This is a genomic window from Myxococcales bacterium (assembly GCA_023898405.1).
Classification (GTDB): domain Bacteria; phylum Myxococcota; class UBA727; order UBA727; family JABDBI01.
This window is the reverse complement of the sequence record CP060221.1, coordinates 519,045-576,715: the sequence shown is the minus strand read 5'-3', so window position 1 is coordinate 576,715 and position 57,671 is coordinate 519,045. Positions and strand designations below refer to the sequence as shown.

General features: G+C 39.0%; 46 protein-coding genes and 1 tRNA gene (2 of these 47 cut by a window edge). 23 read left to right on the top strand and 24 right to left on the bottom strand.

The annotated features are described in order from the left end of the window. Positions 1 to 991 carry the 3' portion of a hypothetical protein gene (locus H6731_02705; GenBank protein USN51334.1) on the top strand. Its footprint begins 971 nt before the window's first position, so only the last 991 of its 1,962 coding nucleotides appear in the window; the start codon falls outside the window, past its left edge; the stop codon is at positions 989 to 991. 54 nt (positions 992 to 1,045) lie between these two features. Here H6731_02705 and H6731_02700 read toward each other — a convergent pair whose 3' ends face one another. Together H6731_02700 and carB are read right to left on the bottom strand one after the other, a co-directional pair. After that, a complete protein-coding gene (locus tag H6731_02700; protein USN51333.1) occupies positions 1,046 to 1,828 on the bottom strand; it encodes a class I SAM-dependent methyltransferase in 783 nt (260 codons plus the stop codon). Next, positions 1,821 to 5,102: a carbamoyl-phosphate synthase large subunit gene (gene carB / locus H6731_02695; protein ID USN51332.1), complete on the bottom strand. Its 3,282-nt coding sequence runs from the start codon at positions 5,100 to 5,102 to the stop codon at positions 1,821 to 1,823. The genes H6731_02700 and carB overlap by 8 nt, the downstream gene beginning before the upstream one ends. Before the next feature lie 138 nt (positions 5,103 to 5,240). Here carB and H6731_02690 point away from each other — a divergent pair. After that, positions 5,241 to 5,330: transfer RNA gene (locus tag H6731_02690), tRNA-Ser, on the top strand. A 67-nt stretch (positions 5,331 to 5,397) separates the two neighbouring features. Here the strand turns inward: H6731_02690 and grxD are convergent. The 4 genes from grxD to H6731_02670 form a co-directional block, all read right to left on the bottom strand. Next, positions 5,398 to 6,321 (bottom strand): Grx4 family monothiol glutaredoxin, encoded by a 924-nt coding sequence (grxD, locus tag H6731_02685; protein USN51331.1) that lies wholly within the window; start codon positions 6,319 to 6,321, stop codon positions 5,398 to 5,400. A 150-nt stretch (positions 6,322 to 6,471) separates the two neighbouring features. Then, positions 6,472 to 7,014 carry a hypothetical protein gene (locus tag H6731_02680; GenBank protein USN51330.1) on the bottom strand — a complete coding sequence of 181 codons (543 nt, stop codon included), beginning with the start codon at positions 7,012 to 7,014 and terminating at the stop codon, positions 6,472 to 6,474. A 7-nt stretch (positions 7,015 to 7,021) separates the two neighbouring features. Then, entirely contained in the window at positions 7,022 to 7,939 is a 918-nt protein-coding gene (locus H6731_02675) for a hypothetical protein (GenBank protein USN51329.1), read from the bottom strand. A 197-nt stretch (positions 7,940 to 8,136) separates the two neighbouring features. After that, entirely contained in the window at positions 8,137 to 9,114 is a 978-nt protein-coding gene (locus H6731_02670) for an energy transducer TonB (protein ID USN51328.1), read from the bottom strand. 166 nt (positions 9,115 to 9,280) lie between these two features. Here H6731_02670 and H6731_02665 point away from each other — a divergent pair, with 166 nt between their 5' ends. Next, positions 9,281 to 9,697: a DoxX family membrane protein gene (locus H6731_02665; GenBank protein USN51327.1), complete on the top strand. Its 417-nt coding sequence runs from the start codon at positions 9,281 to 9,283 to the stop codon at positions 9,695 to 9,697. A gap of 131 nt (positions 9,698 to 9,828) precedes the next feature. Continuing rightward, the gene (locus H6731_02660) at positions 9,829 to 10,131 is read left to right on the top strand and encodes a hypothetical protein (protein ID USN51326.1); all 303 of its coding nucleotides are present in this window, start codon (positions 9,829 to 9,831) and stop codon (positions 10,129 to 10,131) included. 197 nt (positions 10,132 to 10,328) lie between these two features. Here the strand turns inward: H6731_02660 and H6731_02655 are convergent, their stop codons facing one another. Beyond that, positions 10,329 to 12,197 carry a hypothetical protein gene (locus H6731_02655; GenBank protein ID USN51325.1) on the bottom strand — a complete coding sequence of 623 codons (1,869 nt, stop codon included), beginning with the start codon at positions 12,195 to 12,197 and terminating at the stop codon, positions 10,329 to 10,331. Between the two features lie 170 nt (positions 12,198 to 12,367). On the opposite strand from H6731_02655, the gene H6731_02650 reads away from it, so the two are divergent. The 4 genes from H6731_02650 to H6731_02635 all read left to right on the top strand — a co-directional run bounded on the left by H6731_02650 (position 12,368) and on the right by H6731_02635 (position 17,431). Next, complete coding sequence (locus H6731_02650) at positions 12,368 to 13,171, top strand: DUF4423 domain-containing protein (GenBank protein USN51324.1); 804 nt, start codon at positions 12,368 to 12,370, stop codon at positions 13,169 to 13,171. 59 nt (positions 13,172 to 13,230) lie between these two features. After that, entirely contained in the window at positions 13,231 to 14,457 is a 1,227-nt protein-coding gene (locus H6731_02645; GenBank protein USN51323.1) for a hypothetical protein, read from the top strand. Positions 14,458 to 14,693: 236 nt separating this feature from the next. After that, a complete protein-coding gene (locus H6731_02640) occupies positions 14,694 to 16,091 on the top strand; it encodes a sodium:solute symporter family protein (protein ID USN51322.1) in 1,398 nt (465 codons plus the stop codon). 2 nt (positions 16,092 to 16,093) lie between these two features. After that, positions 16,094 to 17,431: a HAMP domain-containing histidine kinase gene (locus H6731_02635; GenBank protein USN51321.1), complete on the top strand. Its 1,338-nt coding sequence runs from the start codon at positions 16,094 to 16,096 to the stop codon at positions 17,429 to 17,431. Here H6731_02635 and H6731_02630 read toward each other — a convergent pair. Next, positions 17,420 to 17,671 (bottom strand): hypothetical protein, encoded by a 252-nt coding sequence (locus H6731_02630; GenBank protein ID USN51320.1) that lies wholly within the window; start codon positions 17,669 to 17,671, stop codon positions 17,420 to 17,422. The genes H6731_02635 and H6731_02630 overlap by 12 nt on opposite strands. Before the next feature lie 157 nt (positions 17,672 to 17,828). Continuing rightward, positions 17,829 to 18,971 (bottom strand): 23S rRNA (adenine(2503)-C(2))-methyltransferase RlmN, encoded by a 1,143-nt coding sequence (rlmN, locus tag H6731_02625; protein ID USN51319.1) that lies wholly within the window; start codon positions 18,969 to 18,971, stop codon positions 17,829 to 17,831. A gap of 322 nt (positions 18,972 to 19,293) precedes the next feature. Here rlmN and map point away from each other — a divergent pair, with 322 nt between their 5' ends. The 7 genes from map to H6731_02590 all read left to right on the top strand — a co-directional run bounded on the left by map (position 19,294) and on the right by H6731_02590 (position 27,943). After that, entirely contained in the window at positions 19,294 to 20,076 is a 783-nt protein-coding gene (map, locus tag H6731_02620) for a type I methionyl aminopeptidase (GenBank protein USN51318.1), read from the top strand. 16 nt (positions 20,077 to 20,092) lie between these two features. Then, positions 20,093 to 22,228 (top strand): (Fe-S)-binding protein, encoded by a 2,136-nt coding sequence (locus H6731_02615; protein USN51317.1) that lies wholly within the window; start codon positions 20,093 to 20,095, stop codon positions 22,226 to 22,228. A gap of 9 nt (positions 22,229 to 22,237) precedes the next feature. Further along, positions 22,238 to 22,582 (top strand): 4a-hydroxytetrahydrobiopterin dehydratase, encoded by a 345-nt coding sequence (locus H6731_02610; GenBank protein ID USN51316.1) that lies wholly within the window; start codon positions 22,238 to 22,240, stop codon positions 22,580 to 22,582. A gap of 5 nt (positions 22,583 to 22,587) precedes the next feature. Continuing rightward, the gene (locus tag H6731_02605; protein ID USN51315.1) at positions 22,588 to 23,433 is read left to right on the top strand and encodes a hypothetical protein; all 846 of its coding nucleotides are present in this window, start codon (positions 22,588 to 22,590) and stop codon (positions 23,431 to 23,433) included. A gap of 266 nt (positions 23,434 to 23,699) precedes the next feature. Next, positions 23,700 to 24,593 (top strand): hypothetical protein, encoded by an 894-nt coding sequence (locus H6731_02600; GenBank protein ID USN51314.1) that lies wholly within the window; start codon positions 23,700 to 23,702, stop codon positions 24,591 to 24,593. Between the two features lie 167 nt (positions 24,594 to 24,760). Beyond that, positions 24,761 to 25,681: a hypothetical protein gene (locus H6731_02595; protein USN51313.1), complete on the top strand. Its 921-nt coding sequence runs from the start codon at positions 24,761 to 24,763 to the stop codon at positions 25,679 to 25,681. 42 nt (positions 25,682 to 25,723) lie between these two features. Next, on the top strand, positions 25,724 to 27,943 hold the full coding sequence (locus H6731_02590; protein ID USN51312.1) for a hypothetical protein: 2,220 nt from the start codon (positions 25,724 to 25,726) through the stop codon (positions 27,941 to 27,943). Between the two features lie 49 nt (positions 27,944 to 27,992). Here the strand turns inward: H6731_02590 and H6731_02585 are convergent, their stop codons facing one another. Next, positions 27,993 to 29,141, bottom strand: coding sequence for a hypothetical protein (locus tag H6731_02585; GenBank protein ID USN51311.1), 1,149 nt, complete (start codon positions 29,139 to 29,141; stop codon positions 27,993 to 27,995). Between the two features lie 139 nt (positions 29,142 to 29,280). On the opposite strand from H6731_02585, the gene H6731_02580 reads away from it, so the two are divergent. Further along, entirely contained in the window at positions 29,281 to 30,303 is a 1,023-nt protein-coding gene (locus H6731_02580; GenBank protein USN51310.1) for a GNAT family N-acetyltransferase, read from the top strand. Between the two features lie 150 nt (positions 30,304 to 30,453). On the opposite strand, the gene H6731_02575 is transcribed toward H6731_02580, so the two are convergent. Then, the gene (locus tag H6731_02575) at positions 30,454 to 32,301 is read right to left on the bottom strand and encodes a hypothetical protein (GenBank protein USN51309.1); all 1,848 of its coding nucleotides are present in this window, start codon (positions 32,299 to 32,301) and stop codon (positions 30,454 to 30,456) included. A 132-nt stretch (positions 32,302 to 32,433) separates the two neighbouring features. On the opposite strand from H6731_02575, the gene H6731_02570 reads away from it, so the two are divergent. Then, complete coding sequence (locus tag H6731_02570) at positions 32,434 to 33,723, top strand: hypothetical protein (protein USN51308.1); 1,290 nt, start codon at positions 32,434 to 32,436, stop codon at positions 33,721 to 33,723. A gap of 191 nt (positions 33,724 to 33,914) precedes the next feature. Next, positions 33,915 to 36,920, top strand: coding sequence for an insulinase family protein (locus tag H6731_02565; GenBank protein USN51307.1), 3,006 nt, complete (start codon positions 33,915 to 33,917; stop codon positions 36,918 to 36,920). Positions 36,921 to 36,992: 72 nt separating this feature from the next. Here the strand turns inward: H6731_02565 and H6731_02560 are convergent, their stop codons facing one another. The 12 genes from H6731_02560 to rsmH form a co-directional block, all read right to left on the bottom strand. Further along, positions 36,993 to 38,396 (bottom strand): IS4 family transposase, encoded by a 1,404-nt coding sequence (locus tag H6731_02560; protein USN51306.1) that lies wholly within the window; start codon positions 38,394 to 38,396, stop codon positions 36,993 to 36,995. A 168-nt stretch (positions 38,397 to 38,564) separates the two neighbouring features. Further along, complete coding sequence (locus tag H6731_02555) at positions 38,565 to 39,047, bottom strand: phosphatidylglycerophosphatase A (protein ID USN51305.1); 483 nt, start codon at positions 39,045 to 39,047, stop codon at positions 38,565 to 38,567. A 45-nt stretch (positions 39,048 to 39,092) separates the two neighbouring features. Continuing rightward, positions 39,093 to 40,391, bottom strand: coding sequence for a cell division protein FtsZ (gene ftsZ, locus H6731_02550; GenBank protein USN51304.1), 1,299 nt, complete (start codon positions 40,389 to 40,391; stop codon positions 39,093 to 39,095). A gap of 56 nt (positions 40,392 to 40,447) precedes the next feature. Beyond that, positions 40,448 to 41,683, bottom strand: a complete 1,236-nt coding sequence (gene ftsA / locus H6731_02545) for a cell division protein FtsA (GenBank protein ID USN51303.1) — start codon at positions 41,681 to 41,683, stop codon at positions 40,448 to 40,450. Positions 41,684 to 41,867: 184 nt separating this feature from the next. After that, entirely contained in the window at positions 41,868 to 42,824 is a 957-nt protein-coding gene (gene murB / locus H6731_02540; GenBank protein ID USN51302.1) for a UDP-N-acetylmuramate dehydrogenase, read from the bottom strand. Continuing rightward, positions 42,821 to 44,233 carry a UDP-N-acetylmuramate--L-alanine ligase gene (locus H6731_02535; protein USN51301.1) on the bottom strand — a complete coding sequence of 471 codons (1,413 nt, stop codon included), beginning with the start codon at positions 44,231 to 44,233 and terminating at the stop codon, positions 42,821 to 42,823. The genes murB and H6731_02535 overlap by 4 nt, the downstream gene beginning before the upstream one ends. Before the next feature lie 11 nt (positions 44,234 to 44,244). Then, positions 44,245 to 45,306 (bottom strand): undecaprenyldiphospho-muramoylpentapeptide beta-N-acetylglucosaminyltransferase, encoded by a 1,062-nt coding sequence (gene murG, locus H6731_02530; protein USN51300.1) that lies wholly within the window; start codon positions 45,304 to 45,306, stop codon positions 44,245 to 44,247. A gap of 41 nt (positions 45,307 to 45,347) precedes the next feature. After that, positions 45,348 to 46,625, bottom strand: a complete 1,278-nt coding sequence (gene murD, locus H6731_02525) for a UDP-N-acetylmuramoyl-L-alanine--D-glutamate ligase (GenBank protein ID USN51299.1) — start codon at positions 46,623 to 46,625, stop codon at positions 45,348 to 45,350. After that, positions 46,622 to 47,656 (bottom strand): phospho-N-acetylmuramoyl-pentapeptide-transferase, encoded by a 1,035-nt coding sequence (gene mraY / locus H6731_02520; GenBank protein USN51298.1) that lies wholly within the window; start codon positions 47,654 to 47,656, stop codon positions 46,622 to 46,624. The genes murD and mraY overlap by 4 nt, the downstream gene beginning before the upstream one ends. Positions 47,657 to 47,659: 3 nt before the next feature. Next, a complete protein-coding gene (murF, locus tag H6731_02515) occupies positions 47,660 to 49,081 on the bottom strand; it encodes a UDP-N-acetylmuramoyl-tripeptide--D-alanyl-D-alanine ligase (protein ID USN51297.1) in 1,422 nt (473 codons plus the stop codon). Next, positions 49,069 to 50,469, bottom strand: coding sequence for a UDP-N-acetylmuramoyl-L-alanyl-D-glutamate--2,6-diaminopimelate ligase (locus tag H6731_02510; protein USN51296.1), 1,401 nt, complete (start codon positions 50,467 to 50,469; stop codon positions 49,069 to 49,071). The genes murF and H6731_02510 overlap by 13 nt, the downstream gene beginning before the upstream one ends. Further along, complete coding sequence (gene rsmH, locus H6731_02505; protein USN51295.1) at positions 50,466 to 51,365, bottom strand: 16S rRNA (cytosine(1402)-N(4))-methyltransferase RsmH; 900 nt, start codon at positions 51,363 to 51,365, stop codon at positions 50,466 to 50,468. The genes H6731_02510 and rsmH overlap by 4 nt, the downstream gene beginning before the upstream one ends. A gap of 337 nt (positions 51,366 to 51,702) precedes the next feature. On the opposite strand from rsmH, the gene H6731_02500 reads away from it, so the two are divergent. The 4 genes from H6731_02500 to H6731_02485 all read left to right on the top strand — a co-directional run bounded on the left by H6731_02500 (position 51,703) and on the right by H6731_02485 (position 54,059). Further along, the gene (locus H6731_02500) at positions 51,703 to 52,167 is read left to right on the top strand and encodes a DUF4442 domain-containing protein (protein USN51294.1); all 465 of its coding nucleotides are present in this window, start codon (positions 51,703 to 51,705) and stop codon (positions 52,165 to 52,167) included. A 104-nt stretch (positions 52,168 to 52,271) separates the two neighbouring features. Beyond that, on the top strand, positions 52,272 to 52,490 hold the full coding sequence (locus H6731_02495; protein USN51293.1) for a hypothetical protein: 219 nt from the start codon (positions 52,272 to 52,274) through the stop codon (positions 52,488 to 52,490). 11 nt (positions 52,491 to 52,501) lie between these two features. Next, positions 52,502 to 53,359, top strand: a complete 858-nt coding sequence (locus tag H6731_02490) for an alpha/beta hydrolase (protein ID USN51292.1) — start codon at positions 52,502 to 52,504, stop codon at positions 53,357 to 53,359. A gap of 310 nt (positions 53,360 to 53,669) precedes the next feature. Continuing rightward, entirely contained in the window at positions 53,670 to 54,059 is a 390-nt protein-coding gene (locus H6731_02485; GenBank protein USN51291.1) for a TraR/DksA C4-type zinc finger protein, read from the top strand. Between the two features lie 30 nt (positions 54,060 to 54,089). Here the strand turns inward: H6731_02485 and dnaB are convergent, their stop codons facing one another. Beyond that, positions 54,090 to 55,442, bottom strand: a complete 1,353-nt coding sequence (gene dnaB, locus H6731_02480; protein ID USN51924.1) for a replicative DNA helicase — start codon at positions 55,440 to 55,442, stop codon at positions 54,090 to 54,092. A gap of 315 nt (positions 55,443 to 55,757) precedes the next feature. Between dnaB and H6731_02475 the strand changes: the two genes are divergently transcribed. Beyond that, a protein-coding gene (locus H6731_02475; protein USN51290.1) for an AAA family ATPase crosses the window boundary here: on the top strand, positions 55,758 to 57,671 show its 5' portion. The gene runs 627 nt beyond the window's last position; 1,914 of the gene's 2,541 nt are visible here — the first part of the coding sequence; the start codon lies at positions 55,758 to 55,760; its stop codon lies off the right edge, out of view.

The window sequence follows — 57,671 nt, the reverse complement described above, 5'->3', positions numbered from 1 at the left end:
CTATGTTGCGATAAGAAACGCATCACCGCCTCTAAATAGCAGTGCTAACAATAGCTCAGCTGCATTGGATGAAAATTATGTAGGAGTTATTGATCGTACATCTGGAGAGGTTTCATTTTTAGCACTCGGCCCTCAGCCTGCGCCATCTGGTCTCGTAGGTATTGCAGTTAATCAGCGTTATGAGGAATGTGATGTTCTCTATGCTAAAAGTATAAGTGAGAAAGCTCTAGATGAAGATCCGGATAAGTTAAATGATGTTCCGATGTTACCCTTAGGCACGAGCTGTACAGAGGGATGTTTATTTGTGGAGTCTGATTGCGCTGACGGCATTGACAACGATGGCGATGGGGCCATCGACTGTGAAGACTCAGACTGTGAAAACCAAAGCTGTGACGATGGTGCGGCGTGTACACTCAACGATACATGCAGCTCATCTGTTTGTCTCGGTCAGCAAAACCCATGTATTGATGAGAATCCATGTACCATAGATGGAATTTGTCTCGAGCCAAGTGGGCTGTGTGACTATAGTCAACTTGAAGAGAAACCAAACTTTGGTGATTGTGAAGTAGATGAAAATCTCTGTACGCTTGGTAAATGTGTTGATGATGAAGGAATATACTGTTTTGAGCAAAACAGTGCCTTGATTCCGGTAAATGAGGGAGGATGTAAAGATTCCAACCCTTGTACCGCTGATTCTTGTATAGAAAATTCTAGCAGCTATGTTCCTACTGATGAGTTTACGGTTATGACTCATCCTTATCAGAATAAAGAAGCTATTTGCATATATGAATCATTGGCCGGATCGGTGTGTCAGCCTGAAAATGACATATGCTCGATCGGAGTTTGCACGATGACTGGTTTGGGAACTCCTATGTCACCTTATGATGTTCAATGCAGTAATACTCAGCCATTTTTCCCTTGTGGGCAGATTAATGAAAGTGGTGTTGAGGTCTGTACCGAAAATTGTGTAAGTACAGAAGAAAATTTCTAAAGACATAAAAGATAAAAAAAAATTAGCCGCGCATAATGTGCGGCTTTTTTCTGCTTACAAATGCGATTTTTGAGCCAATATTCTCAAGTTGATAAGCTTGCTGATTCCAGAGGGCATATCGAGAAAAAATTTAATGAGCCTTAATATATCGATTCTGCTTTCCCTATTGGTAAATATTTGATGCGCTAATTCTAATAGTTGATAGACGCCTTTCATGTTGCCAAATTGTAAAATATCAGCCTTCAGTTGCTCTAAAATATTGAGTGGATTTTGTTCGTTGATTTTAATGCAAAGCCCATGTTTCAAAATTATTTCTTCGAGAAAATGTGTTGAGCACAGATGGCCAGCAAACTCTGGGCGTGCTAAGTAGCTGCGCAACTCATCTTGAGAACTGTCACCTAGGCAAAGTTCATTGAGTAGTAAAAAGCCGCCAGGTTTTAGAACGCGTATCATTTCGGCTATAGCAGCCTCTTTTTCCTCTAGGAATAACAACACTGATTCGCACACCACGGCATTAAAATATCCATCGGAAAAAGATAAATGTTTGATATCTCCTTGTTCAAATTGCATCTGCTTGAAATAGGGTTCATTTTTATAAAGCTGTGATGCATGATGGAGCGCGTCAGTTGAAATATCAACTCCATTGACATAACAGCCATATTTTTTGGCAATATGAGCGCTTGTATGACCCGCTCCACAACCCAAATCTAAAATACGCCATTTTTTATTGATATCCGTTTTATTGAGTAATGATTCACTCGCTTTAAGACCGCCAGGATGTCTGGTGTTGGCGATCTTTCCGATCAAACGAACATAAGGGCTGAGTGCTTCATTCATAACGACTCCCATGATGATCTTGCATAGAAACAACCTTGTAAATTGTATCATCAGAAGGAGTAACCAGTGCATGCGCAAGTGCTTTTGCTGCAGAAACAGAAGTGAAATAGGGTATGTTTTTTTTCAACGCAGCCTTTCTAAAAAGATGGCTATCGTGAACACTGGTGGAGCCCAAAATAGTATTGAACATAAGATCAATTTCATTGCTTTCAAGCAAATCTAAGACATGAGGACTGCCTTCACGCACTTTGTTTATCCTTCGTGATTCAATATCATGAGCTTTTAAAAACCAATGAGTTCCAGCAGTAGCGACAAATGAAAATCCGGCGGTGTACATCTGTTTAAAAGCAGGCAAAAGAGCTTCCTTATCTCGATCTGCCACCGATACAAAGAGAACTCCCTTGGAGGGGAGTCTGGTACCTGCAGAAAGCAATCCTTTGATAAAAGCCCAGGAAAAACATTGGGCCATGGACATGACTTCACCTGTGGAACGCATTTCTGGGCCTAATAGGGGGTCAGCTGCTGGGAATTTTGAAAAGGGCATTACAGGTGCTTTGATAGCAGTTATACCCGAAGGCATAAAATTTCGGAAATCCTGATTTTTAAGGTGTGTTGGCATGCTTTCGCCGCACATAATTCTCGTTGCTAAGGCTGCGAGAGGAATATTGGTGGCCTTGCTGATGAAAGGAACCGTACGTGAGGCACGGGGGTTAGCCTCTATAATGAAGCAAGCGTTGTTTTTAATAGCAAATTGAATATTAATAAGGCCTTTTATCTGTAACTCTCTACATAAACGGCGCGTAATGGTGCTGATTTCATCAACCAGATTGGGTCCTAGATCGTAAGGGGGAAGTACCGCTGCCGAATCACCTGAATGTATACCAGCCTCTTCAATGTGCTGTAAAATTCCAGCGATATAGACTGAATCACCATCACTTAAGGCATCAACGTCAAGCTCGATTGCACCGTCTAAAAATCGGTCGATAAGCACAGGTCTATTGGGAGCTGCCTTAAAAGCTTTTTCAATATAAGTGCTAAGCTCTTCTTCGCTATAAACTCTCTCCATGGCGCGCCCACCCAAGACATAACTCGGGCGCACCATCAATGGATAGCCAAGATTGTTTCCGCCTATCAGAGCCTTTTCTAAGTCCATAGCTGTGACAGATGCAGGCTGATTAAAGCCCAGGTCGCTAAAAAGTTGGCTTGAACGTTCACGATCTTCAGCTCGATCGATATTGTTAGGTGAAGTTCCTAAGATGGGAAAGCCAGCATCGCTTAACGAACGTGCCAAAGAAAGAGGAGTTTGACCACCAAGCTGTACAATAACCCCCAATGGCTTTTCAATATTTAAAACATTAGCGATGTGTTCAAAAGTAATAGGTTCAAAATATAAGCGATCGGCGATGTCAAAATCGGTGCTCAAAGTTTCTGGGTTGGAATTGATCATGATAGCTTCGATGCCAAGTTTCTTTAATGCAAGGATGCTTTCGGTAGAACAACAATCAAACTCAATACCTTGGCCAATGCGTATAGGTCCAGAGCCAATGACGACGACTTTTCGAAGATTAGTGACATTGGCTTCGCACGCAGATTTTTTAACGAGTTTTCCATTACTTAAAGAGAAATAATCATCTTCGTAGGTCGAGTAGAGATAGGGAGTGTGAGCCTGAAATTCACCTGCACAGGTATCAACTCGTTTGTAGATAGGAGCAACTCCCAGCTTAAGTCGAGCTCTACGAACATCATGCTCATTTTCTCCTAGCAGTTGAGCTATTCGTGCATCAAGAAAGCCTGTACTTTTCAGTTCGTAAAAATCTTTAGCGCTCAGCACACTGAGCGAGGCATTTATGAGCTTTTGTTCTTGCAGAACTATTTCATAGATTTGCTGCAAAAACCATGGATCAATACCGCTCGCTTGAGCAACCTCATCGACTTGATAGCCATTATGAAAAGCTGCTGCGACTCGCCATAAACGTCGAGGGGTCGCTGTTCCGACAAATTTTTTAAAGCAGTTGGTATCGATAACTTCATTTTTAATAGTGGAGAGATCAAAGCCGTTGAAACTTTCTTCTAAAGAAGCCATCGCTTTGTGCAAACTTTCTTTAAAAGTACGCCCAATAGCCATAACTTCTCCCACCGAACGCATTTGGGTAGTAAGATGGGGCTCCTGCGCTTGAAATTTTTCAAAAGCAAATTTGGGAATTTTTGTGACAACGTAATCCAGTGCTGGCTCAAATGCAGCTGTTGTTTTTTGCGTGATGTCATTAATAATTTCATCAAGGTGAAACCCGACTGCAAGTTTAGCTGCAACCTTGGCTATGGGATAGCCTGTCGCTTTAGAGGCAAGTGCTGAACTGCGCGATACCCGAGGGTTCATTTCAATAACAGCAAAACGGCCATTTTTTGGGTTGACCGCGAATTGCACGTTGCTACCACCGGTTTTTACACCGATAGCTCGTAAAACTTTCAGGCTCGCATTTCTTAAAATTTGGTATTCAGGATCGCTCAAAGTTTGAGCGGGAGCCACAGTGATAGAGTCTCCCGTATGCACTCCCATAGGGTCGAAATTTTCTATAGAACAAACGATCACTGCGTTGTCTGCTTCATCGCGAATGACTTCAAACTCATACTCTTTAAATCCGATCACACTTTCTTCAATCAAGACTTGATGGTTAGGGCTGAGCTCTAGACCATTTTTAACCAGATCACTAAATTGATTTTCGGTATAGGCGATACCGCCGCCTGTACCTCCCAAGGTAAAGCTTGGGCGAATTATGATTGGCAGGCCAAACTCAGCCAAAAAGTGTTTGGCTTCCTGCTCACTGTGACAGACAGTGGAACGCAGTGTTGGTAGTCCAGCATCAGCCATGACTTTTTTAAAAAGATCTCGGTTCTCAGCCTTTTCAATGGCATTGATATCTGCCCCGATCAGTTCAATATTAAGACGCTTTAATACACCGGCATTATGCAGTTCTACAGCAAGATTTAAAGCTGTTTGTCCGCCTACTGTTGGAAGAAGAGCGCAGGGACGTTCCTTCTCTAAAATTTTTGTTACATACTCTAAGGTGAGAGGTTCAATGTAGGTTCGATCAGCTATGTTGCTGTTGGTCATTATTGATGCAGGGTTAGAATTGATCAGAATTACGCGAAAGCCTTCTTCTTTCAAAGCCTTTATGGCCTGAGTGCCAGAATAATCAAATTCAGCTGCTTGTCCGATTACAACTGGTCCTGAGCCAATAATACAGATGTTGTGAATATCAGTTCGTCTGGGCATTTTTCGTGCTCCCTTATAAAACAAGGCTCCTATTGACCTAAAATTAAAAGCCTAATTTTAATATGGGGAAGTTGTTTTTTTATGTCCCTGGTTGACTGCTATTCATTTACTTGTCACTAAGCACTCTAGTTACAAAATGGAGCGGTGGCCGAGTGGCTGAAGGCGCACGCCTGCTAAGCGTGTATAGGAGCAATCCTATCCCGGGTTCGAATCCCGGTCGCTCCGCCAAGTTTTAGGCAAAAAAAGAGCTTTTTTTAAAGCTCTTTTTTTTTGGGCGAGACTGATCGCTTAAGTACTAGGCATAGGTTGGCACTTTTGCATCAATTTTTCGTGCCCACGCATCAATACCACCGGTGAGATTGTAGAGATTTTTAAATCCCAAATTACGCCATTTTTCTGCTTGAGCGCGACTGCGTCCGCCATGGTGACAATGAAAAACGATCATGGAATTTTTATCGAGAGTTTTTATTTCTTCTTCGCTTATGTTTTCTAAAGGCCGGGCAAAAGTAATATGCGCGAGATCTCGCTCAGCTTGAGGGCGCACGTCTATGAGATGAAACGTTTTATTTTCCAGCTGTACTTGCTTAAGTTCTTCGACACTCATTTCTTTTACATGAGGAGGCTCATTTGGATTTTCGAATGAAAATCCTGAATCAAGTTTTTCGGTGATGAAATCTATTTTAAGTTTATCGGCTCTGGTGGCGCTGTAGGGATCTATGATCAGGGTCACACCATTTACTTCAATTTTGAAATCATTGCTGTTGGATTGATCAAAGCTTAGGCCATGGGCAAAATCTGTTGAAATACTTATTCTGATCGCCTCATCATCGTTTTTTTCTTGCTGAGCATTAATAAAAGCCTGGATAGCAGCGGGACTGACTTCAATATGGGGAACTGTTTGGGCTTTTTTTAAACCTAAAATTTCAGGGAGCTCGCCTTTATCAAGCAAATCCAAAACGATATCGCAGCCGCCGATGAATTCACCGTTCACATAAAGTTGAGGAATGGTGGGCCAGTCCGAATATTCTTTGATAGCTTCACGAATTGTAGAATCGCTCAGCACATCGAAGCTTGCAAAATCACTTACGAGATGACTTAAGACCTCGACAACCTGTTTGGAAAACCCACACTGTGGACGTTCTTTACTTCCCTTCATAAAAAGCATGATGGAATTATTTTTTATGAGGGCATCGATAGTAGTTTTTACTTCACTGTTCATGGCTGCACCAATAATTTTTATTACAACACGGCTCGATAATAAGAACTTATTGCTCTAGGGCAATGCCGCACTAGTTAAATTGGAAGGAATCGCACGTCTCGAGCAATGATAATTCAGTTTCTGTTGAAACAGGCTGAGCTTAAAAATGTTTTAGAAAAATGCCTTAATACCCAAGTAACCCATAGGCATCTCTAGATAAGAAAACCCGTAAGCATTATTGAACAGGGCATTTATGGGAATACCAACATCCAATGCAATGGACTTGGCTAGACCGATCAAAATGCCGTTTTCAAGCCCGAAGCTTATTTTAAAAGTTTGTTCGTCTTGATCAAATATCCTTGCCCCCAAATTGCCTCCAATATAGTAGTATATGTTGTTATGAATAAGAAAGTATCTGCGGATATATGTATGCAGTCCCCACTCCACACGATTGGCTACAGGAATATTCTTAAGAATGGTCCAGTTTATTAATGGTCTAATGCCCAATTCCCATTTGTTATGGAAAATTGTGCTGAATGCAGGTTTAAGGCTCAGCTCAAGATTAGCTATCGCGTCGAAATTAGTTCGAAAGATAAAAGAAGCATCTCCTCCTAATGACCATCTTGCATTTTCTAAACTAAAGTCCTCAGTCCAAGTTTGAAAAGAAAAAGCTAATAAAAATATCAATAAAGTCATTATGTTGCGTGTTTTCATGTTTTTCCTATCGTAGTACAATGTTTAAATTGTAAGGATTGCACCGATTCCTATTTTCGTAATTATTTTGCTCCAAACAGCCTAAAAGTGTCTTGAGGTATCTTTCAAGTCTTGGGCCAGAAATACTGAGAAAATGGGCAATTAAGGAGTTTTTATCCCAGCTGACCCATTGAGCGTCTGGCCAAGGATAGGCGCCATTGAGTAATTTCATAGACAATACTTGGATGCCTGAAATAGTTTTTGTGCATTTATGCTTTTCTACTTTTTTAACAAATTCATGAATTTCTAGAGGCTTATTATGAAGTTCATCAATTTGTTTTTGATCAATGTAGCCATAGACCAAATCACTCATTGCCAATTGTTCTGGATATTTAGTCATTTTATATATTTCAAATGAAGAATCAACGGCGTTTATAAAAGCTCGCCCCTTATCTGAATTTTTCGTTATAAAGACGCCAGCATTGACGCAAGAACTCATGTCCTGGCCTATAAAAAAATAAGTGTCTTTTGGGGCTTGGTTAATTATTTTTTCTAACGTTAAGGAAAGGTTAGTAAATATCGCATCGGTGTCTAGCCACATCACATAGTCATAAAGAGGCTTTCCATCCTTTTTCATCTCCAGTAATTCTTTGCTGGCTTGTATTTTTTGCCAGTAAAGACCAAGTTTAAAGGTTCGATTTTTTCCATCAGGCCAAAAATATTTATCGCTGATCGTGCCATTGCGAAAATAATAATCGTAACCATGCATACGAGCATATTTAATATGATTCTTGGTGACGAGATCTATAAATCCTAAATTATCTTTGTCGGTTGTATAATGAGAAACAATAGCAATTTTAGGTTTGTGAGATGATTGTTTATGATTAAGATCAATAATTTTTCTAGCGTTGTCTTCAGGGATGGCTTCGTAGTTCCTTGTTGTCATGTTGCTGTCCTTTGAGCAGCTGCAAAGGCATGGCATTATTATTGAAAAAATATATATATAAAAAAAATACTTCATGTTTACCTGTTTTATTTTAATAATATTTTTTATGTTAAAAGTTTCCTGTATCATGTTTAAATATATTGAAAAGATAGCATGTATTGTTTTAACCCAGTAATAGCCTAGATGTGTTTGCGATACTAGTTAAATTGGGAGGATCCCCAGTTCATATCAAAGGATAGGCCACGTTTTACTTCTACGTGAAAGGCAAAATGAAAAGTAAAGTATTGATTTTGTTCAAATAAATCTCTGGGTGGATAGGAGAAGGGGGCGGCGGCTTTAAAGCTGCGCTCAGCTTCTTCATCCAAATAAGCTACACCGCTGCTTTCGGCAATTTTTAAACTTTTAAGTTGTCCGTTGGTATCAATGCTTACCAGCATGACGGTGGTACGATCTTTTTGACCGAGCAAAAGTCCTTTTGGATCATGGCGTGAGATTTGTGTGTTGGGTGCCCACACTCTGCCCACAGAATTTTTTACGCGATTAAAAAAAGGTGCGTGTCGCCATTGCCAGGTGTTAAGCTCGCTGTGATCACCTTCCTTAACTCCTTTTATGTGTTTACTAAAACTTTTTTTTTCGCTCGCCAAAGGAAGTGTTGGAAGATTGTGTCGCAACCCCAGAGGATCATTGTTGTTTTTGCCTTTATTTTTCTTTGCCTGAGCTAAAAATCTTTTAGTAGATGATGAAGAGTCATATGATTGATTATGTGCTGTTTTTTCTTGTGCTTCAATGTTGTTTGGCAGGATTGCTGTAGTGTTTGCTAAAGGAGGTGATTTTTGGTGCGAGGTTTGAGTCTCTTTGCTAGCGCTATGATTTTTTTCGGCTAAGTAGTTTGGATTTTTTGGTCTTTTTTCATTTGCGTTATAAAAATCTTCTACCAGTTTTTTATTTTTTAGATCGGGCTTACCCTTCTCTTTCTCTTTCCAAACAATCTGAGCTTTTAGCGGATTGTGCGCTGGAGAAGATTCAAAAGAAATCATAAGCAAAAAGAAAAAGGCTAAGTGGATTGTCAGTGATAGCAAAATAACAACGACAAAAAATTTCTTTCCATGGCTTTTTTGAGGTGAAGATGTTGTGTCTAAGCTTTTAGAACTGCTTTTATTAAAGTGATGCTTCACGCACACATCCTTAAATTGTTTTTTATTCTGCCAGCAAGATTTATCACAACTAACTATTGCGTAAATGCTTTTTTGAATTCTTGGTTAAATTTAATGCAAAATTAGTGACGTGTATAGATAATATATATTGTTGAATTTAAATCATGTTAAATAGTGAGGTGATACAATGTCTGAATCGTTGTTTAAATATGCGAGAATTATTTATGGAATTCCATTAGCTATTACTGGGTTGATCTATATTATTAATCCTCAGGGAACGGTAGAAAGTTTAACGAGCTTTATTCCAGGTGGATTAAATTTAATATACTTTTTTGGGACAGTATGGTTGGTGTTGGGCTCGATGATAGCATTGGGCTTTTACACGCGCTATGCTGCCTGGGGCATTATATTTCTCATCAGCGCTTATATTATGATGATCTATGTACCGGCACTTACGGAAGGCGAACACCAATCTATAGTGCTCTTTGAATTTTTGCGTGACCTCAGTCTCATGAGTGGTGCTTTTTATATACTTGGGATTCATGCGCAATGGCGAAAAGAAGCGCGCACTAAGTTGCTCACTTATAAAATTATAGAAGGGTAGAAGAAAGCATAAAAATTATAGCCTTTGGTGGGCAAGCAGTGCCCCCACTGCTTGTTAAAAATATTTTTTAAAATTTTAAAGCCAAAGTTTTCATCACTTTAATATTTAGTAAAAAGATAAGGAATTAAGTGATGAAATCAATTTTAAGATCTATGGGACTGGTGTTAGCTGCTTCAAGCACATTGTTGGCAGCGGATGCAGAATATTTCAACGCAGTTATACAAAGCTCTTATCTGAAAGAGTTGCTAGCACGTGGCTATGCCAAGGATATCCTCTCGATAAAGCATGATCAGTTTCACGTGTATCGCTGTTTGGGCTGCTATGATTTTGATGTGACTATCGTGAATGCAGCTGGCGAAGAAGAAACAATGACCTTTCAGACTGAATGGCGGGAAGGCGATAAAATAGATGTGCGCAGAATAAGTAATCATTAGCTTGCTATTCATATGATTAATCTATCAAGTAAAAATATCTCATGGTCAAAAAAACTATTCATAACAGTGTTTAAGACCATGAGATGAAATATATATACCAAGTCTAGAAATTAACTGACCCTTTAATTTCTTCCTAGTCATCGCTTTGCTGTGAGCGTTCAGAAATTAAAGGGTCAGTTAATTTCTGGAATTTGCTATTAGTCTTTGTTCCAAGCTACAACAGGAATCACTAAGTCGTAGCCTTTGTTTGGTAGAGGCTTAAGCAGTAGGCGATCGCCTTCAACGATAGTTGGTATCGAGAGGAAAAGTTGACCGTATTCATCGGTGTAGCCCACCATTCGAGGGCCTTTAAATATAGAATCATGCCATTTTTCTACAAAGATTTCAACTTCTGTTTTTGGTGGAAGCCATCCCGTATTGATTAGCACATTGGGGTAGACTCCATGATTGTTGGATATACTCCAATATCTGGCATCAGTGGTATTAAATGACTGTTGTTTTTGAGTTGCCGAGAAGCATTGCGAGCGTGCAATCATCAAGGCAGATTGAGCAAGATCGGCTTCGGGCAAAAATATATTTTTGCTGACCATTTGGCGTTCAAGCTCATCCAAAGAAAGTAAGCAGCTTGTCACATCTTTTTTTGATCGTAATTTTTTTTCTAAATCAGAATAATCCAAAACGCTGATATCAAATTTTAGATATGCGCTTTCTCCGTCAATTTCGGCCTCATTAAGTTTAAAAGATTTTCTTAGACCAATAAAAAGATCGGTCTTTTGATCACCGGTGATTTTCATATGTAGAGCATCTCTGAAATCTCCTTGACGTATGCCTAAGAGTTCAACGATGACCGCGTATTGGGTGATACCATCCTTAGCAATGGTAAATATAGCCCAGCTGTCTTTATCATTGAGAATTTTGTCTCCGTTTGATGTCTGATAGATAGAGAGAATGCTGCCTTTGTGAATAAGAAAGTTGTGAAAAAGAAAACCACTGCCCTGATCTAACTTATAATCTGATTCTTGTTGATTTTGGAAATGAGCGATGGTTGTCAATGAACAAGCATCATCAAAAGCTGGATTGTCTATGGGAGAAATACCGTTGCTATGTCTGACATTGATAATATCTGTTTGCAAAGAATGATTTTCTTTCCTTGATTCGTGAATGGTGCCAATGAAGTCTTTGCTGTCTAAGTTATAGTGATTATCTATAAAAACATTTCGCCCATTGACCTCTAAGTTTGTATAAAATTGATGCCCGCAGATTTCGTTAGGCATTCCGTTCCGATCGATGACGATGGGATCGCTATCCTTGTTTTTATTGTATTGGTAATCATCAAGAAGAAATGAATAATCAAAAAGCTCGTCTCCTTTAGTAAATTCATAGGCTTGGTATCCCATTTCATCAGTAAAGGCATGAGGAAAGCGAGTAGGTTGCAGCAAGGAGGGATTTTTTTGGAAAAGTTGTTCTATAGTAGATCGATCGAGATGAAACTTTGCCGAAGCTTTTATGCTTTGCAGTGCTTCTCTCATAATTTTGTGTTCACGGATTTTTTTCAAATTATTAAACCACGTATCATCATTGGATCCGAATTTATATTGATCAACCAGGCTAGGAGAGAATGATTGACCCATGAGATTGGCGGCTTCTTTATAGTACTGCCAAAGAGCATCGGCGGTCGCATCAATGGTGATAAATTTTTCTTGACTATGTGCTGGCAGAAAAATTTCATATTGAGCTTGTTCATGTTTTTGATCATCAAAATAAATTTCGTTGATGGCTTTTATCACAAAAGGAGATGCTAGATATTCACTGTCAATGTTGATATGAGCAATACCGTTTTTATCGCTACGTCCGTAAAATTTTCGCCCATTGATTTGCCCATAATCATCAATTGGATATGCTTCAATCGTCCAAAACTCGGCGATTTTTTCATTTAAATCTTCTAATATGCTTGGGTTAATTTTAATTTCTAAGCGCTTGTTGAGCTCAAAAATCTCATCGGCTGCTGTATGAAAGCTCAGCATGGATAAAAGAAAAATTGTAAATTTAAGTGTTTTTTGAAACATTCCTTCCCCCAAAGGTATGTGGTTTTTTTGGCAAAGCATTTGAGATTAAAAGCTAATAACAACAAATGCTGTCGTGCCTGTGGGTAAAGATGGCAGAATTTTTATTTGCGATCTATATTTTTTTTATAAATTCTTAAACTTTATGTTAATAAAAAATAAAATTTGGGGGCATGATGGATATTTTTAGTTTTGATAACTACAAAAATTTTGTGCGTTATTTGCTGTGTGAAAAAAATCAGACCTGGGGGAATCAAAATAAAATAGCCCAGATAATGCGATGTCAATCATCCTATGTTTCACAGGTTTTAAAAGGGAGTCCTCACCTTAGCACTGATAATATTTCTCGCTTGTGTGATCATATTCTATGCAGCGACGATGAAAAAGAATATTTAATTAATTTATTGTTGATAGAAAAAAGTGCATGTAAAAATCTGATCAGATTTCTTAAAAAGAAAAATCAAAAACTGATCGAAAAAAATTGTCCTATAAAAGAAAAATTAAAAATAGAAACCAAAGAAAATAAATTATTTAATAGCGAAGTGTATTATTCAAAATTTATTTTCTCAGCTATTCATATTTTGTTGACCATCGAAAAATATCAAAGCATGGATGCTCTTTGTAAAAAACTCTCTCTCGATCCAATGATGATAAAGCAATGCATTGATGAACTTTGTAAGATGGGAATCTTAGAGTCGAGCGAACATTTTTTTAAGGTTTCTAACTCAATACTCTACGGGCGAAGTCAAAATGATTTTCTACGCCATCATAGCAACTGGTCTTGCCATCTTCAGCATCTGCTGCAAATGAAAGGATATGTTGGTCTGCATTATATCGACGTGGTTTCTATCAGTGAAAAAGATTACCTTTTTATAAAAAGTGAAATACAAAAGTTTATTGAGTCTTTTAGAAAAATAATTGCTCCATCTAAAGAGGAAGAAGCTTACAATTTGCAAATAGATTTTTTTCCTATTTAAGAAAATATTAATAAAAATATTTATTCGTAATAAAAAATTAATGGCGTGAGAGTGGGACTGTGTTTTACAGTGATGTCATAGATAAACAAGAATATTTAGGAATCATTATGCGCTCATGCCGACGACAAAGCAGTTTTTCTTTATTAATTATTGTGTTCTTATTTGCAAAACTTAGTTCGGCATGCGGAGGCTCTTCAGCTGCAGGAGGAGTTTCCATTAGATATCAACTCAATCCTTGGTTTTTACAAAACACCAAAGAAATTACTTATTGCATTGATGTGGAACTGGAAAATTTTAGTGCTAGTGCCGAGCAAGTAGATAAAAATTTCCGTGCAGCTTTTCGCTATTGGAAAAATCATTTGGCCTTTGCTCTCGATGATGAAAACGAACTGTTAAAAATTGCCACACAGAAATTAGTGAGAGTGAGCTGTGGGGCTCACACCAATCCTGATATCAGTTTGCAGATGGGAAATTTGTTACGTGAGCAGGCTGTGTTTTTGCCACAAAACCATCAATTTGTAGCTCTAGCGCAAATTACTGATTATGAAGAGCCGATTATGCATGGCAAGGGTTTTATTTTTGTGACAGGGGATAATGAATCGAGTGTAGGCCCTCATCAATGGTCTTTGGCTGATGGGCATGCACTTGAAATGACATTTGTCCATGAACTTGGTCATATTTTTGGCTTCAGGCATGAGAGTGGCATCGAAGTGATGAAAGAAGATTTTCCTGATGAGATGTTCAACTTAGGCGAAGAGCAGCTTTCTCAGGAAAATATTTTTAGACGCCTTAAGCGAATCGAAAATCCTTTAGCGAGAAATAACGAACAGAGAATTTTGCTAAGTCTAAGCAGTGATCTTAATGAAAGAGAATTTCATCTTCTAAAGAAGATTTTTCCTCATCACATACTTGATAAATTTATCTTAGAATTTCAAAAAGATGAAAAAAATTCGCAAATACAGTTTTTTACCTCAAGTAAAGATGGAGTCGATTATCATTATTTAGATCGAGCAAAGATGGCATCATACATTCCTAAAAAGACGGCTTATGTAGAGATTAAAGTTCCAAAATCGAGAAGTATATTTCTTGGCTTAGCCCAAGATCGCGTGGATGACCAAATCTACCATGGTTATCATTTTGTATTGCAGGAATCCCATGTTCTAAGGCTGAACTCACGTTTAGGGGAGAAATTTTTTATTGCTAATTACTTTGCTGGTCAAAAGCGTTTGCAGTTACAGATTATTGATGAAGGGGATGCTTTTGTACTTGGTGATTTATCTTGGTGAAACTTTGGTAGTTCTTTCTAGATTGTGCTAGGACTAGCTGACTTTAACACCTCTTAATTTTTTAGAAATCTACGTTTTTAATTACTAGATAGTGATGATAAATTTATATCCCTATTTTTAAGTTGTGCCATGTCCTTGAAAATTACAATGGTAGGAGTAGCGTGAGCACTTTTTTAGAGTAAGAAGAGCTGAAAATAAATTTAAATTTTTTTGGGTGTCTTTTGGGTTGGGAAAGCGTGAGTACTATGTTCGACAGTGGTTTTGTATTTGGGTTTTTAATTTTCGTATTAGTTGTAGGATTTTTAAAGAGCAGAAAAATTCGTAATATGCGCGAGTATTCGATAGCTGAGCGAAAATATTCTTTGCCTATTATGGTTGCTACTGTTACTGCCACGACTATTGGTGGCGGTTCAAGTATCGGTATGGTTGCAAGCATTTTTAGCTTTGGAATTGTTTTTATTCTTATTTCTTTTGGCAATCCTCTCAACAGCTTTTTAGTCTCTCAGTTTTTTGTCAATCGCATTAATGAAATTTCAGATTGTATTTCTGTCGGCGATATTATGCATAAATTTTATGGTCGCCATGCACGAATTATCGCTGGAATATGTGGAACACTTTACTGTGCAGCTGCGGTAGGTGGACAGGTAAGCGCTATTGGTTTCATTATTAATTATTTTCTTCACATTCCCTTTGCGTTGGGAGTAGCAATTGGGTGTGGAATTTTAATTGTCTATTCATCTTTTGGTGGAGTCAAAGCAGTCACTGCGACCGATGTGATTCAGTTTGCTGTTTTGATTATAGCTGTTCCAATGATTTGTAATGTAGGTCTGCACTTGATGGGTGGTTATTCAGAATTATTTGAAAGAGTTCCTTCCAGAGTTTTGACTTTGCCTCATACGGCGGGTGAAATTATTAACTACTTTTTTATTTTCCTGGGCTTTTGTGTGCCATTTTTGGATCCTCCTACGACCCAACGTTTGCTTATGGCAAAGGATAGAGAGCAGATCCAAAATACTTTGCGTTGGTCAGCTTTGATTCAAGTTTGTTTTTTCATTGTGATAGGCATCATAGCCCTTATCGCGGTAGCAAATAATGCTGATTATGATCCCAATATGGCTTTCACCCATCTGGTAAGTACGATTTTGCCTGTAGGGCTCAAAGGCATAGCTATTGCAGGGCTTCTCTCTGTTGTAATGTCTACAGCCGATAGTTACCTCAATGCAGCTGGTATTGCTTTTGTTCACGATGTAATTGGACCGTTACGTCAGGGGAAAATAAGCGATAAAGGAGAACTTAAACTTGCTAAGTGGGCAACTTTTATGATTGGGAGCCTTGCTACTGTTATTGCTTTAAGTTTTTCAAGTATCATGAGTATTATTCTTTTTTCCCTTAACTTTTGGGGACCAATAATCGTTGTTCCACTTTATGCAGGCTTACTTGGGGTCAAAGTGAACAAAGGAAGTTTTTTGGGAGGTGTAGTAGGTGGCATTTTGGCTTTTTGTATTTGGCATTTCTTGGTGGAGCCTCGATTAAATATTGGAAGCCTCATTCCAAGTATGATAGGAAATTTTATCGGATTTTGTTTTATTCACTTTCTACAAAAATATAAATCAACAAGACTTGAAATCGCATAGTTATGGTATTATCGCCGTTTAGAAAAATAAATCGCATTATTAACAAAGGTGTCCAGGAACATGGGGCGCCTTATGAATTGTTTGGAGTTTTTGCGGTTGTTAATTATATAGTTCCCTACTTCATGTGGTCTCCGGCAAAAACAAGTAACTTTGAGCTTTTGATAGTATTGAGGCTTGTTGCCGGTATAATGAGTTTTTTGCTGATAATAAAAGATTACTGGAGCGATTTTTTACAAAAGTATCTGCCTCTTTATTGGTATGCTACTTTATTTTATTGTTTGCCATTTATTACGTCCTATATGTTGTTTGACAGCCAGGGTGACACATTTTGGCTGCTTAATATGATATTGGCAATATTTCTGTTGACAGTTTTAGTTGATTGGAAAAGTTTCCTTGCATTGCTTTTTTTGGGGATGCTGGGAGCTTATTTTTTTTACTCCCTTGTTGGTGAGGCAGAAACTTTCACATTGTCAAAAGATACTCTTTATTGGGTCATATACATGTGTTTTTTCTCTAGTTTGGTAGGAGTGCTTTTTTCTCGACGCAATGAGAAAATCGCTCAAGAGAGACTCAATGCCTATAAAACAGTGAGTGCATCGATTGCCCATGAAATGCGCACTCCTTTATCGTCGATGTATATTTCTTCTCAGAATATGGGGCACTATTTGATAAAACTTTTAGATGCTTATAGAGAAGCAAAAAAAAATAATATTCAAGTTCCAAAAATAGAAGAACAAAAAATAAAATTATTGGAAAAATTTCCTGAGCATCTGAGCTATATTTCTCGTCGTACGATTTCTATTATCGACGTCTTTTTGGCGAATTTTAGCAATGTAGATGAAAAAACAGTGGACGTAGAAAATATTTCCATTAGCCAAATAATTCACAAGGCGGTAGCAGAATATCCTTTTTTTTCAGAAAAAGAGCGAGCTCTTGTAGCAATTTCTGATGCCAATGATTTTTGTTGCCTGGTAAATGAAAGTTTACTTGTTCACGTCTTTTATAATTTAATGAAAAACTCCTTAAGTCAGATTCAAATATCAAAAAAAGGAGAGATAAAAATTTTTTATTCGCAAGAAGAACACTACAATGTAGTTCACTTTCTTGATACGGCAAGCGGAATTAAAAGTTCAGAAATCCCTAAAATATTTGATGACTTTTATACCAAAACATTCCACGGGGCAGGCTTGGGTTTAGCATATTGCAGGAAAGTCATGCAGGCATGTGGTGGAAGTATTAAGTGCTTATCTCAATTGGGCGATTATACGGAGTTTCGTCTTTATTTCCCCAATGTGTCACACCCTGCTCATGAGCTGAAAGTTTATAAATTAAAAGATTAACCACGTTAAAAAAAATTTTTGCGGCATTTGATTGGCATCGTTAACGTCTGCCTCAAGTAGCCCTGAAAGCCCGTTAGAATTACCGTGTTCAAGATTTTCTAGCAAATGAGGGGGAAATGGTTCATTTTCTTCATCTTCACTGGTATCCATGTCCGAATCTGAAAAACTTGCTTCGTCAAAACTTGAAGCTTGTGAAAGTATGGCAAAGAAAAAAGTCAAAAATAAGTGATTAAATTTCATGTATGTGACCAACTAAAGTTAAATAAAAAAGTTATTAAATTATTTTGTTATTGTGCTTTAGTTGATTTGAAATGCAAGTGTAATCCTAAAATATTATTTTTTTATGCTCTATAAAATGTCCATTATTGATAGAACATATTGAATTTAAATAAGTAATTTATTGGAGTTCTCTATCAGTTTTTAAGACAGAACCAGATATATCACTCCGCTTTGACTCTAATTTTTTTGCACCAAGCATGCCGCAGGCAGCATCAATATCATCACCGCGAGTTTTGCGGGTAAACACTGACAAATGGGCTCTGTACAAAATTTTATGAAACATAAGCGTCACTTCGTTGTCGGGTTTTTTATAAGGCGAAAGAGGATGCTCATTAAAGGGAATTAAATTTATTTTGCACTGCATATCTTTGAGAAGATGGGCCAAGCGATGAGCGTCTTCCTGGTTATCATTTATGCCCTTGAGAAGAACATATTCAAAAGTAATACGCTCTCTGATTTTAAGTGGAAAATCTCTGCATGCTTTAAGCAGTTCTTCAATATGCCATTTGTTATTTACCGGCATGATAATGTTGCGAATTTCATTAGTGGTAGCGTTTAGGCTTACTGCTAAGTAAACTCCAGTTTTTTCGCCAAGTTCTTTGATTTTAGGAACAATTCCCGATGTTGATACCGTAATGCGGCGAGGTGAAAAAGCCATACCGTCTTGATGGGTAAGCAGCTCAATGGCTCGCACAAGGTTGTTGAAATTATGGAGAGGTTCACCCATGCCCATGAACACAATATTGTGAATAGGACGTTCATTTTTGCTTAGCATTAGTTCATGGTGATTGCCATTTTTCATAACATCTTGGGCAACATTGTATACTTGGGCAACAATTTCAGATGCGTCAAGGTTGCGTACCAATTTCAAAGCAGCGGTAGCACAAAACGTGCAACCCATAGCACAACCCACTTGGCTCGAGATGCATAGGGAGTGTCTGCCTTGTTTTGCCGCATGAGGAATAAACACGCTTTCTATAGTATGCCCATCATGAGTTTTAAATTGATATTTGCGAGTACCATCACTGCTTACTTTGACTAAAGTTTGCTCTAAGGCTGCGAGTTTGCAATGTTGCGCTAGATAATCTCTAGTAGATTTTTTTATTTGCAGTGCATCATCGAGCGAATTAATTCCCTGGCGATGAAGAGCCTGAAAAAGCTGTTTGCTTTTGTATTTGGGCTCTTGAATTTCAAAAAATAGTGGTTCGAGTTCACTGGGAAGAAGACTTCGTAAGTCTTTTGCAAGTGTTGCTGTGGACATTCAAATAACCTGCTGCGTTCTACATAAAGCACGAATTAAAGCACAAAAATGCATGAGTCAAAATAGGGGATGAAAGCAGTAGTCATATTTGTAGTGCTTAGCTTGATGAACAGATTGTTTACAAGATAAGCGCTTGTAACTTTTGATAATTTTTTACCGCCTTTATATTTCGCGGTATTTTGCTAGCTTGAAAAAGTCGGAATAATAACAATCTTAGAAATTAGCCAAGCCTTTAATTTCTGAACGCTCGTAGCAAAAGCGAGGACTAGGAAGCAATTAAAGGCCTGGCTAATTTCTGGATTGCTATAACTATAGGTGAAATATGGCCGAAGCAATTGAAATTCTCAGTGCGCAAGAGTTAGAGGGAATGCGTGCAGCATGCAAACTTGCTGCCGATATGCTGTCTCATGTGGGTAAAATGGTAACGAGTGGTATTAGCACTCAAGATATTGATGATGAAGTAGTAAAGTATGCTAAAGAACATGGGGCGACTAATGGCCCCTTAGGTTATCACGGTTTTCCAAAATCGGTGTGTACCAGCATCAATGAAGTTGTATGTCACGGAATACCAGATAAAAAACGTATTTTAAAAAATGGAGATATTATCAACGTTGATGTTTCGCCGGTTCTTAATGGTTTTTTTGGCGATACATCAAAGATGTTTTTTGTGGGTAAGCCTTCTGCTTTGGCTCAAGAATTAGTGCAGATTACCGAAGAATGTATGTGGGCAGGTATTAGAGAGGTAGCTCCTAATAAGCGTGTTGGCGATATTGGTGCTGCTATTCAAGATGTTGCCGAATCAGCCGGTTTTTCTGTTGTGCGAGATTTTGTTGGTCACGGCATAGGAAAAGTTTTTCATCATCCAAGTTTGCAAATTCCTCACTATGGTCGACGCGGAACAGGAAGGCGTTTGGTTGAGGGAATGATTTTTACCATCGAGCCCATGATCAATGAAGGTGTATGGCAAGTGGAAGTTCTCGACGATGATTGGACTGCGGTCACCAAAGATAGAAAATTATCTGCTCAGTGCGAACATACTGTGAGAGTTACCCAAAGCGGGGTTGAAGTTTTGACCTTAAGAGAGGATGAGACATTGAAACTTTAAGCAAAGAGTTTTGATCATGTATGTTCTCCAATCGTTGATCGTTTTGATTTTGGTAGCCGTGTGTGGCTATTTTTCTTCGACTGCATTGCTTGGTATTACGGCAATGGTGAGATCGGGGGCAGAGGAAAATCTTTTTGGTGACATAAAAAAACGTATCGATGCTGTAATCGATTACGTTTTTTTTCATAAAAAAGTTCTCGATGATAAAAGCTATGGCTTTTTTCACATGATCTATTTCTACGGTTTCATTATTCTAGCCGTTGGCCACCTTGAACTGGTTTTTTATGGGCTTACAAAATTTTTGCTGCAGTTTGATGTGCAGCCTTTTTTGTATCGCAATTTTTTACCCGCATGGATTATAAAACCTTTTGAACTCAGCCAAGATCTTATGGCATTTTTTGTGCTTATAGCAGTTTCCATCGCTTTGCCTCGTCGGATATTTTTTCCAAAAAAACGTTTACTGCCGCGTTCGCGTGATGCTGAGTTAATTTTATGGCTGATAGGATCGCTCTATGTCAGCTTTTTTATTTTTATCCCTAGCGAAGTTGTATACAGGATTCAAAGCGGAGAGCTTACTTCGGGCTTTTTATGGTATATGCCCCTAAGTTCATTGATAGCGCAAGCCTACGAGCTTTTACCAGGCGGTGCACTTTCGGTTTTGCATCAGTTTGGTTTTTGGACACATATCAGTATTTTTTTGGGATTTGCTGTCTACATTCCCAATTCAAAACATTTGCATTTGATCGCTGCTGGACCCAATATTTATTTTCGTCATTTTGATTCGGTGGCAAAACCTTTGCCTATCGATTTTGATACAGCCGAAGAATTTGGCGTAGATCGCGTGGATAAACTTTCTTGGAAATCTTTGCTTGATACCTTTGCCTGTACTGAATGCGGGCGATGCGATGCTGTATGTCCTGCTGCACTCACTAAAAAATCTTTACATCCTAAAAAAGTGCTTCACGATATCAAAATGAATCTTCGTTATGAAAACTGGGATCAGTTTAAGAAATTTAAAAATTTCAAAGGCGACACAATAAAGGGCAAAGAGCAAGAGTTTGCTGCTATAGAATTGAAAACTCCCTTGATCGCTCGTGAAAAAATTGATGGCGAAAATCCTTTGCGACTCAATGATGGATCCTACGATATTCACGGCCAGATTCACCTTGATGATATTTGGGGGTGCACTACCTGTGCTGCTTGTGTTGATGCCTGTCCTGTGTTGATTGATTCTGTACCCACCTCTTTGATCAATCTACGCAGGCATTTGGTGATGATGGAAGCAAATGATTATCCCAAAGAGCTAAATGCCGCAATGAAAGGGATGGAGATGCAATCTAACCCGTGGGGCGTAGGGCAAGATAAAAGAACAGATTGGGCCATGTCTTTAGATGTGCCGGTCATGGCTGATAGACCAGATGCAGAAGTGGAATATTTATTTTGGGTTGGTTGTGCAGGCTCTACCGACGATAGGGCTAAAAAAATTCAGCAAGCATTGGTCAGAATTTTAAAAAGCGCCAAAGTGGATTTCGCTATTCTCGGTTGTGAAGAAAAATGCACCGGGGATCCTGCACGTAGAATGGGTAACGAATATCTGTTTGATATGTTGGCCAAAGAAAATATAGCCACTTTGTCTAAGTATAAATTCAAGAAAATTTTTACCAGCTGTCCTCACTGCTTTAATTCTTTAAAAAATGAGTACAAAGATTTTGGTACGAATTATTCTGTGCAACATCATTCTGAATTGATCAACGAATTGCTTAAAGATGGACGCATTCCGCTCGTGACTAAGGAAAAATTTGATAAAGAAGTGACATTTCATGATCCATGTTATCTTGGGCGTTACAACGAAAGCTATGATGCTCCCCGCTCGGTGATAAATTCTGTGGCCAAAAATACCAAAGAAATGTCTATGAATAAAAGAAACAGCTTTTGTTGTGGTGCAGGCGGTGGTCGCATGTTCATGGAAGAACATCAAGGTGTACGTATTAATCATGAGCGTACCGAGCAGGCTATTGCTACTGGCGCAAAAATTATTGCTACGGGTTGCCCATTTTGTATGACCATGATGAGCGATGGTATTAAAGATAAAGGTTGCGAAGAAGATATTGTGGTAAAAGATATAGCTGAGTTAGTAGCAGAACGATTATAGGTAGCACCTGTGGAAAATGAAAAAATAGATTTTGCGAGTGAGAACGTGCTTGTTCCTCAAGCTGATGATTTACCCATGACAGTGAGTGAAGCGGTAAAATTATTGCCGCATTTGGAAGAAGGCTGGTCGGTAAATCAAGCTGGTCATTTAGAAAAAGTTTTTTTGGTGAAAAATTTCAAAGCAAGTTTGGATTTGGCTAACACGCTTGGGAAAATTGCCGAGAGCGTGGGGTATTATCCAAATTTGTTGGTTTCTTACGCTAAGTTGAGAGTAGAAATTTGGAGCACCACCATCGGAGGCCTTAGTCGTGCTGATTTTATTTTGGCAGCTAAGATCGATCAAACAAGGAAATAAGAGCGATGGAAAAATTTAAACAGCTCATCGCACTGGATGTTGCTCATCGTATAGATAATTTTTCCCAGCAGATTAAAACTGCGGCTTTGCCAAAGCCGATCGAGATAAACAATAGTGATGAAATTTTTCGCCTTGAATCAAGCGATCGCAAGAATGCCGATGCACTGCTGATTTCCATCTATACTGAGGTGAGCGAAGAGCATTTAAGAGCTTTGCCGTTGTTAAGATACATTGGTATATTGGGCAGTTCCACTGCAAAAATTCCTTTAAACTATTGCCAAAGCAAAAATATAAAAGTGAAGGCTGTTAATGATTATTGCGATTATGAAACAGCTGAGTGGGTGATTGGGCAGATTATTTCCCATTTTCGCAATTGCCATCCAGCAAAAAGTGTTTTTGATAAAAAATTGGGTGTGATAGGCGTGGGAAATATTGGTGGGCAAGTGCTTAAGGTTGCTACTGCTTTGGGGATGAAAGTTTATTTCAACGCGCGCCACTCTCACGACGAGTTAATAAAAATGGGAGCACGTTCTGCCGGCAAAGAAGAAATATTTTCTCAATGTGATGTGATTTCGTTTCATACACCTGCGCATTATGCGTGGCTGAGTGATAAAGAATTGCGTCACACAAAAGCACATGCTTTGTTTATCAATAGTTGTTTTGGGAAAATTTCTTTGGATGATTGTTTGGAGAAATTTCTTCATGCTCGGGAAGATGTAGTTATGCGCATGGATAGCATTGCATTCATGAGTTACCCAATAAAAAATCAGGTTATTATTGACGAACGTCCTGCCTATGACACCATTGATTCACGCAATCGTTTAATAAATAAATTTTTTGCAAATATTTAAAAGTTTATTTGGGTTGTGTCCAGAAAATATTGAAAGGCTTCTTAATAAAAAATTTTTTTACTAAGTCCTCGCGTGCGCTGCGGAATCGTTCAAAAATTTAAGCCTTTCAATATTTTCTTTACATCACTAAAAATTATCATGCTCCCTTCATGAATAAGAGATCTCAATAAAATAATTTTAATGAATCACAAGAGCTAAGTAGTTATAGAACTAAGTAGTTATAGAATTATTGATTTATTTTTATTGCAAATATTTTGGAGGCTCTTATGTCAAAATTTAAATTTATCCTTTTATTTATGGGTGGTTGCATTATTTCGCTGTCGCTCTTTGCTGAAGACACCAAGGGGCTCATCAGAGTTTATTGCTCTTATCTGCCAAAAGAAAAGCTTGAGCAAGGACTTGAGCCACAGCAACAGCTCAAGGCGCTGGTTAATGAAAAATTAATGAGTGGCAATGAATCCGTAAAAGTTGATGCCTATTCTCGTGCTCGAGATTATGCGCTGGATGAAAAGGAATATTTTGCACTTTTTGATAAATGCCAGAATCTCATCAAAGATAAAGGGCAACTCTTTAATCTAAAAGCGACCAACGCTAATAAATTTGAATCAATCACATTTTATTATCCTATCACAGCACTCTATAAAGACGATGTCGTAACAATTGGTGCTGATGGTTTACCCAATAAAGTTTTGCCATTGGATGATCCGCAAGTTTTAAAAGGGCTCAACCTAACACCTGAACAAGAAGAAATGTTGACGAATAACTCCACGCAATGGATCAAACAAAACCCTAGTTTGATAAAGAAACTAGCAACAACGGTTTTGGATCCATTATCTCAGGCTGGTTCGGCAATATCGGGTTTGCCCTATGCAAAACAAACCTTAACCGTAGCAACAATTTTGGCGGCTGCGTGGTTTGGGCCAGCCTATGTAGCAGGCGCTGTAGATTTGCTCTATCCAATAGTTTATTCGGTTCTCTTTGGTGGTGTGCCTTCAAAATTAGGCCTGAGTTATTGGTTAGTTTATTATCCTGGAAAAGTGCATGCTGTGGTTTGGGCTTATAACAATGCTTCATGGATAATTAGCCTTGCAGGCGGCGCTGCTGCATTACTTCAAGCTTATGTGATGCCAAACTTAGGTGCTTTTTCTAGAACAAAATAATTATTTTTATTTTTTAACTTTAGCTAATTTGTTGGTGCGAAATATTTTTTGTACCGACAAAATTTTTTTATTTATTTTTTGTTTATGTAGTTATTAAATATTGTCATATTCCTTGACATAAAAATTAAAATAAATATTTTTTGAGTTTAATTTTTCTCGAGGAAAAAATGCAATTTTTCTGTGTTTGTCTGTTTTTAAATCTTATGTTTATTTTTCTTAGTGGTTGCGGCAACTTAGAAAAAAGTCCTGCAATCCCATGGCGTAACACTGACGGTTTTGATCGAGAAGGCTACAATAAAAGAGGCTTCGATAAGAATGGTTATGACCGCGAAGGTTATGATAAATTTGGTTGCAATAAAAACAAAAAAAATCGCCTTGGTTTGCACTGTGAAGATGTAATTAATTTCAAAAAAAATAATATGAGTTGGGCTGAGGTTTTACAGCTTCGAGAAAGTAAAAAACAAATAGAAAAAAATTCCTTAGTCGATATTAAAAATTTAGAAAGCGAAAATAAACGCACTATCTCTGAGCTAAAAGCAGCCCATGAAGTAGAAAATAGAGCCCAAGTACATCGTATAGGTGAGCTAGGGGCGGACAATCAGGCGCTGATAGTACAGAATCTCACCTATAAAAATGAACTTGCACAAAAGCAGCAACAAGAAAAATGGTCGGCTGAACAATTTAGTTCCAACTATCAAACTATCAACAGCATGCGTGGGGAATTGAATACCGCGCTGCAAAATATTGTGTTGTTAAGCAAGCAAAGAGACCAATTGCTGGTTGATAATCAAAACCTTAGCGATGAACGGAATAATTTTGAGCAAAATAATCAGCATCTTACTGAGCAGCATAATCAGCTGCAGGAAAATTATCGAGCTCTCGCTGAAGAGCAAAATCGTGTACAAGGGGAAAATAGAGATATATTAGCCGCCCAAATGGAGCATCAAAGAATAAACCAAGACCTCATTCAACAGCGAAATCAATTGTGGGGGAATAACAATCAATTATTGGAAGAGCTCAATCAAGTAAAAATGAATCGTGAAGAGCTGTTGAGGAGAAATCAGGAGCTCGCTGAGGCAAATAATTAGTGGCAAGGAAATTATCGAGCTCTTACTGAAGAGCGTGATCGTATGCAAAATGAAAATGAAAACCTGTTGAGAATCAATGAGGAAGCTCAAAGGAATAATCAGAATTTAACTCAGCAACTGGCAAATCTTGGCGAAGAGAAAAATAATTTAGCTACACAGCTGCAGACATCTAAACAAGAAGCACAACAGAGTGGTGAAGAGAATCGCAAGCTTACAGAGCAACTGGCAAATCTTAACCAAGAAAAAGATAATTTAACTACACGACTGGCAGAATTCACTGAACAGAATCGAACGCTCACAGATGAAAAAAATGATTTAACTCAGCAACTGAATACAGCCAATGAACAAGTGCAAACGCTCACGGTCAAGAATGATGATTTAGGAGACGCTCAAAGAGAGCAGCTTAGAATAAACCAAGAGCTTACTCTAAAGCAAAAAGAGTTGGACGAGAACAATGGCAAATTATTGACTGAGCTCCAACAAGTAAAAACAAATCGTGAAGAGCTTTCGAGGAGAAATCAGGAGCTCGCTGAAGAACGTGATCGTATGCAACAGGAAAATGAAAATCTGTTGAGAACCAATGAGGGAGCTCAAAGGGATAATCAGAATTTAACTCAGCAACTGGCAAATCTTGGCGAAGAGAAAGATAATTTAGCTACACAGCTGCAGACATCTAAACAAGCAGCACAACAGAGTGGTGAAGAGAATCGCAAGCTCACAGAGCAACTGGCAAATCTTGGCGAAGAGAAAAATAATTTAGCTACACAGCTGCAGACATCTAAACAAGCAGCACAACAGAGCGGTGAAGAGAATCGCAAGCTCACAGAGCAACTGGCAAATCTTGGCGAAGAGAAAGATAATTTAGCTACACAGCTGCAGACATCTAAACAAGCAGCACAACAGAGCGGTGAAGAGAATCGCAAGCTCACAGAGCAACTGGCAAATCTTGGCGAAGAGAAAGATAATTTAGCTACACAGCTGCAGACATCTAAACAAGCAGCACAACAGAGCGGTGAAGAGAATCGCAAGCTCACAGAGCAACTGGCAAATCTTGGCGAAGAGAAAGATAATTTAGCTACACAGCTGCAGACATCTAAACAAGCAGCACAACAGAGTGGTGAAGAGAATCGCAAGCTCACAGAGCAACTGGCAAATCTTGGCGAAGAGAAAGATAATTTAGCTACACAGCTGCAGACATCTAAACAAGCAGCACAACAGAGCGGTGAAGAGAATCGCAAGCTCACAGAGCAACTGGCAAATCTTGGCGAAGAGAAAAATAATTTAGCTACACAGCTGCAGACATCTAAACAAGCAGCACAACAGAGCGGTGAAGAGAATCGCAAGCTCACAGAGCAACTGGCAAATCTTGGCGAAGAGAAAGATAATTTAGCTACACAGCTGCAGACATCTAAACAAGCAGCACAACAGAGCGGTGAAGAGAATCGCAAGCTCAACAAGAAAATCACTGAATTAGATTCTCAGCTTCAAGAAAAAGATAAAAAGTTTGTAGAGCTGCAAAAAGAAAACGAAGACGTACAGAAAAAACAGCAAGAAAGAGTTGCTGCTATTGAGGAAGAAAAAGAGCGGTTATCAAAAGAACTTACTGAACTGAAAAATCATGATCATGAACGAGCACGATTAAAAGAAGAAGTTGCTGCGCTTGAAGCAAAAATAAAAGATCAGGAAAACTCAGCCCAACAATTTGATGAAGAGCACAAAAAAGCTGCACAAGAAATTAAACAGTTGGCTGATAAAAATAATCAATGGGAGCGGATTTTTTCTGAGAGCAAAAAGTCTATAGAAAATGAAAAATTATTGGCAAAGCTTTTGTCGCAAAAAAATATCGAGATTACTGAAGTAACACCTCAGCTATTTTTTGCTCAACTCACCAAAAAGTTTATTGATTCTTACAAAAGTTTTAAGCTTCCAAAACCAGACTTTAACTTTAGAAACAAGAATGTTGATGGCCAGACAATGCCTTCGCCAAGTAAGAATCTTAAGCTTACTTATCAAACACTTCCATCTCCGAGCAACTCAGGCGATTTTGGCAATCAACCATTGTTATTTGGACGAGAAACTCGATCTGTACTGTTCGACAATGGCGAATTTGCTGATACCTATGACATTCCATCACCATGCAATTCAGGAGAATTTCAACAAACTCTGCCCAGCTTTCATCGCAACGACGACGAAGATTTCTTAAACAGCGATAATGAACTAGGTGAGCTATACGAAGGAAGCGAGGAAGAAGAAGAGGATTAAAAATTATCTGAAACATTAAAGGTCCCTATCTGGGACCTTTTAAATAATTTTATTCGTGCTTTTCAAACAAAGACTTCAAAAGAAAGGAAGAAAGCTGAGATTCTTGCAGCCAAATTTTATAAAGATCAATAGTCTGAACATATGATGCTTTAATTAGATTATCTAGATTTGCTGGAGTTGCCTTGAGTTTTGTTACGTTGTTGTTCTCCATAAGTTGCCAAAACTTATTAAAAAAAACTTCATTGGCCGCAACGATAATTTCTTTTTCATTATTTTCTATTGAATTGAGCTCAACAAAATCAGTGAGAGGCAAAAAAGCTGTTAGATTAATTTTTATATCCATGTCTCTGCTGACAACACATTTATTAATATAGTGATCGATAAGTTGAATCGTATTCCCGCTCATTTTATGATGGAAATCTTTCAGAGCATCAGACATTTTTTTTGTTTTTAAAGGGGGGCAGTCTGCCATGTTTTTAGTTTGGCTAAATGCTGGTACAAGGATATTCTCAATCACAGTGATGAGCTCCAGTGCGTGATTTTCAAAACCGCGCAGCATTATGTGCCAATCTTTATCATTATCACTGAGCAACACACAGCCGCGTTCATGGATTTTTGAAGGCGCGGAGCGCAAAAGCCCATCTTTGTTGCGTAAAATATTTGCCCAGTCGTCAGTAATTTCTAGTCGTCGAACAAAAATATAGTCACCAACACGCGCTAACCACCGACGGAAAACTTTCTCATCTTTATGCTGAGCAACAAGTTCTTTGGGCAGAATAATTTTAACGCGGATGCTGCTGTCATGCTCATTGATATAATCGTTGAGCTCGTTGATCGTCTCAGCTGCAGTTTTGGCATCTTGTTCATAGTCATTGACGATAAGAGAAAATTTTACCTGATCAATACCTAGAGCCTGAACAGCAGGTTGATTCTCACCATCTATTTCTTCTACTTCAACTGGGTTTTGATATATTTGCTCGGCTGGTGGATCATCATCAATTACTTCGACGATTGGTTCAGAGTAGGGATTTTGGTGAGGAGGATTTACTGGCTCGCTGGGTACATATTCACTAGAAGTTATCTGCGCAAAATTTGTTTTTTTTTGAGTGATTTTCTTAAAACCAATAGTGCGAATAACTCCAAGTCCTGTTAGTAAAAAACATGTTCCAAGAAGAGCAGATATAAAGAATTTAAACATTTATTTTTTCCATCGTTAAAAAATTAAATTAAATACAGAAATTTTTTATCACAAAAAAAATAATAAACAATAATTTTTGAAGCATTACAGATGAAAGCATACGGACTAATTAAATTTATTTATTGGTTATAGTAGGGCCATGAGTGATCTGCTGAGTAATCCTGCCTATTTTAAATTTTTGTCTAGCTCTCATCCTGAGCTGAGTCTTAAGCTGTGTTCACAAGGGGCGCCTTATTTTGTTGTATCGATTGCAAGTTTTCAGCCGCTTATGCCAGGAGTTTTGCGCAGCATTGCTTATCACCTGAGAATAGTAGCCCCGTCGTTGTTAAACCCACGGGCATTGGTGTTTGGGGTGCCATTTGAGCCCTATGAACAAACTGCAATTCTATCGATGTTGCCCTCGATACAAAGTATAAAGAAAATGGCCAAAGAGTTTGGAGCCGACGTTGTTTTGCTCACCAATGTCAATAAAAATTCTTCTCACATAAGTAAGTTGTTGAACGCAGGATTCTTATTGATTCCTTCCTTTCCTGATATGCGCCTTAAAGTCAATGCTCAAAATTTTGAAGATTATCTTAATCTATTTTCATCGAAATATCGTAATAGCATGCGTAGAAACATAAAAAAGTTTGAGCGTGAACAGCATAGATTGATCTATCAAAAAGAAATAAATAAATCCTTGAATGAAGATTTTTATCAAGCTTATCGTTTTATGCGTAGACGTGCCTTGGTTCCCTGGATAGCCTACAGCAAAGAGTATTTTGCTTCTCTCTCTGATGCCATGCCTGATTCATTTGTTGTTGCAGCACACAGTGCTCGTGGAGAATTTTTAGGAATGGCGCAAGGATTAAAAGAATCTGAGCGCTTTCATGTTGCACGCGTTGCTACGGCGCAGTCGATGTATCGCAAAGATGGAATTTTTTTTCGGCTGATCTACGCAAGCATTGAGCACGCGCTCAACCAAGGTTGCAAAGAAATAATTCTTTCTCCCACAAGTTATGCGTTCAAAAGAAAACTGGGAGCTCAATACTATCCACTCTACAATCTCATTTTGCCTATAAGTTTTTCTTGGAAAACTTTGGTGTCGACTCTACGGCCTTGGACTTTGAGAGCATTGGTGGGTCATCTTAATTGTCATAGCACGCTTGAGAGAGTGTTTTAAAAATAATTTTGCAATCCTTCAAAATCATTTTTGGCGAATATCACTTGCTATTCCCACCTGCGCAAGGATGACAAGTGACGCAAGACCAATTGCTTAGCCTGTGGTTTCTTCTAAAAAATATTCAATAAATCTTCTTGTTGAAATCCAAATTTATTTAACCCTTATGTTGTATTGGCCAAGATCAATCGATTCCACATCAAAGTCATCTTGAAATGCATTTGGTTTGGGGCTGAGGTTTTTATTGCTCGAGCTGCCCATAAAAGCGACAATTCTTTTGAACAATAAATGCTCTACAGGAATGATTACATGTTCCAAATAACTTATTTCTTCAGGATTCATTACAGAATCATTTTTAAGAGGTTCAAGTTTTGCCATTTTAGCGAGATTATAGTTGATTTCAGCAAGATTTGATTGCGCCATGAGTGCTACAAAAGAATTGGGGTCTTTGGCGTTTTGCAAATTTGTTTGCTCAGTTTTTTGTGCTGATTTCAAACTATCGAGTTTGCTTTGATAAGCTTTGGTGGTCAAAAAGTCCATGCTTTGTTCGAGTTGTCCGTCTACCTTTATCTGAGAAAGCCAACGCAGTTTAGTGAGATGATTGACTGTATCTAAAAGAGAGTGAGCAAAATCTTTGCCAAAGATACCATCTTTTACCATCTCATTGATGATATCTTTTGGGTTTTGTACCCCCAAGTTAAGATAGCTTTGAAATGCAGTTAAGAATTGTTCTATCAGGCGATAATTGTGACGCTTAATATCAAATACTCCACTGGATGGAAGTTTGCCTTCAATAAACATTTCTCCACCATATTTTTTCTGGCTCCATTTACTGATTAACTCATTGAAATTGAGACTGGCAATTTTTTTACGGATGAGTGCATTATTTTCATGCAATATTTTATTTCGTTCACTCACAAACTGATCATATAAATCTTTGTTGCCAGCTACAAAATAATGATTTCTACCGATATCAGCAAAGGCACTTACCACTTTGAGCTCATTGCTTTGATCAGAGTCAAGAAAATAGTTAACCCAATTGGTGAGTTCACTTGAACTAAGTTTTGCGCCGCAGGATGAATTTTCTATGTTTGCTCTGAGGTAGTCAGCATCGGTGTAAGTACCTTTGATTAAAAATTGTGATGCCCACTTATACCACTGTTGCCCGCGAGTAGAGCTGTTGACACGCAACTGAAATATCTGTGGCATATTGTAGCTCACCCCTCGAGCATACTGAGCTAAATTCTGTGGGGTTGTAACCAATACATAGGAGCCCTCAAAAGGATAAAAGTAATTTTTCCAAAAGGTTTTTTGTGCACTTGTTTTTGCGAAAGCGTAGTTTGTAATCATTGGGCATAAAATTTCTCCTATGCTTTGATCACTTTTAACAAAGGGAGCGAAGTGTATGGGAGCATTGGACTGCTCATCAAGGCGAAAGCCCTTTCTACCAAACATAGGGTGACCGATAAGTCCATTTAAAGTAGTAGCGAGATTATTGCCAAATTCAAGTCCAACATCTGCAGGATTTGCTACATTATCGGATAAAACTAATCCACCTTCTAAATCGGTGATAATGCCTGACTCAAGTCGCCCAGCTGAACCAAAAGCCACAAAGGCATAATCTTTTTCACTAATGCCTGCGGGCAGAGCAGCTTCGATATGTTTTTTAGTCCAGCTCATCAAATCTTTGGTGAGCTGTTTTTGCAAAGAGAGGTAGTCTGCTCCTGGCTTGTTGTAAATCTTTTTGAATTGCGCAATGTATGATTGTCTGAGGTTGTAGAGCTCTTCTCTCATCTTTGTATTAAAATCATTAGCAAAAAAATCTTTTAAATTGGCATCTTGAAATCTTGGATCTTTTGGGTCGATCCAGGAATTGAGAGGATCGCCTGCAAAAAATTGACTGCTTGAATCAAGAGTTAGCTCAAAATTATTTTTTGCAAAAAGAAAATTAGTACTCAGAGAAACAAGAAACAATAAGGATAACTTAATAAAAATGCGCATATAATTTCTCTACTTATCTATAAAACAGTTTTTATTTACCGACTTTAGTTTTTTAATGCATGGCAATAATTGCGCTGATTTGAAGTTTAAAGTTTGTTAGATAAAATTGCGTGAGAATTTTTTGGAAATAATATGAAATACTGTTTGGTAGTGGCATTAGTTTGTTATTTTTTTACCTCAAATGCTCAAGGTGAGCAGCAATTGCAGCTAGAACAGGCTGCTTGGTATGCTGATCAGTTGTCTGTGCAGGGCTTTGACTTCGGTCAACAAAATATTAAGCCTGATGGAAAGATTGAGGTGAATGTGAATGTCGTTAATAACAGCGACACTCCTGTACAAATCACCAATATTTCTCGGCCTGGGCAGAGCGAAAACCTTAAAGAGTATTTTCTTTCGCTGGATGAGCGGATGAGTACTTGTTTTATTGAACAACTGCTTGCTGCTCATGGAACATGCAATTTTATTATTAAGGTTCATCCGGATAGCCAAGAAAAATTAATCAGCAAGCCTCTGGTGATTAGATACATCGATGCCAATAAAAAAACTCAAGAACAACAGTTTGTTCTAAAGGGTAAGCTTCAGGTTCTGCTGAATACCGGACTTTTTGGTGATGAGCAGCCAACGATTACAAGTGATGCAGTAGTCAGTGGTACATCTGGGGCGCAAGAACTTCCACTGATAACCTATGCTCAAGCGATGGAGGCCGATAAGTGGTTCCCCTATATTTTCAGGCCAGACAAATTTGCTGCAGAAAAGCAGGGGATGTATCCACCAAAAGTGCTGGATAATATTCCGATTTTGACACGCACAATGGTGATGCACGTGCCATGGACCTTTGTGGCACAACCGCAAGGACCAAAGGCTTTGCAAAAGCTCGTTGATTTAGTGCCTGATCGTATAGAAGACTCTCTTACAGGCAAGAGTTACGTGAAGCTTTATCATGGTACGACTGACGATGTTTTAGATATTTTTAAGCCAGGAGAAAAATCAATTCGCTTTGATGTGGCAGTGACAAGAGCTTTGGGGCAGGGTTTTTATCTTACAGCAGATCCAAATGAAGCAAAAGCTTATGCTTGTATGCGCCTGAAAGAAAGAATTAAAAATAATCCCAATCTCAAAGGAATGATAGTGGTAATGGGAGTGGAAAATAAGGATTTTATCGAAGGTAAGTATTCTCCACAGGTGCATTTATCAGATGATAAAACCGGGGAGCCTTTTGATAATGAAATTTATTTTAAAAGAAACAGCAAAATGAATAATCAGTTTGTATTTTTTAAAAATACTGGGCCTTATTTAAAAATGTTTGAAATTGTAATTTTACCCAAAGGATTTGGTAAATCTAAATCAATTAATGATGCAGATGGAATTGATGAAGCAAATAAAAATCTTGCTGGAGCCAGTGATTTTAGCTGTAAAATTTAAAATTTACTAAATTTTTTATTGTGCTGGGTATGAAAGTAAAATGGCTCAGCTTTGTTGAGGCCCTGAATTCTAATGCTAAGAGGGTCTCTGATACTAACCCCAGAAATTAACTAAGCCTTTAATTTCTTCCTAGTCCTCGCTTTGCTGCGGGCGTTCAGAAATTAAAGGCTTAGTTAATTTCTGGGGTTGGTATGATTATCAATAGCTTTGCTCCTACGAAAGAAAAGATTTCCTCTATTGAAATTCAAAATGAAAATAGCAGGTTGGAAGAAAATTTTTTAAAAAAGGTACAGATAGTGAATAAGTCAATAAAAAGTATTTTTAGATATTTATCCTGTAACTTGCTGATGATAAGCTTATTATTTTCAATAATTACGCATTCAAGTTCAGAAGATTTTAAAATCTATGCCCAACAGCTTAAATCTGAACAAAGAAATAAATTCCCACGCGAAGAGCAATACATACGATTAGCCAATGGGTTGGAAGTATTGGTGATTCAAACATCTGAGGCTAAACAATCATCTGTATCAATGAGTGTTAATGTTGGATTTTGGGATGAGCCTTCTGAGTTGAGAGGCATTGCGCACTATCTGGAACATATGCTTTTTTTAGGGACTAAAAAATATCCTGATGCAAAAGAATATGGTGAATACATTAGCAAAAATAATGGGATAAGAAATGCTTCTACGACGGAAGACAATACCAATTATTATTTTTCGATAAATGATTCTGCGCTCGAGGGAGCACTTGATCGATTTAGTCGATTTTTTTATGAACCATCATTCAATATAAATAAAATTGATGACGAACTTGAAATTATCGAATCAGAATATCAAAAAAATTGTATCAGTAATATGTTCAAGTTGGATCATATTAAAAAGTTGTTATCAAATCCAAAACATCCTATGCAAAGAAGTTTCCAAGGAAATAAAGAAACTTTAAGTAAAATAACCGCTGATGCATTGTTTAAGTTTTATAAAAAAAATTATACTGCTGACCGAATGAAATTGGTTGTAATTAGTTCGCTATCAACACAATCTATTATTGATATGGTACAAGAAAAGTTCTCGAAAATATCAAGTGGTCAAGATGCACCTAATATAGCCTTGCCGCCTTTATATAATAATGAAGACTTACCTCGTATAGTCGAATGGAGGCCTGAGGGTAAGGATTTGCAAATGAATTTATTATTTCAAACATCCTTTTTCTCAAATACAGCTAGCGTCTATAATATTATTACAAATTTGCTTAATAGGAGGGATATAGGTTCACTAAACGATAAGCTTAAGTCAAATGGCCTAATCGTAGAGATGAATGCAGGCAGAAAACTTAATCGCAATCAACGACAATTTTTAGTGAATTTCATTTTAACCCCACAAGGAAAGGAGAAATGGCAGGATATTTGTAAGTTATTTTTTTCATATATAAATGAGCTAAAGAAAGAAGGTTTATCTAAGTTGTTTTACCAGGAGGCTAAAAATATATATGAAACTAATTATTTAGCTACATCGCTTCCGAGCTCATTAGCACAAGCCAAGCTTCTGGCAAATTATCTTCATCGATTTACTTGGGATGAGCTAGAAGGAAGGTTGCATTTATTAGCTAAACCTGATGAGAATGAATTTTTTACCTTACTTAATGAAATTTCTCCTTCAAAAATGCAAGTATTTTTGACTTCAGATGAGCTCTCACAGAAAAGTATAGGTGTAAAGGTTGGTGAGTTTTATGGTGCCTTTTATCGTGAGTCAAAAATTGATGATTTAGTTTATACCGGGTGGATGCATGCCAACAGTTATGATGGCAGTGTATATCCTAAACCCAATCGTTTTATTCCTGAAGCCTATGATTGTAGACACCAGGGAGCTCCAGAGATCAACATTACTGAACAGAAAGGTTGCTGTTTGTGTATTAAAACTGAAAATGTACAAGAGCAGTCTGTAGCAAAAATACAAGTTGAATTTTATACGGATAGAAAAAATCTAAATATAGAAACTGTTACCTGCGCTGTATTATTTAAATATTGTTTTAATCAATTTAACGCAAAATGGAATCAAGACGCTCGTAAGCTTGGTTTTTCTGACAGTATAGATTTTAACTCAGATCGGGTTAAAGTTTATGCAGGTGGTCCTGCTTGTAAAATTATTCCATTTATAAAAGAATTCAGCTTAGCAATAAAAAATATTTCTTTGAGTGAGAATGAGTTTAAGGCAATTAAGGAAACAATTATCAATAATATAGAAGCGTATTTGCAGAAAACAATGCCATATAGCATTGCGTACAAAAACACATTAGCATTGCTTTCACTAAATAGTTTTCCAACCCATATGTATTTGGAACCAATTGAAAAGTTGGAATTGAGTGATGTGAAGGAGTTTTTTTCGAACATAACAAAAGTATCAAACGTTTTGTGTGCCGCTTACGGGGATATAAAAGAAAGTGAAGCAGCAGATTTTTTAAATTCATTTCTTAGCCAACATGGGATCGAAGTATCATTAAATAATCGTTCTAGTACTCAAGAAGAAATTAAGCTGGATCCAGGCAAAACTTATTACTATAAAATTGAAGTACCGAACGATGAAAATGCTTATTGTTGCTATTATCAACTGGGTGAAAATACCCCGTTATCAAATGCAGCTTTACACTTTGGAAAAATTATAATTGGTCAGAAATTTTTTGATGAACTGAGAACTAAACAAAAATTAGCTTATATTGCTCAAGCTTTTGGATATTGGGCAAGGCGTAGTTGCGGATTTGTTTCACTTATTCAAAGCAAAAAAAATATTGAACAGCTTTCAGATATTGTTGATGAATGGATGGGGAATGCTGCAGAACTTATTTCAGGCTTATCCTCCGAGGAATTTGAAAAGATTCGTTCTTCAATTCTTGAAGAAAAAAGAAAGCCAGATGAGAGTTTTTCCGAAAAATCATCAACGTTTTTTTCTGCTGTTTTTTATTATGAAAAAGATTTTGAATGGAAAGAAAAAGAAATTAAGGCCATCGAATCTATTACTCAAGATGAAGTGGTTTCGCTTTTTAGGGAAATGTTAGACCCTAAAAGCGCAGCCCGAATTGTTGTACACGTGGTAGGAAAAGAGTCAGAGGCTTGTGATTCTGAGAATTTTCAACCATTAGGCACTCAGATAACTGATTTCTCAACCTTTCGTCAACAAGTCGGTCGTTATAGTGATAATAGATAATGTGATGGAGCGAATGAGCATTTATAGGTTATTAAGGATTTGGTTTGTAGTAATTTAACCTGAGTTTTGCTCTCATGATTGATCACATCTTTTTGTTGACAAGATAGATTCGGCGATTTGGTAACCTTTATACATAGCATAAAGTTCTCTAAGCCCTCGCCATAAGACGAGCCATCCAGGAGGACCGTTATATTTAATGTGTCCTCCCAACCTTGCTATTTGCCTTAAAACTTCATCGACAGTAAGCAATGATTCCGCGGTATAATTTTGCAGCATAGCTAATAATGGAGGCGGTATATAAAGTTCTGGTGAGCTATTTGCTTCATTTGCTTTATTGCGTAGCCGCAGGAGAAACCAGGCTATTGGTATAAAGACTCCCAAACAATTTTTCAGGCTGTGAAAGCTTTCTAACTGTCTTTTTTCATATGAGCATCCAGTTTTAAGGACTTTAAAGTATTCTTCTATGACCCAACGTGAGCAATAGCATTCGATAATCTTTTCGATATCTTGGCGCGAAGCGATTGGTTCTTGAGTGAGTAAAATCCATTCAATAGGCTTTTCATCTTTAGGCGGATTTCGCTCTAGAATAAGAACAGCATTTATATCTAAAGATAATGCATATTTTTTATCTACACAGTTTGATCTTTTTAATGTAATTTGTTTTGCTTTAATATCTACTATCGTATTGCGGGCATCTCTTTTAACAAGCCTTTTATTATTAGCCCCGCCGGATTTTTTATTTCTTCTAGAAAGATGTATTTCTTTAGAAAACAATCTGCTTTCTTCTGCAAATTCCTCGCGTAAATGCTTGCCGTTTACAAGGGCGCGGTCATAGCAGCCCCTAACAATAAATCGATGTTCTTTGTTCGATAAATCAGCAAGCAAAGCATAACTATCTGTTTCACTATCGCATACGTGGATTGCATTTTTAGCGCTTTCGCTGAGTTTAGAAATGCTATCGATTGCGTCATTCCATCTTTGTTTTTCCGATGGCAGGCGACGAGACTGAGTCTGTGTAAGAATCCCTTTTTTTCTGAGTGCATAAGGACTGATTTTTTCACCGCGCTTAAAACAATGCAACCCCAATGTACCTAATGGTTCTCTATCTGACGCAGAAATAGCTAAACTGAAATGACCAAAGAAGCTTGCACTTTTACCTAGTGAGGTTGTTCCAAGGTCTCGTCTCTTTCCTGAAAATACAAACTCACTCGAATCATGCGCAATAATAATATCATTATTCTTATTGCACATACGCTTTAAAGTAGCTTGCTTGTGCGGTTCTAAAATGTCTTTTATTTCTATGTAAGGATTTTCCACAAACCGATAGAACCCCTCTAATTCTGCCGAACTCCTAAATGCCTCAGGAAAAGATTTCTCTGGACTTTCAATAACCGAGCTAACAATTGATAAAAGGCGCTTAGTTAAGCGCTTATCACCAAGATTTGATTCTATAAATTCTGTTCTTATATGATTCATTGAAAAACTTGATCACATCAAATTAAACTTGAAAATGCTTAAACGACTTTGTCAACAAAAAGATGTGATCAATCATGAGAGCAAACTTCAGGTTAATTTAATTTTTACTGCTTATTCCCTAGCCCATCAAAACCTCTCCATTCATGGAGAGGATAATATCTGTCGAAATTAATATAAGAAGACAAAAAAATATCGAGCAAAGAGCAAGGCTAAGAGCGCAAAAATGCCTGCCACAACATCATCGAGCATGATTCCCCATGCTTTAGGAAACGATCGCTCAACCCATTTTATGGGCCAGGGTTTGAGAATATCGAAGAAACGAAAGAGCACAAATGCTGTAAAAACCTGTTGAACGCTTGGGTCGATGATTAAAAATGGAATACCAACACCAACAACTTCATCAATAACAACCTGTTTGGGATCGTCTTTTTTATAATGCTCAATACCATAATCGCTTGCCCAAATTCCTATGAAAAAAAGCATGAGCAAAAGACTAAGAATTAACCAGCAGGACCACGAAAAAAAAAGTGCAGGCACCCAAATAACCAGAGCACCCGCAGTACCACATGTGCCTGGGGCAATAGGGAAACGTCCACAATAAAAAAACTCAGCGATAAGGAGTGCTATTTTGGTTTTTATATTTGATGACATCTCATACCCCTTATGCGTGAGTTTTATTAAAATTATTAAGACGCTTTATGCAATTTGCGTATCATTATTGTTATTTCTTCTTAAAAAAGAAGGAACATCATACTCATCTGATTTTTTAGGTGAGCTTTCCTTTAATGCTGTACCTGCGTCTTGTTTATCTTCATCGATAGGTGCTAGTACCGGCACACGAGCAGCGTGGTTAGGAGCTGGAGGAATTTTCGTTCCAAGATTAGGATAGCTTGATACTCCTGGCAAAATGCTGTCCCTGGAAGAAAGTCCTTGTCTAATGAAAGTTGGTACATCACGTGAACCTTGCAATGGATAAGGTGTCATAGGCTGATTGGGCACACTTGAAGTATAAGTGGGCTCACCTTTTTTCTGGGTGCGAGCATGCTCAAACCCTGTTGCTATAACGGTAATGGAAACTTCTTCATCTCGCTCAGAATCAACAACATAACCAAAAATAATGTTGGCATCTTCGTGCGCGGCATCGGTTATGAGTTCTATGGCAGCATTGACTTCATGAAGCGTCAAGGATGGGCCACCAGTAACATTAACTAGAATTCCCATCGCTCCATCAACTGAAACATCTTCAAGTAAGGGACTGGATATTGCTTTTTGCGCAGCTTTAACTGCTCGACCTTCGCCGCTCGCTGTACCAATACCCATCAAAGCCATTCCTTGATCGCTCATAACGGTGATGGCATCCGCAAAGTCAACATTGACAATACCCTGTTGTGTAATGATATCGCTGATACCTTTAACAGCATTGAATAAAACCTGGTCTGCCATGCGAAAAGCATCGAGCATAGATGTTTGCTCATCAGCCAATTGCAGCAATCGGTTGTTGGGAACAACGATCAAGGTATCTACTGCTTGTTTGAGCGTCTCAACTCCCTTTTCAGCGAGCTTACGCCTGCGATTGCCTTCGAATAAAAAGGGCTTAGTGACGACTCCCACTGTCAAAGCACCAAGTCTTCGAGCTACATCAGCAATAACAGGAGCAGCACCAGTTCCGGTGCCTCCGCCCATTCCTGCTGCTATGAAAACCATATCTGCGCCAAGTAGAAGTTCTTCGATACGATCCATACTTTCTTTTGCCGCACTCGCTCCCACTTCTGGTTTTGCGCCAGCACCAAGACCCTTGGTGCAGCCGTGACCGAGCTGTAGCTTTACTTCAGCCATATTTGCGTCGAGCGCCTGGCAATCAGTATTGGCAACAATAAATTCTACGCTTGCAATTCCGCGTTCGATCATGTTGTTGATAGCATTTCCACCGCCACCACCAACTCCAATTACTTTGATTCGTGGGCCTCGTTCTTGTATTTCATCAAATTCTATCATTTTAACAGCCTCCCCATTCTTTAATATGTGGTATAAAAAAAACTTTTTCAACTTAACTAAATTATGTCATTCAGCCAAGCGCTCATCCTACGACGCACTTTTGTATAAATATTATCATCTCTTACTTTAAAATGACGATGGTCGCAATGTTTGGCGCCGTAAAGCACCAGTCCTACGCCTGTAGCATAAATTGGACTTTTGACAACGTCCATTAGTCCACCAACACCTCGAGGCACACCTAATCGTACCGGCAATCCAATTACCTCTTCGGCAATTTCAATCATGCCAGGAAGCAATGAGGAACCTCCGGTGATCACAATTCCTGAGGCTAATAATTCCGTTAACCGAACGCGTTCAATTTCACGGGCAATAATTTCAAAAGTTTCTCTCACTCGTGGCTCAAGAATTTCTGCTAAGATTTGCCGTTTAAGCATACGATCTGGGCGGTTACCAATACTTGGTACCTCGATCATTTCGTCTAAGTATTCAGATTTCATACTGGCAGTGCCATAGCGTTTTTTAATAAGTTCCGCGCTTTCCTGAGGAGTTCTAAGGCCTATAGCAATATCATTGGTAAAGTGCTGACCTCCCACTGCGATGACTGAAGTATGTTGGATGCTGCCATTAAAAAATATAGCGATGTCCGTGGTGCCACCGCCTATGTCAACCAGAGCAACACCAAGTTCTTTTTCATCTTCGCTTAAGACTGCGTAACTAGAGGCAAGCTGTTCAAGTACAATATCACTTACAGAAATATCGCAGCGTTGCGCACATTTTACAATGTTTTGTGCACTCGTTACAGCACCAGTTACAATATGCACCTTGCATTCAAGGCGTACACCAGCCATGCCAAGAGGTTCTCTAATGCCATCTTGACCATCGATGATATATTCCTGGGGAAGAACGTGAATAATTTCTCGATCAATAGGAATTGCTACAGCGCGAGCAGCATCAATAACACGGTCAATATCTCCGGATTTTACTTCCCCTTCTTTCACCGCCACTATGCCGTGGCTGTTAATTCCTCGAATATGACCACCAGCAATGCCAGCATACACAGAGGAAATATTGTAATCAGCCATGAGCTGTGCTTCTTGAATAGCCTTTTTGATAGATTTGACTGTGCTCTCGATATTAACCACAACCCCTTTTCTTAGTCCATTTGAAGGGCTTGTACCAATGCCGCAAATATCAATTGAGCCGTTTTCTTTACGCTCACCAACTAGGGCACAAATCTTAGTGGTACCTATATCTAAACCAACCACCCTCGAGTCTTTTTTGCCACGTGCCATTTAATGATTCCATGCTGTTCGGTATATATTTTCATTGTCTGCTACTATTTTTATCAATGCGAACATTTCCCTCTTATCTAAATAAGCAAAAAATCCAACAGGCTTAACAATATTATTGTTGGCAAAAAAAGAAATTTTAGCGAAGGGGAAACTAAGTTGTGCTTTAGGCTTTGATATATTTTTATTAGCTTTTAGCGTTAAAAAAACGTTTTGGATCAATCGAAGGGGAATCTTTAAAATTTCCCACCAAGAGAATTTCTGGTTGCAAAGCCACCGAATGTTGCTCGAACACCTTTTGTTGTGCGGTGGACCCGATGTAAAGAATATCATTCGCTTTGGCCCCTCCGTTATTAATTATAAAATTAGCATGCAACGAAGATATCTGTGCTTGTTGGTATTGTAGACCCTTAAGTTGACAACTTTCAATTAGTTGGGCAGCGAATAATGGATATGGATTTTTAAAGAAAGAGCCGAGAGAATTTATTATAGGCTGAGTTTTTTTTCTCTTAAGTCGGTATTCTTGTACTTTTTGTAATAAAACCTCAGAAGACTTTAATGATTCCTCTTTATATTTTAAACGTGCACCTGTAATAATTATATCTTTTGGTAAATTATTGGAGCGATAAGAAAACTTTAAATCTTTGCCAGTGAAAATTACTTTTTCTCCATTTTGAACAGCATAAATTTCATCAACCACATCACCAATCTCTCCCATAGACGTACCTGCATTCATACGTAAAGCACCTCCAATAAGGCCAGGAATGCCGCTCCATCCAACGGCAGAATCGATTCCTATCAAAAGCGCTTGTTTGGTGACTTTGGCATAGGAGGTAGCAGCTCCAACCAGCAAGGCTTGATTTTTTTTGTCGCAATGGAGGAAATCAAATTGGGAGCCAAGTTTTATAACAAGCCCGTCAAAGCCATTATCGCTAAAGAGTGTGTTAGAACCACCGCTCAAAATATGGAGAGGGAGATTATGCTCAAGGCAAGCTTTTTGTAAAAGCGCTAGTTCTTCATTATTTCTAGCTTCAACAAAAAAACGCGCAGGTCCGCCAACTTTGAGCGTTGAAAAAGGTGCAAGTGCGACTTCTCTTTTGGCGCTGAGCTTGTCGAGGAGGTGTTTAAGCGCAAAAGAAATCATAGAGAAAGTCCGTATTTTTGGTGGAGCAGGTCTACAATGTGTGGCCCTGCAAGGGTTATTGAGCCTGCACCCAAAGTCAAAGCTACGCCCTTTTGCGGCATGAGTTCAGAGATTTTTTTGGCGCCTTCATCAATAGTTTTTACGTGAAAGGGTGAAAGTGAACTAGAAGCTTTTATTTTGTCGATCAAAACCTTGCTGCTGATGCCTGGCAAAGGCTGTTCTTGAGCTGCATAGATATCGGTAACGACCAGTGCGTCACAGTCCTTAAAACTCTGTGCAAATTCTTCCATCAGATCTTTAGTGCGAGAGAAACGGTGAGGCTGAAACAATACGTGTAATGGACGATCCTTAAATGTGTTACGAGCTGCCTTGAGCACTGCGCGTATTTCTGTGGGATGATGAGCATAGTCATCAATCACAAAAAAATCTTTATGGCTAGGAACAATACTAAAGCGCCGTTTTACCCCGTTAAATGAAGAAAGAGGAGCAAAAAGAGCGCTTGGAGCTACGCCCAATTCATCCATAACGGCAACTGCCGCAAGAGTGTTTAATACATTATGGTGGCCGACCATGTTAATCCGGCATGGATACACTGATGCATTGCGTACAACGATTTCAAAGCTGGTAGAAAATTCGTGGGTATGGATATTCTGTGCTCGAAATGTTGCACCTTTGCTGAAACCATAACTCAAGATGCGCCGGTTAAGTTTTTCAAGAATATTCCTTACGTGGGGATCATCGATACAAGCAACAACAAGGCCATAGAAGGGAATAGTTTCTAGAAAATTACTGAAATGTTCACTGATTTCAGTGATACCGCCCTGGTAATAATCAAGATGCTCAGCATCGATGTTGGTTACCACTGCAATGGTAGGTGAAAGATGTAAGAAAGTACCATCTGACTCATCGGCTTCGGCTACCATGAATTGGCTTTGGCCCAAGATTGCATTTGCACCAAAGTGATTTACGATACCACCGATGATGACGGTTGGGTCAAAACCTAATTGGTGCATCAATGTTCCAATGATGCTAGTCGTGGTAGTTTTTCCGTGAGCACCAGCAACGGCAATACCACAACGTAAGCGCATAAGCTCAGCCAGCATGACTGCTCTTGGTATAGTAGGAATACCGCGTGAGCGAGCAGCGCAAAGTTCAGCATTTTCATAAGGTATAGCACTGGAGTAAACCAAAACATCGGCGTTATCCATATGCTTAGCATGATGGCCAATGAAAACGTGGGCACCTAAGCTTCTTAGGCTTGTAGTTTCACGATTTTCGCTCACATCTGAACCGCTCACATTAAATCCAGAGGCTAGCAATATTCTTGCTATGCCGCTCATCCCGATACCGCCTATTCCCACTAAATGAATGTGTTTTATTCGACCTGTAAAAATTGAATTAAGTGCCATACTGGAAGTCCTTAAAGATTGCTCGTGATAGTTTTTACGATACTTGAGGCTGCATGAGGAGTTGCAAGATGCTTGGCATTTTCGCTGATTGCTTTAAGTTGTTCAGGGTGATCGTATAAATTTTTTATTTTTAGGCTCAGTTCAGCGGCAAAATTATCGCCCTCTTCAAGCAAGAGTGCAGCACCTTTTTTAACGAGAGCTAAAGCGTTTTCTCGTTGGTGAGCATTGGCAAAGCGGTAGGGTACCAGTATCGATGGCATACCTGAAGCCATAATTTCGGAAGACACGGTAGCTCCTGCGCGAGAGATAAGAAGGTCATGGCGTTTAAAACTTTCGGGCATGTTATCGATAAACTGCGTTACCTGGGCTTCGATGTGAGCTTCTTTATAGTGTGCAGCAACTTCATTGACTTGTGTTTTACCGGTTTGGTGAGTCACTTTAATATCAGGATTGTGCTCTTGTAAGAGTTTAAGAGCCTTAGGAATTTCGCGGTTTAAAAACTGTGCCCCGAGAGTTCCCCCAGTCACAAGAATCTTTAAGCCCTTTTCAGGCGCGCCGTGCTCAATACTGAAAAATTGTTTGCGGATAGGGTTGCCCGTGACAATGGTATGCTTGGGGAAGTGTTTTTTACTTTCTACAAAGCTTGCAAAAACTCGGTTGCTTATGTGAGCGAGAAGTCGGTTGGCAAGTCCTGGCACAACATTTTGTTCGCAGATGGACCGGTCGATGCGTAAAATAAAGCTTGCGATAATCATGGGCGCCGATACATAACCACCAACTCCAATCACAGCATGAGGGCGATGTAGCAAAAGAAACCATGCGCATTTTAAAACTGCCAGTGTGAGTACAAAAAGAGCTTTTAGCTGAGCAAAAAAACTTTGGCCGACCAGTTTTTTAGCCTTGATACCAAAAAATTGAAAACCGCAGTTTTTGGCCATTCTTTCTTCTATACCACCGCTATTGCCAACATAGGTGATCTTTGTGCGAGCATCTGTATTAATAAATTCCTTGGCAATTTCTAAAGCTGGAAAAATGTGTCCGCCAGTACCGCCACCTGTAACAATAATGTGCATTGTCTGTCCTAAATCTAGTAAAAAATAATTAACTAAGCTTTTTATAAATTATCAACCAAACGCTTAAAGTGTTTCCCTCTGTCCACATAATCTTCAAATTGATCATAACTTGCGCAACCTGGACTCAATAACACTGTAGTGCCAGGTTTGGCTTGTGCCACGGCAGCGCAAAATGCTTGGTCTAAATCTTTAAACTGCTGACTCCGAAGGTCAGCTAGTTCAAGAGCAATTTTTTCTTGAGAGCTTCCGTAGACATAAAAAGCAACAACTTGAGAGTAAGCGGTAAGAGGAGCAAAATTTTCACCTTTATCATGTCCTCCAACTAAGAGATGAACGGGTGAAGTAGTGCACGATAAAGCCTTTTCCACCGCAGCAACGGTGGTTGCTTTTGAGTCATTGATAAAATTTATACCCCGTTTTGTGCCAATATTTTGAAAACGAAACTCTAAAGGCTTGAAATAATTAAGGCCTAAAACGATAGACTCATTGCTGATATTGTATGTCTTAGCTGCATAAGCTGCAGCCAGTGCATTTTCAACGTTATGCATGCCGTTAAGAGAAAGTTCTTTTAAAAAATTCCATGTTTTATCAATTTTTTGGGCATTAAAGAAATGAAAATGTTTAGTCGGATAAGCTTTGCTATCAATAGATGATAACAGCGTGTTGTTACAATAAATGTGGCCCTGAGCTTTTACCAAGTCGAATATCTTAAACTTTGCTTTTTGATAGCAATCAAAGGAATCGTATCGATCGAGATGATTGGGGGTGATATTGAGGATGATGGCGCAGTCAAGTTGAATCTGTTTGAGCGTTTCGAGTTGGAAAGAACTAAGCTCAAGAATTAAATAGTCAAAGTTACTATCTAAGACGAGAGTACATAGAGGAATTCCTATGTTGCCTCCTGCCACACTTTTTAATCCAGCGCTTTTCAAAATGCTGTCCAGCATCATTGTGGTGGTAGATTTGCCATTAGAGCCAGTAATGCCAATAATTTTGGTCCCAGCCTTAAAGCGCAAAGCAATTTCGATTTCGTTCAAAATGGGAATTGAACGCTCTTTAGCCTGAGCGATAAGCGGGTGATGCAAACTGACACCGGGCGACAAAACAACAGCGTCAATGCATGGGGAAAAACTAAATTGAGAATCATTAAAGTGGCACCTAAGATTTTCATGGCATTTGTAAGAAAAGTTTTGGAAAAAGCGCAACTTACTTTCAGGCTTGTCATCAAATAAGCTTACTTTGATACCACGTTTGAGTAAAAGCCTTGCTGCTGCTAGACCAGAGAGGCCGGCTCCAATTATGAGCGCATGTTTTATCATGGCCATACCTTAATAATGACGGTGCAGCTTGCGAATAATGCCGCTAGAATCCAAAAACGAACAACCACTTTTGGTTCAGGCCATCCTGAAAGTTCGAAATGATGATGAAGAGGAGACATTTTAAAAACACGTCTTTTGGCTACTTTAAACGAAAATACCTGAACGATAACACTCACAACTTCTATTAAAAAAACTCCATGAAGCAAAGCAGAAATGAGCTCATTGTGGGTGAGAATAGCCACCATAGCCAATGCTCCCCCTAAGGCAAGAGAGCCGACGTCGCCCATGAATACCGCAGCGGGATAGGTATTGTACCATAAAAAACCGAGACTAGCTCCGCCTAAAGCAGCGCAAAAAATACCAATCTCCATCAATGCAGGATCAGCTCCGCATAGGATCATGATCAAAAAAGCAAGTGCGCTGAGCATGACTGGTCCGATCAGGAGGCCATCCAGTCCATCGGTGAGATTAGTGCCGTTTGAGGTGCCAACAATGATAAAAAGAGCAAAAGGAATATATAGCCACAAAGGTGTTTCAAAAGAAAAAAGTCCTGGTAGGCTTAGTGTCGATGAATAGGGGAGGCTTTCAAAATTCCCAGCATAGAGTAGTAATGCACCAAGGCCAATGACTATTTGTCCGACTAATTTTTGGCTTGGTGAGAGCCCCTTGGTGTTGCTTTTTTTTACTTTATAAAAATCGTCGATAAAGCCGATACATGCATAACCTGCCATCACCATGAGCACCAAAAAAAGTCCGAGGTGTTGCAAGCTGCCCCATAGCGAGCAGGAAACGACACATGCTAGTACCAATAAGAGTCCGCCCATGGTGGGGGTGCCTTTTTTAGAAAAGTGGCTTTTTGGTCCGTCATCACGGATTTCTTGCCCAAAGCTCATTATTTTTAATCTGTGGATGAATTTGGGAAAGGCAAGAAAGGTGATCAAAAAAGCGGTGAAGGCGCTTAAAAGCATACGAACATAAAGTTGTTCTGGTTCGCTTAAAAATTCCAAATGAGAAACTATTGAGTACAGCACGATTTAATTTCCTTCGTCTAATTGGAGAAGTGCGTCTGCTATTGCTTGCATATTGGCTGACAAAGAACCCTTGATAAATACCACATCACCTTTTTCTAGAGTATTTTTCAATGGGTCTATAAGTTTTAATGAAGTCTCTTCATAAATAATTTTTTCTTTGAGGAAGCCTGCACTGAGTGCTCCCTCAACTATGGCTTTTCCTTCGGTGCCACAAACAAAGATTCGAGCGCTGTGTTTGGCAAGCAAAATTCCTAACTCAAAGTGATGCTGCCTACTTTTTTCTCCCAATTCGCCCATGCAGCCAACGACTGAAATAAAACGCTTAGCTTTAAGAGTCTTAGCTGAAAGCAAACCTGCACTCATGGAGACAGGGTTGGCATTGTAGCCATCATTGACAATGGTACAGCCTCGAGAGTTAGTGCTGATGCTCATACGGCCTTTGATGAGAGTCATGTTGCTGATGCCTAAGGACGCTCTTTTTACATCAAGACCTAAGGCTTTTACTGTAGCCAGTGTAGAAAGAACGTTCATAGCATGGTGAGCACCGAGCAAGGGGGAGTTGACTGCAAATGTTTCGCCATCAATTTTTACCCAAAGCCTTTGTCTTCCCAAAATTTCATCAAAGTCTTCAAGCTTTGTTAGCTGTACCTGCGCTTCATCAGTTGTGCCAAAAGTAGTGGAGCAAGCAAAAATTCTCGCTTGAGCTTCTTTGGTGATTTTAGGATCATCAAGATTGACAATGGCATGTCCTTTGCACTTTAGAGCATCAAATAATTCGGCTTTGGCTTTTTGCACTCCCAGAACGCCATCGCGAAAATTTCCTTCATGAGCGCAACCGATATTAGTGATAAGGCCGAAATGAGGGTGAACAATCTGGCATAGATGGGCAATTTCTCCGCTATGATTCATGCCCATCTCAAATATGGCGTAGCGATGGTCTTTATTCAGTTCAAAGGCGCTCAGAGGAAGTCCAATATGATTATTTTTATTACCAGGGTTGGCATATACTTTTTCTGATCCAACAACAAAGCTAAGAGCTGCTTTAAGCATTTCTTTGGTGGTGGTTTTACCGTTACTGCCACTAAGAGCAATGCGAATAGCCGGCATGATTTCAATGTGGCGCTTAGCTAACTGAGAAAGAGTGCTAAGAGGATCTTCAACCTCAAGTAAAAACTGGGGATCGATGTCGATACAGCAGGGATGATTTTTTTTAACCACTGCTCCTTTTGCGCCCCTTAAAAGAGCATCTTTTACGTAGTTATGCCCATCGTGAGTTTCTCCTGACAATGCAAAAAATAATGAACCATTGGGCACTGCGCGCGAGTCTATAGTGAGTAGGCAATGTTCTTGCTCAAAAAGTCTATCGATTTTGCAAGAAGCCAAAACTTCAGCAAGAATTTTTTTATCCACACTTATTTTTTGCATAGAGACTCCGCAATTTTTTGAGCCACAAGTTTATCACAAAAAGCTCGTTTATCATTGCCGTAGAGCTGGTAGTTTTCGTGCCCTTTTCCAACTATAAGCACTATATCATCGGCTTGAGCAAGCTTGATAGCCTCATGTATGGCTTGGGCTCGATCGCCAATGTTGTATGCTTTATTGCTATTTGGCATACCTGTCATAATATCGGCTCTAATTTGTTGAGGTTTTTCGTTACGGGGATTGTCATCGGTGACAATGACAAAATCGGCCCACTTATGTGCGATATGTCCCATCATCGGCCTTTTGCTTTTATCGCGGTTGCCGCCGCAACCCATGACCACAATCAGGCGTCCATAAGAAAAATTCTTAAGTGAGCGTAGAATATTTTCTAGAGCTTCAGGAGTGTGAGCAAAGTCCACAATAATTTTGCAAGGATGTCGTGCCACTACTTCAAAACGGCCGGGTATAGCTGGGCACTGTTCAAGACCTTTTTTAATCGAGTCACGATCAAGTCCCAAACTTTTTGCCACAAAGAAAGCTAAATTGGCATTTTGCTGATGAAAGTCGCCTGCCAGAGGAAGTTTGAAGTGTAGTGGCTCTGTAGCGCTGTAAAAGGAAAGGTTTTGCAGCTCATGGGTGGAGGTGCAAAAAGGATGCTTTATGGGTAAGATTTTTTGAGTTTGGTTTTTGGCAAGCTGCCAAAATAGTTTGGCTTTGGACGCAGTATATTCCTCCATGGTGCCATGAAAATCTAAATGATCTTGACTGATATTACTCAGTCCCACGGCACTAAAATGGAGAGCTGCCACACGATCAAGCGCTAGGGCGTGTGATGATACTTCCATGACCACATGGTCTACACCCTGATGTACAAAGTTGGAGAGACTTTGGCTTATAAATTCCGCTTCCATGGTGGTATGGCTTAAGGGGGCAAGCTTATGTGGTTCACCCATGCCAAGGGTTCCCATGATTCTTACTTCAAAACCAGCGGCTTTGAAAATTGAATAAAGCATAAAAGAGGTTGAAGTTTTACCATTGGTGCCTGTGATTCCAATTAAGCACAGTTTTTTACTGGGGAAATCATAAAATGCTTCGCAAAGATAAGCATAAGCTTGAGTGCTATTGGGAGCCTTAATGATGGGAATAGAGTAAACTTTTTTAGGAGAAAAACTGTTTTCCACGAGGATTGCGTGAGCGCCTCTAGCAACAGCATCATCGATAAAATTATGGCCATCGGCTGATTGTGGTGTGGCGCCTTTTTTAGCGACAAATAAAAAACCTGGTTCAATACGTGAAGAGTGAGCGCTGATGCCCTTGATGGCAATCGATGCATAGCTTTCGTTCGTATCTTTTATATCAATAGCTTTTAGAATTTCTCTAAGGTTTTTCATAGCGATACTCGCTTTAAAGCTCGTAGTTTAGCACTGCGAGAACGGCGATTGCTGTCTATTTCTTGTTCGCTCGCCACTGCAGGTTTTTTCGTGAGAATGACAAACTCTTTATTTAAAGCAAGCTCTTTAAAGCGCAGCTTGATAAGTCGATCTTCTATGCTGTGAAAAGACAAAAATACAACAGTCGCTTCAGGCGAAAGAATCTCAGGAAGATCGTGTAACAGCGTTTCAAGCTCTTTTACTTCTTCATTTACCGCCATGCGCAGGGCTTGAAATGTGCGCGTGGCAGGATGGATTTTTGACCATTTTTTTTGTTTGATGGCTGATAAGACCAATTGCGCTAAAGCCCCCGTAGAATTTTCTATAGGCCATTCTTTTTTGATGCGCGCTGCTATTTGCCGGCTTTTACGTTCATCTCCTAACTTAAAAATGGTATCGGCGATGTCACGCTCGCTGCTGTGTGCGAGCCATTCATAGGCGCTCATGCCACTGTTTGTATCCATGCGCATATCGATTGGGCCATCGTTTTGAAAAGAAAAGCCTCTTTTGGGTTCATCAAGTTGATGGGAAGAGACACCCAAGTCGCATATGAGGCCATCAATAGAAGAAATTTTTAGTTCCCGAAGGGTGCTTTTGATAGCAGAGAAAGGACGCTGAAAGAGAGTTATGATGTTGGGGAAATGTTTTTGTACGCCACCTGCAGCGTCATCTTCGTGCGCTCTAGGATCTCGATCGAATGCTATAATTCTACCTCTTTCACCGACTACTTGAGCAAGCATGCTCAGATGTCCTCCGCCACCAGCAGTGGCATCGACAATAGTTTTACCTTTAAAGTCGTCAAAATAATTTATTACTTCTTGTGGCATTACCGATTCATGGGCAAAAATTTTAGTCATAACGCGCTCAGATTGATGAAACTCAAGAAATAATGAATAAACAAAAAAAGATCATATGGCTATGGGTTTGGCATCTGAACGTACATAAACATGAAAAAGTGTCTGATAGAAATTGCAGACTTAGAGAACAAGAAAGAAATTTAAGAGCTTAGTTAAGTTTTGGGATTTGCTATTAACGCGTTATGTATTTTTGATTTAGTTTTATTTTTCCATATCGTTTGCGCTAGAAATCGTGAAATTTTTATGTATTAATCCAGGAAATTTTCTAAAAAAACAAACATTTAAAGAACTGCAATCTAAGTTAGGTAAACAGTTCTAATGATGAGGAACAATGTCTATGTCTATGGTTAAAACGCTTAAGCAGTCATGGTCGCTTTTATCTCAACGGACCTTAGGAAAATGGCTTTTTAGTAAGGCCATAGGCAAGATGATCCCCTATTCAGGGAGTATTTCACCCCAGGTTTTAGAAGTTGCTCCTGGTCGGGCAACCGTGCGTATGCGCGATAAAAAATTGTTGAGGAATCATCTTTCCTCTTTTCATGCCTTAGCCTTGTCCAATTTGGGTGAACTAACTACTGGGCTCGCTTTGCACTTTGCTCTCTCAGACAATTCGCGAGCTATTTTGGTTAAGCTTGAAACGGACTTTTTAAAAAAAGCCCGTGGCACTATTACCGCTCGGTCTCAAACGACGCTTCCCAAAAATTTTAAAAAGCGACGCCAGACAGTGGAAGCGCAACTCTTTGATGAAAAAGAAGATTTAGTTGCTGTGGTAAAAGCTCTTTGGTTGGTGGAGCAAAAGTAATTACCTAAGTCCATGAAACTCAGGAGATATCCCATAATTTTGCAATTCATAGTTTAAGAGTAGATCCTCAATTTGGAGCGAGCGAGCTTTTGTATGGGGTTGTTGTGGCTACATCTAGAAAAAATTTGCCGAATAAAAGCTCACCAGAAATCAGCAAAGATCTAAGCTTTGAAGAAGAAACTGTGATCCGTTTAAATAAGGGAATTGCTAACATAGATATGGTACTTGAGCGCAAAAGCAAAAATCCTGAAATCTTGGCCCGTCTTGAACAAATGGAAAGAGAGATTATGGCTCGAGCGAAAGATAAGGGAATCATAAAATGACGGGTTGTTAATTGACTACAGTAAAAATTGCAAAAGAAACTCAGCTTGCTTATCTGAGAGTGGGTAAGCATCACCATGAAAACTCAGCAATTTTTTTGCATGGGATCATGGGCAATAAAAAAAATTGGCAGAGTTTTCTAAGGTTATTTATTGAAGCATGCCCCAAGTGGGATGCCTTGGTTTTTGATTTAAGAAATCATGGTGAAAGCTCAAAGCATCAAGAACCTTTTACAGTGCACGCTACAGCTTTTGATATAGCTCAGGCGTGTGATCTACTTCAAATTCGACCAAAAGCCATCATAGGGCATTCCTTTGGGGCCAAGGTGGCAACTTTGGCTGCTGATATGATGAGCTCAAGTGTCGAGCAGTTGTGGTTGCTTGATAGTTCTCTTTCAATGATCTCATCACCGAATCCTTTGGGAAGTCCAAATGATACAACTGCATTAGGGCTTTTGGAATTGCTTGATCGAATCAAATGGCCATTGACCAGTAGACGTGCGCTGATTGAAGAGTTGCTAACGAGGGGAGTTAATGAGCAAATTGCTCTATGGATGACCACTAATTTAATTGTTGCTGAGGATGGTTTTAGGCTCAATTTTGAACCAAGCGAACTTAAAGCAATGCTCATAAATTTTTTAGAGCTTGATTTGTGGAATAGGGTGCCACAATTGTCCCAACGCATGGATATTCATATGCTTTCTGCCCAGCATGGTTATCGTCTTTTCGAGCACGATCAAATCAGGTTAAAGGAGCTTGCGGGAATGCAGGGGTATTTCCATTTATTGAGAGATTCTGGGCACTTTGTTCAGGCAGATAACCCAAGAGGACTCTTGGAAATTTTGCAACCTTATTTTAACCAGGTAATATAGCCCCTTTCTGTCCATCAAAATACTGGATCCTTCTGAGCATGCGCAGAAAAAGATTAAATGATAAAATCGCTCCAAATCGGTTATTAAATGGGAATATGAAATGAATCATGCTGCTTATTGAAATTAAAGCTAAATTTTTATTGTGTGTGGCTTGCATTTTTTAAAGATTTCCTGATAAAGATATCCGCGCTTAAAGAATGAAAAGATTTTTAAAGGATTTTTGTAAGTTTTTGATGAATAAGCAGCAAATGGTGATCACGAGTTGTTTGTCCATTATTATAGAAGATTTTTATGAGGGAGAAATTTTAAGATGGCAGTGCGTTCTTCAGAAAAGGCCTTAACAGCGGCTCAAGAAAAAGAGCTTATCAAATTATTAGAGGCAAAGCGATCAGAGTTAGTAGTGAGGTTGAAATCAAGGCGCCCAAGTGCGGCATCAGAACAAATGCCTGGAGATGAAGCAGATCAGGCATCAGATGATGCAGAGGTATCTTTGGAAACTCGTCTGATGGATCGAGATGCAAAATTATTACGAGAGGTTGAGCGTGCTCTGGAAAAGGTACATGACCAATCTTATGGTCTGTGTGAGGGTACTGATGAGCCCATCGGTTATGCTCGCTTAAAACTTCGTCCTTGGACACGTTATAGCGTGACTTATAAAGAGGAGCTTGAGCGGGAAGAAAAACGTTCAGGTCGCGAATAATTGAAGCAAGCTCAGCTTTGAGCGAGAATTCTAGCTATCTGTTCTTTGCTGGCTGAGATTGCTGAACTTGGTGTATTTATTGTCAAATCGTAGTGAGACCTGGCCGGTGGGTCCGTTACGATTTTTTCCAATAATTAATTGAGCGACATTTTTTTGATCTTCGGGGGTTTTATCCCTCAGATAATATTCCTCGCGGTATAAAAATGCGATAACGTCCGCATCTTGCTCAATTGCTCCTGACTCTCTTAGATCGCTCATCATTGGGCGTTTATCTACGCGGCTTTCCACTCCGCGGTTGAGCTGAGATAGGGCTATAACAGGAATGGAAAGCTCTCGAGCAATACTTTTGAGACCTTTTGAAATTTCACCCACCTCTACCGCTTTGCTTTCAAATCGATTAGGCGCAGTCATAAGCTGCAAATAATCAATGATGATCATCCTAACGCCATGTTGATGCACAAGCCTGCGGGCTTTATTGCGTAAGTCACCGATACTTAAAGATGCGGTTTCATCGATAAACATAGGAGCTTCGGCAAGATGACCTGCTGCTTGGGTAAGTCGATTATAATCTTGTGCTTTAATAAATCCCGATCGAAGCTGAGAAAGATCGATCTCGGCATAGGCACCGATCAGACGGCTAAAAAGTTGTTCTGCACCCATTTCAAGAGAAAAAAAAGCGACAGGACGTTTGTCTTCAATGCTGATATGAGAAGCCACATTTAAAACAAATGCTGTCTTACCCATAGAGGGACGTGCCGCGATGATAACTAATTCTCCGGGGTGGAAGCCTGCGGTGAGCTTATCCAAATCATAAAATCCCGATGGCACCCCTGTGATGGCATTTTTGTTTTCTATGAGTGCCATATATTTTTCAACAGCAATCTTTGAAAGATCTTTTAAGGAAATAATACCCTTTTTTGCTGTTGATTCCCTGATCGACATGATCGTTTGTTCGGCTTCATCGAGTACTTCTGAAACTTCTTGAGTTTGTGCGTAGGCCTTTTCTGTAATGGTTTTAGCCGCTGAGATAAGCCTTCTGAGTGCTGATTTTCCTTTTACAAGTCGAACGTAACTTTGTACTGCAGCAGCAGTGGGTAAAAATTCTTCAATGACACTGAGTGTATGAGCACCGATATTTTCAAGTTGCCCATGCACCATGAGATAGTTGGCAACGGTCACTGTATCGATAGGCTCATTTTTTTCATACAAAGCCAGCATGGCTTCATAGATACTTTGATGATGAGGGTGGTGAAAATCTTTGGCGGTTAATGACTCACCGCGAACAAGCTCCATAGCATCAGGGTCAATCAGAATACTACACAAAATTCCCTTTTCGGCATCAAAAGATTGAGGGGGGCGATGTTTGCCTAAAACTTCGTCCATAGATGCGAAGCCTAAACTAGATTCGCTTTCTTTTTTGCGAGAAAAAATCTCATCTATGGGCACCCGATCAGACACGTACAAATTCCCTTATCAAATGAAACTATGGGATATCACCCCAGTATGAATGACACTGAGCTTTTAGATCTGTTCCTAAAAGCATGTTAGAAACTTCAAGTTAGAAATAAAAAAATACTTTTTTACAATCAAATACAAAAAAACTTGTTCACTGCTCTTAATCTAAAAATGTTAATAACAAAAGTAAGCACAGGCTTTTCTCCCTTGTCTTTTTTTTTACCTCAACCACAATAGAGACCTATGCAACTAAAAAATTTTAGCTCAGCAGCACAAAAAGTACTTCTTCAATGCCAATCTATAGCCAAACGGAATCACAACCACTTGGTAGAGCCAGAGCATCTTGCCTTGGCTTTGATTATGACCGCCGAAGTAAGAGAGCTTCTAAATAAAAAAAACTCGGCTTACAAGTCGCTCGAATCGGCTTTGCTAGATTTAATTAGTAGATTGCAGGTCAGTTTGGTAGATGAAACTACCTTTTCAGGCAGATTAATCCAGGCCTTGAGTGCTGCAGAGGCGCTGTCGATCAGAAAAAATCATACATCAATACTTGTGAGTGATATGCTTTTAAGTCTGATTGAAAATAAAAATAAATATGGAGCGCTTGGGGCGTTATTAGGGCAGTATTTTTTAGATGAAAAAAGAGATGAAAAAGATATTGAAAACAAAAATACTGATCACGATAAATTAAGTTTTTTTTCTTACGTTGAAAATATTAATCAGCAAATAAAAAATAATGAAATAGATCCTGTTTTTGGTCGGGAAAATGAATGTGAACGGATTGTGCAAATTTTATCGCGTAAAAGTCGCAATAATCCTTTGCTTATCGGTGAACCTGGAGTCGGACGTAGTTCTATCATCTATGCTTTGGTAAAACGTGTTCTCAAACAAAATGTTCCTTCATATTTATTTTGCAAAGAAATCTTAAACTTTGATGTGAGTGCATTGGTTGCTGGCACTACCCTAAGAGGGCAGTTTGAAGAGCGCCTGCGTAAAATTTTGGCAGAATTGGCTGAATGCGAAGGACGATACATACTTTTGGTTAAAGATATGAGTTCACTCTTTGGAGCGGGAGGAGAGGGAGCCTCGGATGCTGCAAATCTCATAAAACCAAGTTTGACAAAGGGTGAAATTCAGATGATCGGTCTCATTAGCCCTGATCTCTACAAGAAATATGTTGAACCTGATCAAGCTTTGAAACGTCATTTTCAGCCGGTTTGGATCGAACAGCCTACTGTGAGCGAGTGTCAATTAATTTTAGAAAATCTAAAATCAATCTATGAGCGCTTTCATGGCGTTTTTATAGAAAATGAAGCGCTCAAAGCAGCGATCGATCTGGGATCAAAACATATGACGGGTCGAGTGTTGCCGGAAGTAGCTTTGGATATTCTTGACGAAGCATGTGCGCGTCATCGTATTGCAATCGATAAAAAGCCGGCTTCTCTAATAAAAATAACTACGGATATTCTTGAGCTTGAAATGATGATTGCCGTAGCCGAAGAAGAAAGTGGCAAAAAAATAGCAGCAAAAAATGCCCGATTGGTGAAACTTCGTGTTCAAGAACAGCTCTTGGAAAAATGCTACAGTAATGAAATTTCTCTAATAGAGTCAATACGTGCGCTCAAAGCTCAACTGAGTGATGCTCAATCTCAAGCCCAAGAATATAAAGAGCAAAGAAATGCTCATGAAGCAGCGCAACTTATGCAATACCAAATCGCCACCTTAACTGATTTGCTCGAAGAAAAAATAAAAGAGTGGCGAAAAATCAAAAAAAGCCATCGTTTGATTGATCCGTGGGTAAAGCGTGATGACATAGCTTCTATAGTTTCTCAAGAAACAGGTATTCCTGTACAAAAAATGATTCAGTCGGAGCGAACAAAGTTAGCATCGATGGAGCAAATTTTAGGCGCTCAGGTTATTGGACAAAACAGTGCGGTGACTGCTGTTGCTTCGGCAATTAGAAGGGCCCGGGTCGGTCTGAAAGATCCTAAAAAACCTATTGGCAGTTTTTTATTTTTAGGGCCAACAGGAGTAGGGAAAACCGAACTTGCCCGCACCTTGACGAGCTTTTTGTTTGATGATGAACGTGCCATGGTGCGTTTTGATATGTCTGAATTCATGGAACGTCACAGTGTAGCACGTCTTATTGGGGCGCCG

Bases quoted from the DNA above. Each gene is read 5' to 3' on its own strand.
- H6731_02700 (USN51333.1), bottom strand. From the start codon at position 1,828: ATGAATGAAGCACTCAGCCCTTATGTTCGTTTGATCGGAAAGATCGCC.
- carB (USN51332.1), bottom strand. From the start codon at position 5,102: ATGCCCAGACGAACTGATATTCACAACATCTGTATTATTGGCTCAGGA.
- grxD (USN51331.1), bottom strand. From the start codon at position 6,321: ATGAACAGTGAAGTAAAAACTACTATCGATGCCCTCATAAAAAATAAT.
- H6731_02680 (USN51330.1), bottom strand. From the start codon at position 7,014: ATGAAAACACGCAACATAATGACTTTATTGATATTTTTATTAGCTTTT.
- H6731_02675 (USN51329.1), bottom strand. From the start codon at position 7,939: ATGACAACAAGGAACTACGAAGCCATCCCTGAAGACAACGCTAGAAAA.
- H6731_02665 (USN51327.1), top strand. From the start codon at position 9,281: ATGTCTGAATCGTTGTTTAAATATGCGAGAATTATTTATGGAATTCCA.
- H6731_02660 (USN51326.1), top strand. From the start codon at position 9,829: ATGAAATCAATTTTAAGATCTATGGGACTGGTGTTAGCTGCTTCAAGC.
- H6731_02655 (USN51325.1), bottom strand. From the start codon at position 12,197: ATGTTTCAAAAAACACTTAAATTTACAATTTTTCTTTTATCCATGCTG.
- H6731_02650 (USN51324.1), top strand. From the start codon at position 12,368: ATGATGGATATTTTTAGTTTTGATAACTACAAAAATTTTGTGCGTTAT.
- H6731_02635 (USN51321.1), top strand. From the start codon at position 16,094: ATGGTATTATCGCCGTTTAGAAAAATAAATCGCATTATTAACAAAGGT.
- H6731_02630 (USN51320.1), bottom strand. From the start codon at position 17,671: ATGAAATTTAATCACTTATTTTTGACTTTTTTCTTTGCCATACTTTCA.
- rlmN (USN51319.1), bottom strand. From the start codon at position 18,971: ATGTCCACAGCAACACTTGCAAAAGACTTACGAAGTCTTCTTCCCAGT.
- map (USN51318.1), top strand. From the start codon at position 19,294: ATGGCCGAAGCAATTGAAATTCTCAGTGCGCAAGAGTTAGAGGGAATG.
- H6731_02615 (USN51317.1), top strand. From the start codon at position 20,093: ATGTATGTTCTCCAATCGTTGATCGTTTTGATTTTGGTAGCCGTGTGT.
- H6731_02605 (USN51315.1), top strand. From the start codon at position 22,588: ATGGAAAAATTTAAACAGCTCATCGCACTGGATGTTGCTCATCGTATA.
- H6731_02600 (USN51314.1), top strand. From the start codon at position 23,700: ATGTCAAAATTTAAATTTATCCTTTTATTTATGGGTGGTTGCATTATT.
- H6731_02595 (USN51313.1), top strand. From the start codon at position 24,761: ATGCAATTTTTCTGTGTTTGTCTGTTTTTAAATCTTATGTTTATTTTT.
- H6731_02590 (USN51312.1), top strand. From the start codon at position 25,724: ATGCAAAATGAAAATGAAAACCTGTTGAGAATCAATGAGGAAGCTCAA.
- H6731_02585 (USN51311.1), bottom strand. From the start codon at position 29,141: ATGTTTAAATTCTTTATATCTGCTCTTCTTGGAACATGTTTTTTACTA.
- H6731_02580 (USN51310.1), top strand. From the start codon at position 29,281: ATGAGTGATCTGCTGAGTAATCCTGCCTATTTTAAATTTTTGTCTAGC.
- H6731_02575 (USN51309.1), bottom strand. From the start codon at position 32,301: ATGCGCATTTTTATTAAGTTATCCTTATTGTTTCTTGTTTCTCTGAGT.
- H6731_02570 (USN51308.1), top strand. From the start codon at position 32,434: ATGAAATACTGTTTGGTAGTGGCATTAGTTTGTTATTTTTTTACCTCA.
- H6731_02565 (USN51307.1), top strand. From the start codon at position 33,915: ATGATTATCAATAGCTTTGCTCCTACGAAAGAAAAGATTTCCTCTATT.
- H6731_02560 (USN51306.1), bottom strand. From the start codon at position 38,396: ATGAATCATATAAGAACAGAATTTATAGAATCAAATCTTGGTGATAAG.
- H6731_02555 (USN51305.1), bottom strand. From the start codon at position 39,047: ATGTCATCAAATATAAAAACCAAAATAGCACTCCTTATCGCTGAGTTT.
- ftsZ (USN51304.1), bottom strand. From the start codon at position 40,391: ATGATAGAATTTGATGAAATACAAGAACGAGGCCCACGAATCAAAGTA.
- ftsA (USN51303.1), bottom strand. From the start codon at position 41,683: ATGGCACGTGGCAAAAAAGACTCGAGGGTGGTTGGTTTAGATATAGGT.
- murB (USN51302.1), bottom strand. From the start codon at position 42,824: ATGATTTCTTTTGCGCTTAAACACCTCCTCGACAAGCTCAGCGCCAAA.
- H6731_02535 (USN51301.1), bottom strand. From the start codon at position 44,233: ATGGCACTTAATTCAATTTTTACAGGTCGAATAAAACACATTCATTTA.
- murG (USN51300.1), bottom strand. From the start codon at position 45,306: ATGCACATTATTGTTACAGGTGGCGGTACTGGCGGACACATTTTTCCA.
- murD (USN51299.1), bottom strand. From the start codon at position 46,625: ATGATAAAACATGCGCTCATAATTGGAGCCGGCCTCTCTGGTCTAGCA.
- murF (USN51297.1), bottom strand. From the start codon at position 49,081: ATGCAAAAAATAAGTGTGGATAAAAAAATTCTTGCTGAAGTTTTGGCT.
- H6731_02510 (USN51296.1), bottom strand. From the start codon at position 50,469: ATGAAAAACCTTAGAGAAATTCTAAAAGCTATTGATATAAAAGATACG.
- rsmH (USN51295.1), bottom strand. From the start codon at position 51,365: ATGACTAAAATTTTTGCCCATGAATCGGTAATGCCACAAGAAGTAATA.
- H6731_02500 (USN51294.1), top strand. From the start codon at position 51,703: ATGTCTATGGTTAAAACGCTTAAGCAGTCATGGTCGCTTTTATCTCAA.
- H6731_02485 (USN51291.1), top strand. From the start codon at position 53,670: ATGGCAGTGCGTTCTTCAGAAAAGGCCTTAACAGCGGCTCAAGAAAAA.
- dnaB (USN51924.1), bottom strand. From the start codon at position 55,442: ATGGACGAAGTTTTAGGCAAACATCGCCCCCCTCAATCTTTTGATGCC.